General features: G+C 42.9%; 57 protein-coding genes, 2 tRNA genes and 3 pseudogenes (1 of these 62 cut by a window edge). 25 read left to right on the top strand and 37 right to left on the bottom strand.

From position 1 onward, the window contains the following. The 10 genes from VF685_RS11645 to VF685_RS11600 all read right to left on the bottom strand — a co-directional run. Positions 1 to 224, bottom strand: the 5' portion of a protein-coding gene (locus VF685_RS11645) for a F0F1 ATP synthase subunit epsilon (RefSeq protein ID WP_005181432.1). 196 nt of this gene lie to the left of the window's left edge; only the first 224 of its 420 coding nucleotides appear in the window; its start codon is at positions 222 to 224; the stop codon falls past the left edge of the window. 26 nt (positions 225 to 250) lie between these two features. Then, the gene (gene atpD, locus VF685_RS11640; protein WP_104490036.1) at positions 251 to 1,645 is read right to left on the bottom strand and encodes a F0F1 ATP synthase subunit beta; all 1,395 of its coding nucleotides are present in this window, start codon (positions 1,643 to 1,645) and stop codon (positions 251 to 253) included. A gap of 26 nt (positions 1,646 to 1,671) precedes the next feature. Then, on the bottom strand, positions 1,672 to 2,541 hold the full coding sequence (gene atpG / locus VF685_RS11635; protein ID WP_005181426.1) for a F0F1 ATP synthase subunit gamma: 870 nt from the start codon (positions 2,539 to 2,541) through the stop codon (positions 1,672 to 1,674). Between the two features lie 86 nt (positions 2,542 to 2,627). Beyond that, positions 2,628 to 4,172 (bottom strand): F0F1 ATP synthase subunit alpha, encoded by a 1,545-nt coding sequence (gene atpA, locus VF685_RS11630; protein WP_005181412.1) that lies wholly within the window; start codon positions 4,170 to 4,172, stop codon positions 2,628 to 2,630. Positions 4,173 to 4,218: 46 nt separating this feature from the next. Next, on the bottom strand, positions 4,219 to 4,755 hold the full coding sequence (locus VF685_RS11625; protein WP_005181408.1) for a F0F1 ATP synthase subunit delta: 537 nt from the start codon (positions 4,753 to 4,755) through the stop codon (positions 4,219 to 4,221). Between the two features lie 12 nt (positions 4,756 to 4,767). After that, complete coding sequence (locus VF685_RS11620) at positions 4,768 to 5,238, bottom strand: F0F1 ATP synthase subunit B (protein WP_005181403.1); 471 nt, start codon at positions 5,236 to 5,238, stop codon at positions 4,768 to 4,770. A gap of 40 nt (positions 5,239 to 5,278) precedes the next feature. Then, a complete protein-coding gene (atpE, locus tag VF685_RS11615) occupies positions 5,279 to 5,524 on the bottom strand; it encodes a F0F1 ATP synthase subunit C (protein WP_000424060.1) in 246 nt (81 codons plus the stop codon). Positions 5,525 to 5,610: 86 nt separating this feature from the next. Further along, a complete protein-coding gene (gene atpB / locus VF685_RS11610; RefSeq protein WP_004970145.1) occupies positions 5,611 to 6,486 on the bottom strand; it encodes a F0F1 ATP synthase subunit A in 876 nt (291 codons plus the stop codon). 101 nt (positions 6,487 to 6,587) lie between these two features. Beyond that, on the bottom strand, positions 6,588 to 6,986 hold the full coding sequence (locus VF685_RS11605; protein WP_005181400.1) for an ATP synthase subunit I: 399 nt from the start codon (positions 6,984 to 6,986) through the stop codon (positions 6,588 to 6,590). Positions 6,987 to 7,157: 171 nt separating this feature from the next. Next, a complete protein-coding gene (locus VF685_RS11600; RefSeq protein WP_168382048.1) occupies positions 7,158 to 7,997 on the bottom strand; it encodes a metal ABC transporter solute-binding protein, Zn/Mn family in 840 nt (279 codons plus the stop codon). Between the two features lie 136 nt (positions 7,998 to 8,133). Between VF685_RS11600 and VF685_RS11595 the strand changes: the two genes are divergently transcribed. Genes VF685_RS11595 through znuB form a run of 3 tightly spaced genes read left to right on the top strand, consistent with a single transcriptional unit; the run spans position 8,134 to position 10,199 of the window. After that, complete coding sequence (locus VF685_RS11595) at positions 8,134 to 8,631, top strand: transcriptional repressor (protein WP_005181393.1); 498 nt, start codon at positions 8,134 to 8,136, stop codon at positions 8,629 to 8,631. Beyond that, the gene (znuC, locus tag VF685_RS11590) at positions 8,604 to 9,395 is read left to right on the top strand and encodes a zinc ABC transporter ATP-binding protein ZnuC (protein ID WP_242911887.1); all 792 of its coding nucleotides are present in this window, start codon (positions 8,604 to 8,606) and stop codon (positions 9,393 to 9,395) included. Before VF685_RS11595 ends, znuC begins: the two co-directional genes overlap by 28 nt. A 3-nt stretch (positions 9,396 to 9,398) precedes the next feature. Beyond that, entirely contained in the window at positions 9,399 to 10,199 is an 801-nt protein-coding gene (znuB, locus tag VF685_RS11585; RefSeq protein WP_016658980.1) for a zinc ABC transporter permease subunit ZnuB, read from the top strand. 67 nt (positions 10,200 to 10,266) lie between these two features. On the opposite strand, the gene VF685_RS11580 is transcribed toward znuB, so the two are convergent. Beyond that, the gene (locus VF685_RS11580; RefSeq protein ID WP_005181385.1) at positions 10,267 to 10,887 is read right to left on the bottom strand and encodes a LysE family transporter; all 621 of its coding nucleotides are present in this window, start codon (positions 10,885 to 10,887) and stop codon (positions 10,267 to 10,269) included. A gap of 158 nt (positions 10,888 to 11,045) precedes the next feature. On the opposite strand from VF685_RS11580, the gene VF685_RS11575 reads away from it, so the two are divergent. Beyond that, a complete protein-coding gene (locus VF685_RS11575) occupies positions 11,046 to 11,966 on the top strand; it encodes a Dyp-type peroxidase (RefSeq protein ID WP_005181383.1) in 921 nt (306 codons plus the stop codon). A 97-nt stretch (positions 11,967 to 12,063) separates the two neighbouring features. Here the strand turns inward: VF685_RS11575 and VF685_RS11570 are convergent, their stop codons facing one another. The 4 genes from VF685_RS11570 to VF685_RS11555 form a co-directional block, all read right to left on the bottom strand. After that, complete coding sequence (locus VF685_RS11570; protein WP_034598110.1) at positions 12,064 to 12,462, bottom strand: hypothetical protein; 399 nt, start codon at positions 12,460 to 12,462, stop codon at positions 12,064 to 12,066. Further along, positions 12,455 to 14,188, bottom strand: a complete 1,734-nt coding sequence (locus tag VF685_RS11565) for a glycoside hydrolase family 19 protein (RefSeq protein ID WP_005181377.1) — start codon at positions 14,186 to 14,188, stop codon at positions 12,455 to 12,457. Before VF685_RS11565 ends, VF685_RS11570 begins: the two co-directional genes overlap by 8 nt. After that, entirely contained in the window at positions 14,185 to 17,079 is a 2,895-nt protein-coding gene (locus VF685_RS11560; protein WP_286436493.1) for a type VI secretion system Vgr family protein, read from the bottom strand. Before VF685_RS11560 ends, VF685_RS11565 begins: the two co-directional genes overlap by 4 nt. Before the next feature lie 170 nt (positions 17,080 to 17,249). Next, on the bottom strand, positions 17,250 to 18,950 hold the full coding sequence (locus tag VF685_RS11555; RefSeq protein ID WP_016658973.1) for an NAD-dependent malic enzyme: 1,701 nt from the start codon (positions 18,948 to 18,950) through the stop codon (positions 17,250 to 17,252). Positions 18,951 to 19,316: 366 nt separating this feature from the next. Between VF685_RS11555 and VF685_RS11550 the strand changes: the two genes are divergently transcribed. Beyond that, positions 19,317 to 19,922 (top strand): hypothetical protein, encoded by a 606-nt coding sequence (locus VF685_RS11550; RefSeq protein WP_286385436.1) that lies wholly within the window; start codon positions 19,317 to 19,319, stop codon positions 19,920 to 19,922. Between the two features lie 3 nt (positions 19,923 to 19,925). Here VF685_RS11550 and VF685_RS11545 read toward each other — a convergent pair whose 3' ends face one another. Continuing rightward, the gene (locus tag VF685_RS11545) at positions 19,926 to 20,204 is read right to left on the bottom strand and encodes a DUF2798 domain-containing protein (protein WP_005181365.1); all 279 of its coding nucleotides are present in this window, start codon (positions 20,202 to 20,204) and stop codon (positions 19,926 to 19,928) included. 184 nt (positions 20,205 to 20,388) lie between these two features. On the opposite strand from VF685_RS11545, the gene argS reads away from it, so the two are divergent. Further along, entirely contained in the window at positions 20,389 to 22,179 is a 1,791-nt protein-coding gene (gene argS / locus VF685_RS11540; protein ID WP_127799285.1) for an arginine--tRNA ligase, read from the top strand. Between the two features lie 85 nt (positions 22,180 to 22,264). Continuing rightward, positions 22,265 to 22,885 (top strand): SPOR domain-containing protein, encoded by a 621-nt coding sequence (locus tag VF685_RS11535; protein WP_005181359.1) that lies wholly within the window; start codon positions 22,265 to 22,267, stop codon positions 22,883 to 22,885. A 45-nt stretch (positions 22,886 to 22,930) separates the two neighbouring features. Here VF685_RS11535 and VF685_RS11530 read toward each other — a convergent pair whose 3' ends face one another. Together VF685_RS11530 and VF685_RS11525 are read right to left on the bottom strand one after the other, a co-directional pair. After that, positions 22,931 to 23,590, bottom strand: a complete 660-nt coding sequence (locus VF685_RS11530) for a glutathione S-transferase family protein (RefSeq protein ID WP_016658968.1) — start codon at positions 23,588 to 23,590, stop codon at positions 22,931 to 22,933. A gap of 131 nt (positions 23,591 to 23,721) precedes the next feature. Further along, positions 23,722 to 24,669 (bottom strand): pirin family protein, encoded by a 948-nt coding sequence (locus VF685_RS11525; protein ID WP_286385439.1) that lies wholly within the window; start codon positions 24,667 to 24,669, stop codon positions 23,722 to 23,724. Positions 24,670 to 24,987: 318 nt separating this feature from the next. On the opposite strand from VF685_RS11525, the gene VF685_RS11520 reads away from it, so the two are divergent. Next, on the top strand, positions 24,988 to 26,256 hold the full coding sequence (locus VF685_RS11520; protein WP_016658966.1) for a GGDEF domain-containing protein: 1,269 nt from the start codon (positions 24,988 to 24,990) through the stop codon (positions 26,254 to 26,256). A gap of 36 nt (positions 26,257 to 26,292) precedes the next feature. Here the strand turns inward: VF685_RS11520 and VF685_RS11515 are convergent, their stop codons facing one another. The 3 genes from VF685_RS11515 to VF685_RS11505 all read right to left on the bottom strand — a co-directional run bounded on the left by VF685_RS11515 (position 26,293) and on the right by VF685_RS11505 (position 29,731). After that, positions 26,293 to 27,225, bottom strand: coding sequence for a restriction endonuclease (locus VF685_RS11515; RefSeq protein ID WP_104472473.1), 933 nt, complete (start codon positions 27,223 to 27,225; stop codon positions 26,293 to 26,295). Between the two features lie 299 nt (positions 27,226 to 27,524). Further along, on the bottom strand, positions 27,525 to 29,093 hold the full coding sequence (gene guaA, locus VF685_RS11510; RefSeq protein WP_163169910.1) for a glutamine-hydrolyzing GMP synthase: 1,569 nt from the start codon (positions 29,091 to 29,093) through the stop codon (positions 27,525 to 27,527). A 221-nt stretch (positions 29,094 to 29,314) separates the two neighbouring features. Further along, positions 29,315 to 29,731, bottom strand: a complete 417-nt coding sequence (locus VF685_RS11505; RefSeq protein WP_286385442.1) for a DoxX family protein — start codon at positions 29,729 to 29,731, stop codon at positions 29,315 to 29,317. 194 nt (positions 29,732 to 29,925) lie between these two features. Between VF685_RS11505 and VF685_RS11500 the strand changes: the two genes are divergently transcribed. Then, complete coding sequence (locus tag VF685_RS11500) at positions 29,926 to 30,564, top strand: DedA family protein (RefSeq protein WP_005181345.1); 639 nt, start codon at positions 29,926 to 29,928, stop codon at positions 30,562 to 30,564. Here the strand turns inward: VF685_RS11500 and VF685_RS11495 are convergent. The 5 genes from VF685_RS11495 to VF685_RS11475 form a co-directional block, all read right to left on the bottom strand. Next, a complete protein-coding gene (locus tag VF685_RS11495) occupies positions 30,561 to 31,154 on the bottom strand; it encodes a LysE family translocator (RefSeq protein WP_016658963.1) in 594 nt (197 codons plus the stop codon). The two genes, VF685_RS11500 and VF685_RS11495, sit on opposite strands and share 4 nt — an antisense overlap. Positions 31,155 to 31,373: 219 nt before the next feature. Further along, on the bottom strand, positions 31,374 to 31,766 hold the full coding sequence (locus VF685_RS11490) for a hypothetical protein (RefSeq protein ID WP_005181343.1): 393 nt from the start codon (positions 31,764 to 31,766) through the stop codon (positions 31,374 to 31,376). Between the two features lie 7 nt (positions 31,767 to 31,773). Continuing rightward, entirely contained in the window at positions 31,774 to 32,616 is an 843-nt protein-coding gene (locus VF685_RS11485; RefSeq protein ID WP_005181342.1) for a ParA family protein, read from the bottom strand. A gap of 80 nt (positions 32,617 to 32,696) precedes the next feature. Then, positions 32,697 to 33,089 carry a SirB2 family protein gene (locus VF685_RS11480; RefSeq protein ID WP_005181341.1) on the bottom strand — a complete coding sequence of 131 codons (393 nt, stop codon included), beginning with the start codon at positions 33,087 to 33,089 and terminating at the stop codon, positions 32,697 to 32,699. Between the two features lie 32 nt (positions 33,090 to 33,121). Then, complete coding sequence (locus tag VF685_RS11475) at positions 33,122 to 33,430, bottom strand: BolA family protein (RefSeq protein WP_016658959.1); 309 nt, start codon at positions 33,428 to 33,430, stop codon at positions 33,122 to 33,124. A gap of 232 nt (positions 33,431 to 33,662) precedes the next feature. On the opposite strand from VF685_RS11475, the gene VF685_RS11470 reads away from it, so the two are divergent. Both VF685_RS11470 and VF685_RS11465 read left to right on the top strand, forming a co-directional pair. Continuing rightward, positions 33,663 to 33,738, top strand: a tRNA-Gly gene (locus VF685_RS11470). A gap of 45 nt (positions 33,739 to 33,783) precedes the next feature. Next, positions 33,784 to 33,859, top strand: a tRNA-Gly gene (locus VF685_RS11465). A gap of 325 nt (positions 33,860 to 34,184) precedes the next feature. Here VF685_RS11465 and VF685_RS11460 read toward each other — a convergent pair. Further along, the gene (locus tag VF685_RS11460; RefSeq protein ID WP_004895349.1) at positions 34,185 to 34,412 is read right to left on the bottom strand and encodes a helix-turn-helix domain-containing protein; all 228 of its coding nucleotides are present in this window, start codon (positions 34,410 to 34,412) and stop codon (positions 34,185 to 34,187) included. Positions 34,413 to 34,527: 115 nt separating this feature from the next. Here VF685_RS11460 and VF685_RS11455 point away from each other — a divergent pair, with 115 nt between their 5' ends. The 6 genes and pseudogenes from VF685_RS11455 to VF685_RS11430 all read left to right on the top strand — a co-directional run. Further along, positions 34,528 to 34,737: a hypothetical protein gene (locus VF685_RS11455; RefSeq protein WP_000122748.1), complete on the top strand. Its 210-nt coding sequence runs from the start codon at positions 34,528 to 34,530 to the stop codon at positions 34,735 to 34,737. Positions 34,738 to 34,756: 19 nt separating this feature from the next. After that, the gene (locus tag VF685_RS11450; RefSeq protein WP_163169909.1) at positions 34,757 to 35,938 is read left to right on the top strand and encodes a site-specific integrase; all 1,182 of its coding nucleotides are present in this window, start codon (positions 34,757 to 34,759) and stop codon (positions 35,936 to 35,938) included. Beyond that, on the top strand, positions 35,931 to 36,179 hold the full coding sequence (locus VF685_RS11445; protein WP_156188726.1) for a hypothetical protein: 249 nt from the start codon (positions 35,931 to 35,933) through the stop codon (positions 36,177 to 36,179). Before VF685_RS11450 ends, VF685_RS11445 begins: the two co-directional genes overlap by 8 nt. Before the next feature lie 68 nt (positions 36,180 to 36,247). After that, a complete protein-coding gene (locus tag VF685_RS11440) occupies positions 36,248 to 36,784 on the top strand; it encodes a DUF1376 domain-containing protein (protein ID WP_180046649.1) in 537 nt (178 codons plus the stop codon). Between the two features lie 10 nt (positions 36,785 to 36,794). Beyond that, positions 36,795 to 37,538 (top strand): ATP-binding protein, encoded by a 744-nt coding sequence (locus VF685_RS11435; protein WP_168382060.1) that lies wholly within the window; start codon positions 36,795 to 36,797, stop codon positions 37,536 to 37,538. Positions 37,539 to 37,657: 119 nt separating this feature from the next. After that, a pseudogene (locus VF685_RS11430) lies at positions 37,658 to 37,774 on the top strand (IS5/IS1182 family transposase); the annotation flags it as partial. Between the two features lie 41 nt (positions 37,775 to 37,815). Here VF685_RS11430 and VF685_RS11425 read toward each other — a convergent pair. The 7 genes and pseudogenes from VF685_RS11425 to VF685_RS11395 all read right to left on the bottom strand — a co-directional run bounded on the left by VF685_RS11425 (position 37,816) and on the right by VF685_RS11395 (position 46,286). After that, positions 37,816 to 40,692, bottom strand: coding sequence for a type I restriction endonuclease subunit R (locus VF685_RS11425; protein WP_163169906.1), 2,877 nt, complete (start codon positions 40,690 to 40,692; stop codon positions 37,816 to 37,818). Positions 40,693 to 40,732: 40 nt separating this feature from the next. Beyond that, positions 40,733 to 41,659 (bottom strand): GIY-YIG nuclease family protein, encoded by a 927-nt coding sequence (locus tag VF685_RS11420; protein ID WP_023897594.1) that lies wholly within the window; start codon positions 41,657 to 41,659, stop codon positions 40,733 to 40,735. 10 nt (positions 41,660 to 41,669) lie between these two features. Next, positions 41,670 to 42,404: pseudogene (locus tag VF685_RS11415) on the bottom strand (restriction endonuclease subunit S); the annotation flags it as partial. Continuing rightward, positions 42,390 to 42,860, bottom strand: a pseudogene (locus VF685_RS11410) (restriction endonuclease subunit S); the annotation flags it as partial. The pseudogenes VF685_RS11415 and VF685_RS11410, both read right to left, overlap by 15 nt. Continuing rightward, positions 42,860 to 44,428: a type I restriction-modification system subunit M gene (locus tag VF685_RS11405; RefSeq protein ID WP_103270956.1), complete on the bottom strand. Its 1,569-nt coding sequence runs from the start codon at positions 44,426 to 44,428 to the stop codon at positions 42,860 to 42,862. The pseudogene VF685_RS11410 and the gene VF685_RS11405, both read right to left, overlap by 1 nt. Before the next feature lie 203 nt (positions 44,429 to 44,631). After that, the gene (locus tag VF685_RS11400; RefSeq protein WP_180046655.1) at positions 44,632 to 45,693 is read right to left on the bottom strand and encodes an HNH endonuclease; all 1,062 of its coding nucleotides are present in this window, start codon (positions 45,691 to 45,693) and stop codon (positions 44,632 to 44,634) included. Positions 45,694 to 45,695: 2 nt separating this feature from the next. Next, positions 45,696 to 46,286 (bottom strand): class I SAM-dependent methyltransferase, encoded by a 591-nt coding sequence (locus VF685_RS11395; protein WP_016658949.1) that lies wholly within the window; start codon positions 46,284 to 46,286, stop codon positions 45,696 to 45,698. Positions 46,287 to 46,437: 151 nt separating this feature from the next. Here VF685_RS11395 and VF685_RS11390 point away from each other — a divergent pair, with 151 nt between their 5' ends. Next, positions 46,438 to 46,767, top strand: a complete 330-nt coding sequence (locus VF685_RS11390) for a DUF4236 domain-containing protein (protein WP_104489241.1) — start codon at positions 46,438 to 46,440, stop codon at positions 46,765 to 46,767. A gap of 100 nt (positions 46,768 to 46,867) precedes the next feature. Continuing rightward, the gene (locus tag VF685_RS11385) at positions 46,868 to 47,182 is read left to right on the top strand and encodes a hypothetical protein (protein ID WP_168419270.1); all 315 of its coding nucleotides are present in this window, start codon (positions 46,868 to 46,870) and stop codon (positions 47,180 to 47,182) included. A gap of 69 nt (positions 47,183 to 47,251) precedes the next feature. On the opposite strand, the gene VF685_RS11380 is transcribed toward VF685_RS11385, so the two are convergent. Next, positions 47,252 to 47,515, bottom strand: coding sequence for a hypothetical protein (locus VF685_RS11380; protein ID WP_168406779.1), 264 nt, complete (start codon positions 47,513 to 47,515; stop codon positions 47,252 to 47,254). Between the two features lie 121 nt (positions 47,516 to 47,636). Between VF685_RS11380 and VF685_RS11375 the strand changes: the two genes are divergently transcribed. The 5 genes from VF685_RS11375 (at position 47,637) to VF685_RS11355 (ending at position 54,255) form a co-directional block, all read left to right on the top strand. Further along, entirely contained in the window at positions 47,637 to 47,918 is a 282-nt protein-coding gene (locus VF685_RS11375) for a type II toxin-antitoxin system RelB/DinJ family antitoxin (RefSeq protein ID WP_071850378.1), read from the top strand. Further along, positions 47,918 to 48,238 (top strand): type II toxin-antitoxin system PemK/MazF family toxin, encoded by a 321-nt coding sequence (locus VF685_RS11370; protein WP_071850377.1) that lies wholly within the window; start codon positions 47,918 to 47,920, stop codon positions 48,236 to 48,238. Before VF685_RS11375 ends, VF685_RS11370 begins: the two co-directional genes overlap by 1 nt. Before the next feature lie 388 nt (positions 48,239 to 48,626). After that, a complete protein-coding gene (locus VF685_RS11365; RefSeq protein WP_163170502.1) occupies positions 48,627 to 49,124 on the top strand; it encodes a hypothetical protein in 498 nt (165 codons plus the stop codon). Beyond that, a complete protein-coding gene (locus VF685_RS11360; RefSeq protein ID WP_163169901.1) occupies positions 49,121 to 51,301 on the top strand; it encodes a hypothetical protein in 2,181 nt (726 codons plus the stop codon). The genes VF685_RS11365 and VF685_RS11360 overlap by 4 nt, the downstream gene beginning before the upstream one ends. Continuing rightward, on the top strand, positions 51,298 to 54,255 hold the full coding sequence (locus VF685_RS11355) for a site-specific integrase (protein WP_180046659.1): 2,958 nt from the start codon (positions 51,298 to 51,300) through the stop codon (positions 54,253 to 54,255). The genes VF685_RS11360 and VF685_RS11355 overlap by 4 nt, the downstream gene beginning before the upstream one ends. Positions 54,256 to 54,724: 469 nt before the next feature. On the opposite strand, the gene VF685_RS11350 is transcribed toward VF685_RS11355, so the two are convergent. Both VF685_RS11350 and VF685_RS11345 read right to left on the bottom strand, forming a co-directional pair. Continuing rightward, positions 54,725 to 55,267 (bottom strand): cysteine hydrolase family protein, encoded by a 543-nt coding sequence (locus VF685_RS11350; RefSeq protein WP_004981626.1) that lies wholly within the window; start codon positions 55,265 to 55,267, stop codon positions 54,725 to 54,727. An 83-nt stretch (positions 55,268 to 55,350) separates the two neighbouring features. Then, positions 55,351 to 56,235, bottom strand: a complete 885-nt coding sequence (locus VF685_RS11345) for an MBL fold metallo-hydrolase (RefSeq protein ID WP_440203652.1) — start codon at positions 56,233 to 56,235, stop codon at positions 55,351 to 55,353. Between the two features lie 132 nt (positions 56,236 to 56,367). Here VF685_RS11345 and VF685_RS11340 point away from each other — a divergent pair, with 132 nt between their 5' ends. Further along, the gene (locus VF685_RS11340; RefSeq protein ID WP_180046663.1) at positions 56,368 to 57,345 is read left to right on the top strand and encodes a GlxA family transcriptional regulator; all 978 of its coding nucleotides are present in this window, start codon (positions 56,368 to 56,370) and stop codon (positions 57,343 to 57,345) included. Positions 57,346 to 57,391 lie beyond the last annotated feature (46 nt).

The following is a 57,391-nucleotide window of genomic DNA, read 5'->3' as shown; positions in this document are numbered from 1 at the left end:
ACGTGCGGTTGAACTTCTAGAACACCACCAGATACATAGATTAATTCTTCTGTACCATTTTCCAAAATAACGCGGATCGCGCCAGGTTGGAGCAAAGTTACCAGCGGAGCGTGGCCAGGCATAATACCCAACTCACCGCCAGCACCTTTTGCAATTAGCATAGTTACAGTGCCAGAGTACAAAGACTCCTGAACACTTACAACGTCACATTGCATAGTCGCCATGAGAACCTCCTAAATTAGGTAGCTAATTAAAGTTTCTCGGCTTTAGCAATCACTTCGTCAATACCACCAACCATATAGAACGCTTGTTCTGGGATGTGATCGTATTCACCAGCTAGAAGACCTTTAAAGCCACGAATCGTTTCTTTAAGCGGTACAAGTTTACCAGGCGCGCCAGTAAATACTTCAGCTACGTGGAACGGTTGAGAGAAGAAACGTTGGATCTTACGTGCACGGTATACAGTAAGTTTGTCTTCTTCTGACAATTCGTCCATACCAAGAATTGCGATAATGTCTTTCAATTCTTTATAACGTTGAAGAACGTTTTGAACTGAACGAGCGATTTCGTAATGCTCAGTACCTACTACCAGTGGATCTAGCTGACGTGAAGTAGAGTCAAGTGGATCGATCGCAGGGTAAATACCTTGAGAAGCGATGTCACGGCTCAATACAACAGTTGCGTCCAAGTGAGCGAACGTTGTAGCAGGCGATGGATCTGTTAAGTCATCGGCAGGTACGTATACCGCTTGGATAGACGTAATCGAACCAGACTTAGTTGATGTAATACGTTCTTGCAGAACACCCATCTCTTCTGCAAGTGTAGGCTGATAACCTACTGCAGATGGCATACGGCCTAGAAGTGCTGATACTTCAGTACCTGCTAGTGTATAACGGTAGATGTTGTCAACGAACAATAATACGTCACGGCCTTTACCGTTTTCGTCTTTTTGATCACGGAAGTACTCAGCCATAGTCAGACCAGTCAACGCTACGCGTAAACGGTTACCAGGTGGCTCGTTCATCTGACCGTAGACCATTGCTACTTTGTCTAGAACGTTAGAGTCTTTCATCTCGTGATAGAAGTCGTTACCTTCACGAGTACGCTCACCAACACCAGCGAATACAGATAAACCTGAGTGCGCTTTAGCGATGTTGTTGATCAACTCCATCATGTTTACAGTTTTACCAACACCGGCACCACCGAACAGACCAACTTTACCACCTTTCGCGAACGGGCAAAGTAAGTCAATGACTTTAATACCAGTTTCTAGAAGGTCAGTAGAAGCCGCTTGTTCTGCATAAGAAGGCGCTTGACGGTGAATTGGTAAACGCTCTTCAGTTGCAACTGGACCAGCTTCGTCGATAGGGCGACCAAGAACGTCCATGATACGACCAAGTGTCGCTGTACCTACTGGTACAGAGATCGGCGCGTTAGTGTTAGTTACGTTCAAACCACGTTTAAGACCTTCAGTAGATCCCATCGCAATTGTACGTACAACGCCGTCACCAAGTTGTTGCTGAACTTCTAAAGTAGTTTCAGTGCCATCAACGTGAAGAGCGTCATAGATCTTAGGAACGCTGTTGCGTTCAAACTCGACGTCGATAACCGCGCCGATGATCTGAATGATACGACCGCTACTCATTGCTGTCTCCTCAATTCAAAATAATGTTAAACGGCAGCGGCACCACCAACGATCTCAGAAATTTCCTGAGTAATCGCGGCTTGACGCAGCTTGTTATAAATAAGTTGTAGGTTCTTGATAAGCTCACCTGCGTTATCTGTCGCAGCTTTCATTGCGACCATACGTGCAGATTGCTCACAAGCGATGTTTTCAATCACACCTTGATACACCACAGACTCAATATAACGAACCAATAAACCATTCAGCAGTTCTTCTGCTTCTGGTTCATAGATATAGTCCCAACCGTATTGACGGTTCAGGGTCTTGTCTTCTTCAGCAGCTGCTAAAGGAACAAGTTGTTCGATTTTTTGATTTTGAGTCATGGCATTGACAAAGCCGTTGGACACCAGATAAATACGATCTAACTCGCCTTTATCATAAGCGTCTAACATCACCTGTACAGAACCAGATAACTGTTCAAGACTTGGTGTATCACCTACGTTTGTAGTTGCACCTAGTACTTTACCGCCGTAGTTTTTAAAAAACGAAACCGCTTTTTGACCAATTAAAGCAAATTGAACTTCAATTGACTGCTCTTGTTGCTGTTGTACGTGTTTGACCACTTTTTTGAACAGGTTAATGTTCAAACCGCCTGCCAAACCACGATCTGAAGAAACAATGATATAGCCAACGCGCTTCACAGGACGCTCAACCATATAACGGTGTTTATATTCAGGATTCGCTTGTACCAAATGAGCAATTACACGGTGCATATTTTCGGCATACGGACGGCCTTGAGCCATGCGCTCTTGCGCACGACGCATCTTAGAAGCAGCTACCATTTGCATCGCTCGAGTAATCTTCTGCGTGCTCTTGATACTAGCTACTTTGGCGCGAATTTCTTTTAAGTTTGCCATACGCTTAACCTAGTATTCGAAGGCCCTTTCGAGCCCTCGAAGGTTGATCCGTGAACCAAACCAACACTAATTAGCAAAGTGCTAAATTAGTAAGTTTGAGTCGCTTTAAAGCTTTCAATACCTGCTTTGATTGCAGCTTCGATGTCTTTGTTGTAATCACCAGTTTCATCGATTTGTTGCATTAACGCAGCGTGCTCTGAACGGAAGTAAGAAATTAACGCAGCATCAAAGTCTACGATTTTCTTCACTTCAACGTCAGCCATGTAGCCTTCGTTAGATGCATAAACTGAAACAGCCTGGTCAGCAATTGAGTAAGGCGCATATTGTTTCTGCTTCATTAACTCAGTTACGCGTTGACCATGTTCAAGTTGCTTACGAGTTGCTTCGTCAAGGTCAGAAGCGAACTGAGCAAACGCTGCCAATTCACGGTATTGCGCCAAAGCGGTACGGATACCACCAGACAATTTTTTGATGATCTTCGTTTGAGCCGAACCACCAACACGCGATACAGAAATACCGGCGTTCACCGCAGGACGAATACCCGCGTTGAATAATGATGTTTCAAGGAAGATCTGACCATCAGTAATCGAAATTACGTTAGTCGGTACGAATGCAGATACGTCACCTGCTTGAGTTTCAATAATCGGCAATGCAGTTAATGAACCAGTTTGGCCTTTAACCTCACCGTTAGTGAATTTCTCAACATAATCAGCAGATACGCGAGAAGCACGTTCAAGTAGACGTGAATGTAGATAGAATACGTCACCTGGGTAAGCTTCACGACCTGGTGGACGACGAAGAAGCAATGAAATTTGACGGTAAGCAACAGCTTGCTTAGACAAATCATCATAAATAATTAACGCGTCTTCACCACGATCACGGAAGTATTCGCCCATTGTACAGCCAGCATAAGGCGCCAGATACAGCATTGCTGCTGGATCAGCTGCAGCTGCTGCTACAACAGTGGTATACGCCATAGCGCCAGTTTCTTCCAGCTTGCGTACTACGTTCGCGATAGTCGATTGTTTTTGACCAATTGCTACGTATACACACTTAATGCCAGAGTTTTTCTGAGCGATGATCGCATCGATCGCCATAGCTGTTTTACCAGTCTGACGGTCACCAATGATCAACTCACGCTGACCACGGCCAACTGGGATCATTGTATCTACTGATTTATAACCAGTTTGTACAGGTTGATCCACTGATTGACGCCAAATTACGCCTGGTGCTACTTTTTCTACAGCATCAGTTAATTTCGCATCAATTGGGCCTTTACCATCAATTGGGTTACCCAAAGCATCTACGACACGGCCTAAAAGTTCTGGACCAACCGGAACTTCTAATACACGACCTGTACAACGAGCTTTTTGACCTTCTTGAAGGCCTAAGTAGTTACCTAAAACAACGACGCCCACTGAATCCTGTTCTAGGTTCAGTGCCATACCGTATAAGCCGCCGTCGAATTCGATCATTTCACCGTACATTGCATCAGCAAGACCGTGAATGCGCACAATACCGTCGGATACCATAACAATGGTACCTTCGTTTTTAGCGGTCGCGCTGGTGTCCAGATCGCCGATACGCTGTTTAATGAGCGCACTGATCTCGGATGGATTCAGTTGTTGCATTGCGCTATACCTCAATCTTTTTAAAGTTCAGTCTTCTTATATGCAATTACGCAAGAAGACGAGTCCGCATTTTTTCAAGCTTGTTAAGCGCAGAATCATCTATCACTTGGTCGCCTGCACGAATAACAACACCCGCGATTAACGCCGGATTGACTTCTACTACAATAGAAACCGTGCTGTTGAAACGCTTTTCCAGCGCCGCTTTCAACACTTGTTCCTGGTCAGCAGACAATGGGAAAGCCGATTCAATTACGACGTCCACATTGTTGTTATTCTGTGATTTGAGCTGTTCATATTCTGCTTGAATTTCAGGCATTAAAGACAAACGATCATTTTCAGCAAGCAAAGTCAAAAAGTTTGACAATGCTGCAGTCTGGTCTTCACCTAAAACTTTTGCAAAAACACTCACCTGCTCTGCAGGAGTAAGCTCAGGGCGATTTAAGTAAGCTGAAAATGCTTCGTCTTGTACCGCAGCACTGAGCAATGCTAGTGCTTGTGACCAACTGTCAGTTGCACTTTGCTCAGAGGCATAAGCATATGCTGCTTTCGCATATGGGCGTGCCAACGTCAAGAGTTCAGCCATATTTCGCCTCGCTTAAAGTTTAGCAGCCAGCTGGTTCAGCATGGCATTGTGAGCTTCTGCGTCAACTTGCTGGCTAAGAATTTTCTCAGCACCGGCAACTGCCAAAGCAGCGACTTGTTGACGTAATTCTTCGCGAGCAGCATTGATTTCAGTATCAACAGCTTCTTTCGCCTGTTGACGGATACGCTCACCTTCAGCAGATGCTTGGGTACGCGCTTCTTCGACCAATTGTGCTGCACGACGGTTCGCTTGTTCGATCAATTGAGCCGCTTGTGCTTTCGCTGCGTCTAGCTCTGCCTTAACTTGTGCTTGCGCATCAGCAAGGTCAGCTTTTGCTTTTTCAGCAGCATTTAAGCCATCAGCGATGCGACGCTGACGCTCACTAATCGCATTGATTAGTGGTGGCCATACAAACTTCATGCAGAATGCGACGAAAATCGCAAATGCAATCGCTTGGCCAATCAATGTGAGGTTGATATTCATTGCTATTCCTCAAATAGTGGATTTTTGGGAATTAAGCTGATTAACCTACAAATGGATTAGCGAAGATGAAGAACAAGCCAATACCAACACCGATCATAGGCACAGCATCAAGAAGACCCGCGATTAAGAACATACGAGTTTGAAGTTGTGGAGCCAATTCTGGCTGACGTGCAACAGCTTCAAGGAAGCGACCGCCCAAAAGACCAAAACCAATCGCAGTACCTAAAGCACCGAAAGCGATCAAGATAGCAGATGCAATTGCAACTAGACCTAAAGTGAGTTCCATGAAAAATTCCTCAGAGGTTAGGTTTTATACCAAATTAAGTTAAAAAATTGTGTGCCCAACCGCCCGATGACAGTTAGGCCATACCATTAATGCTTTTCGCTTGCCATGCTCATGTACACGATTGTCAACATCATGAAAATGAATGCTTGTAGCGTAATAATCAAAATGTGGAAAATCGCCCAAGGCACAGACAATGCCCACTGGATCCAGAACGGTAATAACGCGATAAGAATGAAGATTAACTCACCCGCATACATGTTACCGAACAGTCGTAGAGCCAATGAAACTGGTCGCGCCAAGAAAGTAGTCAATTCCAACAATAAGTTGAATGGAATTAAAAGCACTTTAGCAACTGGATTACTTGGGTTAAATGGGTTAAGTGCCAACTCACCAACGAAGCCGCCAACACCTTTCTCACGAATACTATAGAAAATAATTAAGAAGAATACAGAAATAGACATACCTAAGGTAATGTTTGGATCTGTAGTCGGAACAATTTTAAAGTAAACCTGATGAGGGTCCACACCCAGCATAGATGCAATCGCCTGTTGAGCTACATAAGGAATAAAGTCAACAGGGATTAAATCCATCAAGTTCATGAGGAAAATCCACACGAAAATGGTTAATGCTAAGGGTGCAATTAATCGAGACTTCCCATGGAAGGTATCACGTACACTTGAATCTACAAACTCGATAATCACTTCAATTACTGACTGGAATTTACCAGGCACGCCTGAATTTGCAGCTTTCGCGACAATCCAGAACAATAAACAGAAGATCAGACCAAGTCCGATAGACCAACCCATTGAATCCAAGTGAATAGCAGTGAACCCCATCTGTTGAGCTTCTTCAGCAGACTCAGCCAACTTCCATGAACCGTCTGGCATTTTGCCGTACGTCATGTTGGTCAAGTGATGCTTGATATACTCGGTCGAAGTAAGGGCATGTTCTTCAGCAGCCATAAATCACACCTGGTCAATGTCAAAAACAAAAGAGGGAACGAATATCGCGTGCTGCTTGATATCTCGCTCATCTCCTAAAAACTTTTCAATTTTTGCTGCGCCTATACTCGTTTTTGTAGACGTGACACCCAAAACGGAGCGACCCACGACATGGCCTGAACGAGAATAAAACCACAAAACAATGCAACCGGAGACAACGGCTCGACATTGCTTAAAATTAAAATGAATCCTACGATCACAATCGCAAACTTACCGAGCATGCCCCTATACATGTTCGACAGAACTTGTTTAGATGCTCTCGCGCCTGCTGCGCGGAACGACTGCCAGGAAAAATAACAACTTGCAACCCAACATACCAATGCACCAAGTGCGGCACTCAAGGCGGCTGTAGCATCTTTGAATATCCAGGCAATCAATGCAGCAACAGGTATCATGAATGCTTGCAAGAAGACCAAAGCTTTCGCTAATCGTCGGTCAATCAAGCGACTAGTTCGGCTCATTTACTTTCCACTCACAGCATAAATGCTTGACAAGTTTAACTGATGATCGTTTTTTATCGCAGGCATTATAGAGTTACACCCCTGAACATGCAATCTTTTCCCGATCTTAGTCGTATTTTTTTGCACAACTGTAACCGTATTGTCATAATTCAAATTTGCCGCCAAAACGCGCTATTTTTGCGCATTTATTACACATTTTTGCGTTTGGATAGCCAATTTCTGCCAGGCCTGCACAAAGTCCCCTGCCCCACTCATACTTTCGTCGACCATTTGAAACACAATCGGATTCAGGCGCTGATACTGGCTCTTGCTGGCATGACCTTCGGCCAGTAAACACATTTTCGTGTTTGGACGATGATCATTCATATATTTAATTTGCGCCACCGTCGGAGCGACATGCGGATCATGGGTCAGTGCGCCGGCAAACTTCAGGTTCAGCGGACGTTCCAGATATTGATAGGCATCATGATAAGACCAGTAGGCTTTGGCCGAGGCTTTGCTTTTAAACTTGTCTGCGGTCAGGAGCAGCTCTTGGGCAAAGGCACGGGCATTGGCCCAGTACTGTTCACGCTGCTCAGGCACCTGCTGGGAACGCAAGGCCGCAATAAAAAAGCCAATACGAATGGCATTGTTCGGATCAAGCCAGACATGCGAGTCGACCGTATCTTTTAATGCTGCACCACGAGGGCTACGCTGTGGTAGCGTTTGCAAAATGCCAGAATCTAGCAATGAAATAGCTTTGCTCTGATTGCTGAACAGTTTTTCTAGAGGCGCTTCATGCGCTTTGCCCAGCCAGATCACCAGACCTGCATCCTGAATGGTCTTGCGATGTGCAGGAGTCAAACTGACATCATGTCCGGTCTGGTCGGCCAATAATAAGGTCGGGGTTTCTATGCCTTGTGTAATTTCCTTGGCAATCAGATAAATCGGCTGTGTCGAAATAACAAGACTTTGAGACCAACTCAAGGTACTGAACAAAGCCAGAGCACAGAAGGCGAAAAAACGGGACATGAGCGCAAAATCATAAAACAGGATAGATGTTATATTATAACAAAATAACAAAAATACCTATGTATAATCGAATCTGACTATACTTCATGTTAAAATTTAATGTCCGATTTTCCTCCTACATTTCCTTGGGGTAGCTATGAGCTTATGTTCTCATGAACATCATGATGCATTACATGGCGTGCACGACCATCAAAATATTGAGCAGCGTCTTGCTGAAGCCGAAAGTCTCTGTGCCGCCACAGGTGCTCGCCTGACCCCACTTCGTCGTGAAGTGCTGGAACTGATTTTAAATGCCTCGGGCCCGATGGGGGCATACGACCTGCTGGCCAAAATTAAAAGTGAGTCAGATCGTCCGGCGGCACCACCAACCGTGTACCGCACCCTCGACTTTTTATTAGAAAAAGGGCTGATTCACCGTTTAACTTCTATTAATGCCTATATTCCCTGCTGCCATCCGCGCGAAGGCCATCAGGCGGCGTTTTTAATTTGCACCGAATGCAAAGTGGTCAAAGAAGCTTCTGCGCAGGGTTTACTGCAGCAACTGGCAGAGCTGTCGGCTTCGGACCACTTCACCGCCCATCATAGTATTATCGAGATTTCTGGTTTATGTCAGCACTGCGCCAGCAAGCGCTAAGTCCTGCGCCGCTGATTCGCCTTGAACAGATTCAAGTCCGGATTGATGAGCGTGATATTTTAAAACAGGTCGATTTCTCTTTGCATGAGAAAGAAATTGTCACGCTCATTGGTCCGAATGGTGCCGGCAAATCGACGCTGATTAAAGTCATGCTCGGTATTGTCAAACCCACGGCTGGCAAAGTACTGGCCGATAAAAAACTAAAATTCTCCTATGTGCCGCAGAAATTCAATCCTTCACACAGCTTGCCGTTAAGGGTCAAGGATCTGCTGGCTTTAGAAAAATGTAGCAGCACGTTAAAAGCAGAAATTATCCGCGATACCGGTATTGCCAAGCTGGAAAATTCCAAAGTGCAGCAATTGTCAGGTGGTGAACGGCAGCGGGTATTACTGGCCCGCGCCTTATTGCGCCAACCCGATGTGCTGGTGCTGGATGAACCAATGCAGGGGCTGGATATCCAGTCGGAAGCCGAGCTGTATGACTATGTGCGTAGCCTACCAGAAAAATATGGCTGTGCCGTGCTGATGGTCTCACATGATCTGCAATGGGTCATGCAAGGCACGCATCGGGTGGTATGTTTAAATAAACACATTTGCTGTAGCGGCTTGCCCGAAAGCGTGCAGCAGCATCCGGAATATCAGGCCATTTTTGGCACCAACCGGGTGTTCTATCAGCATCATCATGATCATTGTGCGCATGGCGACCATGCCGAGCCGTGTCAGCATGATTCCCGTCCCCATATTCACCCTGAACCGGAAGTCTAAACCATGATGGATTGGTTATCGTTATTACTTCCGGCCTGGATCATGGGCACTTTACTGGTGTTTCTGACCGCGCCACTCGGCTGTCTGATGCTGTGGCGCCGGATGTCTTTTTTTGCCGATACCATGGCACATGGCACCTTATTAGGCGTGGCCATTGCCGGCGCCTTGAGCTTACCGCTGTGGATGGGCGTTACATTTTTAGCCTTATTACTGGTTGGTATTCTTTGGATTCTGCATGATCCGCGCTTACCGAATGATGCCCTGCTGGCCTTATGCTCTGCGACCCTGCTCTGCTCCGGTCTACTGTTTATCCAGCACATTCCAAGCCTGCGCCCGGAACTGCTCAGCTACCTGTTTGGTGATCTGCTCACGATCTCCTGGGCTGATTTACCCATCTTTGCGCTGGTGATTGTCGGTGCACTGCTGGTTCTATATAAGTATTGGCAAGCCCAGATTCAGATTGCCATTGATCCGGATATTGCTGCCAGTGAAGGTATTCATGCCCAGTGGCAACGTCTGATTTTTATGTTGCTGCTGGCCCTGTTTACGGTTCTGGCATTACGCGCGGTCGGCTCGCTATTGATGGGTGCGCTGCTGGTGATTCCGGCGCTCACGGCACGACTGCTGGCGCATTCTCCGAAACAGATGGTGATTTGGGCTTTTGTGATTGCACAAATTGGGGTAACGGTTGGTTTATGGTCCAGCGCCGGCTTAAATACCTCGACCGGTCTGACTATTGTGCTGACCATGGCGGTGATTTTTGCCCTGATCTTTACCATGCAGAAATTTAAAAAACTGGCCTAAACAATCAACCGAAAGGTTCCATCTAGCCCTCTCCTCTTTATCATTGAGAGGGGAAAATCAACATCTATTACTGATGCACCAGACTTAATAAAAATGCAGCACCAGCAAACAGACCGGCAAACGTCCGGTTCATGACTTTCTGCTGACGCGGTGACTTTAACAATCTTAAAACCTTAGCTGCCAGGCCGGTATAGCCCGCCATCACAATCAGATCAATCGTAATCATGGTTGCTGCCATAATCAGATATTGAATCCACTGCGGTTTGGATAAATCCAGAAATTGTGGCAAGACAGCCAGCAAAAATACAATCGCTTTCGGATTGCTCATATTCACCAGAAAACCGTTCAGCAGCAGTCGTCCAGCTGATTTCTGTGGTAAATCCTGCCGGATTTCAATCGAGTGTACCGGCGCTTTCCATTGCAGATAGGCCAGATACAGCAGATACGCTACCCCGAACCATTTCACTGCCAGAAAAGCCCAAGGCGTGGTCGCAAATAGCACGCCCGCGCCGGCCGCCACAATCGCAATCTGTACCAGCAGCGCCAGTTGCAGCCCGATGGCATTCCAGTAACCATGACGAAAACCGTAATTCAGCCCACTCGACATCGAGGCAATCGCACCTGCGCCCGGCGACACACTAATCACCCAACAGGCCAGCATATAGGCCAGCCAAATCTGATAAGACATGGTAATTCACCACAAAAATGACAGATTATTATATGACGATTCATCTTTTAAGTGCGCAGTAAAGAGGCAATAAAAATCTGATCCAGAGACTGTTAAGCTGCTACCGGTTCAGGCACAATAGTTTTAGTGATTGATTATTAAAAACTTAGGAGCCATGAATGACAGCTCAATCTGTAATCTTGCCATTACCTTCAGATCATGCCCGTTTTATTGTTTTACGTTTAAAAGATTTAACTCTTGAGCAATTAAAAGAAAAATTAGCTGATCTTTTTAATACCCGTGATCGCCTGATTACCCAGCATCCTCATGCACAAATTAAAACTGCCGTGGCCTTTGGACCTGAACTTTGGGCACAACTGTACTCCCAAACTCCAGCTGGCTTTAAGCAGTTACAACCGATTGAAGGCGCATTCCAGATGCCTGTCGTACCGGCAGATGTACTCATTCATATTGCCAGTGCCCGTGCGGATATCTGTTTTGCCCTGAGCCAGTCTTTCTTTGAGGGTATTCAGGATCAGGTTGATGTTCTGGATGAGCGGGTCTGCTTCCGCTATTTTGATGGCCGCGACATGACCGGCTTTATTGATGGCACAGAAAACCCGCAATTCCCGGATGACCGTGCTGAAGTCGCTTTACTGGGCGAAGATGCCGGCATTTTTGAAGATGGTTCCTTTGTCTTTGCCCAGCGTTATGCACATGATTTAGATAAATGGAAACGTCTAAAAGTCGATGCACAAGAACAAGTGATGGGTCGAACCAAACTTGAGTCGATTGAGCTGGATGATGAGGTGAAACCTGACAATGCCCACGTCGCCCGTACCGTGGTTGAAGATGATGAAGGTGAAGAAATGGAAATTCTGCGTCATTCCCTACCGTATGGGGATGGGCAAGGTGACCAAGGCTTATTCTTTATTGCCTATACCAAGGATTTAACCATTCTGGATGCGATGCTTGAGCGTATGTTTGGCACCTCGGGAGATGGTATTCATGACCGTTTACTACATTTTGTGACCGCTTTAGATGGGGCTTACTACTTCGCTCCAAGTGAAGAGTTGCTGGAAACGGTGTTGGAAGGATAATTTATAAAGCCGACGAGAGTCGGCTTTTTTAGTAATAATTTAAAGTTATCAGCAAGCGTTTAATTTCTCAGAGTGATATTTAAATTAAATATTAATTTCAAAAACAGGTTGCGTTAATTTTATTTAAATTAAATCTAGTTTCATCGAGATCTTTAACTTCTTTATTAATTGGCGTATATGTTGCCCCCCAAAATTCATTACCTTTTGAGATAAACGTAAAACTGGCTACCTCTCTATTATCCTCTAATTCTTTATAGGTTGTTTCCAATGCTTTTGACTCATCATCATAAATAACAGTTTTTACTTCCTTTAACTTATGAAAGGAAGTAAAAGGTCTATGGATTATTCTAGAGTTGTATCTATCAAAAGCAATTTCTATCTTCGATGTATCATCCTTTAGACAATAGTATACTTCAGATATAAGTGTTTCACTTGTTTTTGCACAAGATATCATTGAAAATAAATAAATTATTATAAATATAAGCTTTTTAACCACTTAATTTTCTCCTAGCTAATACTTCTGCTCTTTCCTGTGTGTAGCCATATCTCTTAGGTGGTTTAAATTTTTGATTCTTGGAAAGTTCAATAAATCTTGCATAACCTTTTCTTGCTTCACTTAATGATTTTGTACATCCAATTTTCTTGTATTCAGGGTCATGCCACAACCCCCAACCAAATACCTCACCAACCATATCATTAACTATACTATTCTCTAATTTAAAATCATCTAACGAACTTAATAAAGATTGATCAATTATTTTACAATTCCCAACTTTTAAAATTTTAAAGGCTCTCAATAAATATGCTTTTCTATTTTCTCTACCCCCATGATTATCATTATCAAAATGATTAAAACCACCATTAATTATTGCAGAAACACCTATCAAATCATTTTTTAAAGCAAGTTCATTTAGGTCTCTAGCTTTACCCTTCCTCCAAAACCATGCTGCAGAATCAACAGCATACTTAGGACTAGAAATTTTAACTCTATTTACTCCTGTAAAGTCTTCACCTTTAAACTTACCATAAGCAATATAATTATCTTTCCAAGTTAATTGAATAAGCCCTCTTCCTTTATATCCACCATAGTTATTTTTTTCATATTCAGCCGAAACTCGCTCTTCTAAATACTTGTACTCACTAGTTTCTAAAAATGTTTGTGAAATAAAATAGGCCTTTTGTATACATTTATCTATTTTATAAATTTTAAATGAATCATTAATTGGTGCTATAAATTTAGATAAGTGCTTTGTACTTCCTACTGCCAAAGCCTTTAAATCATCCAAAGTGATATCTCTTCCACATGCACAATCATGTAGCTTTATATTCTGCTCAATTATTGGCTCATTTTTTTCAGTCAAACCTTTAACAATATCAACATCTAGATGTAATTTAATAGCTTCCTCTTTAACTCTTTTGGCCACATAACTTACTGGATCTAAAGGTTTTCCATCTGGTTTGAGTACAGTAAATTGTAATCTCTGCCCAACCATACTTATTAACGGCAGTTTTCCATTGGAAATCGAATAAACCTTTTTCTTCCCGGTAGCTACAATTAACATCTCAATATTTGTTTTTTCAATAACGTAATTACTACCTTCACGATCTACAAGCGTTAGTGTAGAAGTACTTTTAAACTTTTCATAGGGTTCATCTAATTGAATCAGAATAGGTTTTTCTGTGCCATTACCTGAATTAAGCGATCTTTTTAAAACAAACTCATCATTCGATGTTAAGGCTAAAAATTCAATATCACGATTAGCCGAAGAGAGGACTTCAACTCTTCCTTGATCATCTGTAATACGTTCAAAACTTTTCTTTCCCTTTGGTCGTGTTTGTATCGGAAAATTAGCCATAATCTTTCCATGAACATCCACCACTTGAAAAGGTGTTACCACCAAACCATTCTGAGAAATCGTACTATTCATTTGTCGATATTCTTCAATGGTGTTAGGTAACTGAATTTTTATAGGATGCTCTGAGGAGGAGAGTGTCGAAGAATTAATGACCTTCACCACAGTATAATCAGATGCCTTCGGTGGTTTTGCTAAAATTTCTACCATCCGATTAGGAGAAGCTTGAAAGACAAATAAGCCATCTGTATCTGTTTTCTTCAGATTCTCTCTCGATGAATTTTGATAACGTGATTTCACCTTCAGATTTCTGACATATCGTCCAGATTTATCATAAAACTTAGAGGTAATGGTCACCAGTTTACTCATGATTCAATATCCTCGTGTGTAGACACCTCATCCTCCTGATCTTCTTCTATTTCTTCGAGCAAATAATCAATCTGTTCATCACTCACTGCTCCACTCAAATGTGTACACAAAGAGTTAAAGCTCAGCGCAATAAAGTCAGTTGACTGGGGCGTATAGAACCTAAAAGTACTTAATTGATGTTGTTCATTTAATATGGATTTATTGGTTTTCAGAAGCTTTCCATCAGTTTGATCAATCACAAAAATTTCTTTTTCTCCTGCAGACGAGCTATTCCATTGATAATTAATCTGATTACTAAATAATGTTGCCATCTGAGGTAAGCTCATCTTCGGTTCAACCACATTCTGTGGCTGTAAAAACAGATGCTGCCCTGCTTTCACCTCGAACTTGCCACCCGTGGTCGGTAACACGCCTGAACCACTAATCTCAATCTGACTTCCTCCAGCGACCAATATAATTTTTTTACTCGCCTTAACTTCAATCCTGTCTTCTGTGGAGATGACCTGCACCCCTTTCCTGGCAATAAGATCTGCCCCATCACCCTGTGCCTGAATCTCGACTTTGCCTTTACCGGCATACAGTCGTGCACCCTGTTGGGCTGCAAACAGGCTCAGTTTCTGGCTGGCATGCGCAATCAAAGATTGCTGCGTACTCAGGTTAATACTCTCTCCGGCACTGTGGCTAATCTGACCATCCGCAGAAAGGTGTACATCTTGCTGGCTACTCAGCGCAATAGAGTTTGGTGCACTAAGAATCATCAGTGCCTGTTTAAAAGCAGCAGCTTTATTTTCATCCTGCTGTTCGATCTGCTCTAAGAAGTTCTTTAAGTTATCAAGAACTTCTAAAGGATCCGTCTGCTGGTTTTTGGCCACTTCACTTAAGGCTTGGGCATTGCTCAGTGAGCTTTCAATCTGGCTATTGGCCTCACTGGCATCGAGATGATTGCCTTCGGCTTGTGCCTGTGGATGGGTGGAAATCAGTAAGCCTTCTCCAGCACGTACTGCACCCCACTGATCGGTTCTCAGTTCAAAACCTTCACCACGACCGTCACTTTCAGCGCTGGCTTTCGGATGGCTCAAGTTCCCCAGGTTCAGTTGGGTCGCACCATGGCTGCTTTGCAGCTGGGCAGAAATCTGCTTCGGAGTATCATCAAAACGCAGCTGGTTAAAGCCACTGCCTTCAATTTCCTGTGAGCGGATCCCGCTGAGTTTTTTGGTGTCGGGTAGTTGGCCTTGTTGGTCGAATTGGGTTGGCGAGCGTTCTGCTTCATGTAAACGACCAACCACGAAAGGCCGGTCGATGTTACCGTCAAAGAAGTCGATCACCACAATTTCATTAATCCGTGGCAGGAAGCGGGCCCCATAGCCTTCTCCGGCCCAAGGCGTCAGTACATCCACCCAGGCGGAATCGGTGTCCTTGTCATTACTGCCGGCCCCGCCATCATGCTGATGGTCATCACTGCGGGTAAACAGGAAACGGACTTTGATTCGGCCCCATTCATCGACATGGATGCTTTCTCCAGCAGGTCCCACCACCCGGGCACGCTGCGGATGGGCTGCCGGGCGGTGCTGTAGTGGATGGTATTCCGGTACCGTATGGATGTTGCGACGTTGTAAGGTTAAGGTATTGCCTTGACGTTCATCCGGGTGTTGTTTTTGTTGAAAACTAAAATGGCTATGCCAGTGGCTCTGGCTGAGTAACTGGTTGATCTGCTGTTTGAGGTCTTTAGGTAAGTTGTTCTGGTTATAGAACTGTTTGCCGGTAATTAGAAATTCTTTGTCGGCTGCGCTGTGCTGGTCAATTTCCGGGTGTTCATTCAGTTCAAACCAGTAGCCGACCTGGGCATCACGGACGGTGGAGTGGGCACTAAAGTATTTGGATTGCAGGTCGTGGTAGTGACTGAGGTTCTGGTTCAGCTTGTCCAGCTGGTTATTAGAGGATGCGGTGGCCTGGTCTTCGCCATTTAAATCCTGCATCCAGGCCGGGCTGATCTGCCAGGCTTGTTCCAGGCTGAGGCTGGCATTGTCCTGATTATGGCTGTGCTGGTGTTTGCTTTGCACTGAACCGGCGCCTTCTTCCTGGCTGAGGCTGTCTGACTGCCAGCGTTGCAGATGTACGGCAGTCGGTTGCAGGCTGCGCTGGGCAATCAACTGGGTGATGCTATCTAATTGTTCGGTGGCACTGGAGCGATGAAAGCGGATACTGCGACGATTTAAGGCGCTGTACTGGTTGTTATCATCAATCAGGCGTAATTTCTGGGCCTGAAGCGGGCTGCTGGAATGTACGACCTGTAACTGGGCTTCATCAATCAGCCAGTTAATCCCTTCACTGCGCCAGAGCCGGGTCAAAAAGTCATAGTCGGTTTCATTGGACTGCATGATAAAGGGACGCACATCCAGTTCCTGGGTCAGTCCGGTTAAATCTAACGTTAGGCTGGCGGCAAAGAGCGGGCTTTTGTTCTGCCATTCTTTAAATAAAATTTCACTGACCTCACGCACGCTTTTATTCATAAACACACGGCTGTTACGGCGTTTATGCCAGAGTGCAGTCGGATCTTCTAGTGTGAGTTTATAGAGCGTGAGTGAGCCATCACTTTGGCCTTGCGCGGCTGCGGTGATAATACCGCTGCTGCGAAACAGCTGGCCCTGGTCAGTGACCTGATCGACGGCAACCTGCGCGCCGATAAACTGTTTTAACGGAATCTGGGCATTGGTCGAAAGACAGATCAGTTCGGCATGTAAACCGTCATTGAGCTGGTGTTCACCGTCGATGCGCTGTAAAAAAACATCGGCATTTAAGGCAGGCTGAGAAAATTGAATATGGAGGGCACGTTTTTGTGGGCTGAGGCCGGCCTGCTCCAAGGCAGTATGGATATGAACACGGGTTATCATTGTTATAAAAGCTATTGTTTTAATTTGCCCCGATTCTAAACAATGCTTATTTTTTAATCCAGTCTCCCGCTTTCATTTCGGGGCTACAAACCGCCTGTTTCCGACCAGTTGCGATCAACAGCTGCCCTAAAAAAAAGGAGCCGAAGCTCCTTGTTGTGTTTGTCTATATTTTAGAAGGTAATCCGGCGATAACTACGGTATTCCGGTTTCCAGAAATTCGCCTCAATGGCCTCTGCCAGTAACTCGTCACTGATTACCGGCGCTACACCGGCCAGCATCGCCGCTTTAGCCACTTTAAAGGCAATAATTTTCGAAACCTTCTGGATTTCATTTAAATCCGGCAGCAGATCGGCCGCTGGATCGAGCAGCATCGGCGAACAGTCTGCCAGTGCATTACTCGACGCCATCAGCATACTGTCTGTGACTCGGGTCGCGCCCGAGGCGACTACACCCAAACCAATACCCGGGAAAATATAGGAGTTATTACACTGTGAGATATGATAAATCTTGCCATGATAATTCACCGGTGCAAATGGACTACCAGTTGCAATCAGCGCCTTACCTTCAGACCATTGCAGGATATCAGCCGGCACCGCCTCAACCCGTGAGGTTGGATTCGACAGTGGCATTACAATTGGTCGCTCACAATTTTCCGTTAGTGTGCGAATAATTTCTTCGGTAAACAGCCCCGGCTGACCCGATACACCAATCAATACCGTTGGTTTGGCATGTTTGACTACATCGAGTAGTGAAATCATGTCATCGGCATTGCCCCAGGCTGCAACCCGTTCAGGCGGCTGTGCCAGTTTGCGCTGGAAGTCCAGCAGATTCGGCTGGTTTTCGGTGATCAGGCCAAAACGGTCAACCATAAATACCCGCGCACGCGCTTCGGCATCGCTTAAACCTTCATACATCATCTGCGCAATAATCTGCTCGGCTATGCCGCTACCAGCAGAACCGGCACCGAGGAAAGCCACCACCTGATCTTTCAGCTGTTTACCAGCGGCACGTGAGGCAGCAATTAAACTGCCCACCGAAACGGCTGCGGTGCCCTGAATATCATCATTAAAACAGCAAATCTGGTCACGATATTTGTTTAACAATGGCATGGCATTGTTCTGAGCGAAATCCTCAAACTGGATCAGCGCTTTTGGCCAGCGGCGCTGGATCGCGGCAATCACTTCATCAACAAAGGCATAGTATTCATCGCCGGTAATCCGCGGCTGATTCCAGCCCATATAAATTGGATCATCCAGCAGTTGCGGGTTGTTGGTACCTACATCTAAAGTAATTGGCAAGGTATAAGCCGGGCTGATCCCACCACATGCGGTATATAAGGATAATTTGCCAATCGGAATGCCCATCCCGCCAATGCCCTGATCACCAAGACCTAAGATGCGCTCGCCATCAGTGATTACAATCACCTTCACGTTTTTCTTGTTCACATTTTGCAGAATGTCATCAATATGGCCGCGGTCCGGATAGGCCAGGAAGATGCCACGATGACGGCGGTAAATATCAGAAAAACGCTGGCAGGCCTCACCGACCGTTGGGGTATAAATAATCGGCATCATTTCACTTAAGTGATGCTCAATTAAGTGATAGAACAGGGTTTCGTTGGTGTCCTGAATATTTCGTAAATAAATATGCTTGTTGATGGCATCGTTAAACGACACATACTGCTGATAGGAGCGCTGACTCTGTTCTTCAATGCTCTCGATGGCATGTGGAAGTAAACCGTGGAGATTAAAATGGCGGCGTTCCTCTTCTGTAAATGCACCGCCTTTATTAAGCAAAGGCAGCTCCAGAAGCGTGTTTCCGGCATAAGGGATGTAAAGCGGTTTTTTGGTGGCTGAATTCGCTGATGTCATTTCCGATCTCATTATTCGATGATCCAGAAGGAGGCTCAAAGCAAAAGTTCCTCTGGGAGATAAGCTAGCTTAGCCCGTTTTGAGGACAATGGGGTATTTAGAAAATTGATAATGATTTGTGGATAATTTAGGTACTGAATAAATTTGTCCAATCGGGCATCCAGTCACGAAATAACGCTTTCCCGAAGCTCAAAATGCGGTTTTTTATGCCCAAATCAATCCCCTGCCTGTTTAGCTTACAAATCCTCGACCCATCAGGATGTAGTTTTTCGCTGTTTTTCTGTTACATGCAGCCAGTGCAGATTTTTCAATTGGCCTCAATTTGGGTATGCTCTGGGGCAAAACACAACGACATATTTAAAAATCATGTATATCAAGCCATGGATTGCACTGGGCGGTTTGGCCGCTGTGCTGGGTGTAGGCGGCTGCCAGACCCTTTCCAATACCACTGAAAAAGTCAGCGATCGGGTGACCGGTTTATTCTCCGCTAAAGACAAAGCACCGAAAATCGACAAAGATGGCGTGGTGGATATCAGTAAAAAAACTCTGGAACAACTGGAAAAATTTACTGCCAGCATGCCGACTCAACAATGGGTTTATATTGAAAATGAACAGCTGGGACGCTATCAGCTGAAAAACAAAGCACAAGATGGAGTGATTCTGACTCTGGCCCTACAATGCAAGATCAGCAGCCAGCGACCGACCTTCTCGCTCAGCAACGCCGAGGGCAAGACATTGTTAAAGGCCTATGATCCGAATGCCGGACAGATCCAGTTCCTGCTCGACAATCAGAATTATGGCAATCCTTTTAATGTACATACCGATGAGCCATTGAAACGCTTCCAGGCAGCCATTGCGCAGGCCAAGGTGATCAAGATTTTTAATGCCTCCCGGCTCTATACCTTCCAGAATGGCAATGCCGATCTGCTGAGTAAACCGGTGTCCTGTCAGGAGTCTGGTGCATCGGGCTAAATGCTATTTGGGTGCGCCCGGCATATCCACCAGCATCGCGGTAAACCGGCGCACCAGCGGTAACACCACCAGCACCACTGGAAAGGCAATGGCCCAGGAAATCATCCAGTTCTGGAACCACAGTGTGATCAGCCCTTCGACCCAGCCCAGCGCACGCAGCATATTGACCATTGAAATAATACCGCTCATCAGGCCAGACAGCAGCAGCGGCATAATAATGCCCGCCCATTTTGCTGGCAGTTTAGGAATGTTGGCGATAATTACAGGACGTTTGGCGTGCATGCGTGCTCCTACAGCGGGACAAATCCGTCATTGATCAGGTCATTTCATGGCCATGGTAGCATTTTCAGGCTACAGATGGCGCAGAATGTCGGACAATCTTCATTCACTACAAATGGGTTCACCTAAAGACAGTGAAATTTGCTATATTTGCTGTTTTTCTGCGACATTTATTTTTCGACTGATTATGAATACGGCAATCCAAGCAGCTCTTGAACATGCAGTGCAATCCCTTCAAGCAGAAGGTGTCCTCCCAGCAGACTGGAACAACACCAGTAATTTGACGCGAACCAAAGACCGAAGCCACGGTGACTTTGCCTCAAATATCGCCATGATTGCCTCTAAAGCTGCTGGCATGAAGCCACGTGATCTGGCCGAAAAAATTCTGGCTGCATTGCCAGAAGTGGCAGACATCAGCAAAGCAGAAATTGCCGGTCCGGGGTTTATCAACTTCTTCTTAAATGCCGACCAGCGTTTTGCCATTCTTGATCAAATTCAGGCGCAGCAAGACCAGTTTGGTCGCACCAAGGTCAACGCGGGCAAACGTATTCAGGTTGAATTCGTTTCGGCCAACCCGACGTCCAGCCTGCACGTGGGTCATGGTCGCGGTGCTGCTTATGGCATGACCGTTGCCAACCTGCTCGAAGCCACTGGCGCGACCGTAGATCGTGAATACTATGTGAACGATGCCGGCCGTCAAATGGACATTCTGGCAACATCAACTTACCTGCGTTATCTGGAACTGACCGGTCAGGAACTGGTATTCCCGAAAAATGCCTATCAGGGTGATTACGTCAAAGAAATCGCGCAAAGCATTATCGACCAGGATGGGGATGCTTATGTACGTCCAGTGGCCGATGTCTATAAAGATGTGCCGGAAGATGTGCAGTATGCAGCCGAGCCGGATGCAGAAGGCAACAAGGTGGTCCTGTCTGGCGATAAAGAAAAACATATTGATGGTCTGATTTTCAATTCACAGACTTTAATTGGCGAAGGCTATCGCGTGTTCCATCAGGCGGCTTTAAAAGCCATTCTGGATGACATTAAAGATGACCTCGGTGAGTTTGGCGTAACCTTTAACCAGTGGTTTAGCGAAGCCTCTTTAACTGAAAAAATTGATGAAGCGCTGCAAACGCTGGATCAGCGCGGTTATCTGTATGAGCAAGAGGGCAACATCTGGTTTAAATCGACTGAGTTTGGCGATGAAAAAGACCGCGTGGTCAAACGTCGTAATGGTCAAACCACTTATTTCGCTTCAGACATTGCGTATCACCTGAACAAATTACAACGTGGCTATACCGACCTGATTGATATCTGGGGCTCTGACCACCACGGTTATATCTCTCGTGTAAAAGCCGCGATTGATGCGATGGGGTATGATTCGAAAAAACTGACTGTTTTACTGGTACAGTTTGTGAGCTTATGGCGCGGCGGCGAGATGGTACAGATGTCTTCCCGTTCTGGCCAGTTCGTGACCTTGCGTGACCTGCGTAAAGAAGTCGGCAACGATGCAGCGCGTTTCTACTATGTCATGCGTAAATCTGAGCAGCACATCGACTTTGACCTGGATTTAGCAGTCTCACAAAGCAAAGACAATGCGGTGTATTACATCCAGTATGCGCATGCCCGTATCTGCCGTATGCTGGAAAAAGCAGCCAGCACAGGCGTGAATTTTAATGCGCTTGACGCGCGTCAGTTTGCGGCCAAGCTGGAACTGGAGGCTGAAACTGAAATTCTGGCCAAGCTGGCGGCCTATCCTGAAATTGTGACCCGTGCTGCCAATGCCTGCGAACCCCATCAGGTTGGTAACTACTTGAAAGAATTAGCAGCTTTATTCCATGGCTGGTATAATGAACACAAAGTGCTCAATGATGATGCTGCGCTTACTCAAGCCCGCTTATTGCTTTCAGTAAACGTACAACAAACCTTGCGCAATGGTTTAGAATTATTAGGTGTTTCTGCACCTGAAAGCATGTAAACCAAGACATTCTTCTGCTGGGCAGGCGTACCATCACGCACCTGTCCAGCCAATCAGCCAATAATCAGAATAAAGAGGTTCCCTCGTGTTTGGAAAAACGCAACGCGGTGTATCAGAACGACCAAATAAGCCCAAAAAACCACTCATTCCGACCTGGTTAGGCACACTGGTGGTGATTCTGGTCGTGTTATGTTTCGCAGTGGCCTTAATGCTGTGGAAGCCGTGGGAACCTGTGCCACCAAAAGGCCAGATCACTTCTGAACATTATCAGGAAGACACCAACAAGGATTACCGCTTCTATGACCTGCTGCCCCAGCAACAGGTAACACCAATTCCGGAGCAGGCCGTACCTGAAACCCAGGAACAGACGGCAGTGGTGATTGTCGAAGCGCCAATTGTTGAGCCGGCAGCGCCCGCAGCCGCCAGTGAAGCGACGGCGGGCATCACGCCCACTGAACCGCCCGTGGCCGCGCCTGCCAGCTATATTCTGCAGGTCCGCAGCTATACCGATCCGGATGCCGCCGATGCACGTCGAGCTGAAATTATTCTGAATGGTCTGTCCGCCGATGTGGTCAAAACCGTAGAAAGTGGTGAAACCTGGTATCGGGTAATTTCGGGCCCGTATACCTCTGCAGAGGCGGCGCTAATTGCCCAGCAAACCCTGCAACATAGCGGGATTGATTCGATTGTGGTGAAACGCCAATAATAAAAAAGATGCGCAAGCATCTTTTTTTATAGCTTCAAATTTTGTTTAGGCCAACTGTGCCTCTAGCTTCTGTTCACGAGCGAACGCCCGCTGATAGCCCTCGCGCTGTGCCAGTCGCTGCAGATAACGCTCAATCTGCGGATATTTGCCATCAGTACGGCTTTGCAAGGCCTGTAGCGGAAAGGCCATCTGAATATCGGCAAAGGAAAATGTGCCGGCAAAATAGTCATGTGTGGCCAGATAATCTTCCAGAAACTGGATATGATCTTTGAGTCGCGGCTGAATAAAACCCTGCCGGATACCTTCACTGACTTTTGCTGCCACCGGACGAATCAGCCAGGGTGCGCGCTGCGGCACTTTGCTGGCCACCAGCTGCATCACCAGCAATGGCATCAGTGAACCTTCGGCATAGTGCATCCAGTAACGGTACTGCTGCTGATCGGCCGGACGTGTTGGCTTGAACTGCTGCGCCGCATCATACTGTTCCTGTAAATACTCTAAAATCACCGCAGATTCGGCAATCGGCTGCTCACCATCTGTCAAAATTGGTGCTTTACCCAGCGGATGCACCCGTTTTAACTCGGGTGGTGCGGCAAAACTCGGTAAACGGCGATAAAATTCAATCTGATAAGGCTGGCCCAGTTCTTCTAAGGCCCACAAAATACGAAAGGAACGCGACTGTTCCAGATGATGCACAGTAATCATAATGACACTCTGATTGTTTTTCTTGAAATAAAGAACCACCGGCCACCTTGACCGGTTGCGGCAACTCAGCATCATCAGGCCCACCCATCGATCGCGACGCTTGGGCCTGAAGTTCAATTCATCATGCCTGCTTAACGTGAAGCACGCATTTTATCTGGCAGGGCCGGTGCTTCCAGCCGTGGCCCATTATAATCTGGAATGCTGCCAAAACGCGGGTCCTGATTGACCCACTGTTCACGTGCCTCGCTCAGCTCGTCCTGGGTACGTCCGACAAAGTTCCACCATAGTAAAATCGCGGATTCAAATGGCTCACCGCCCAGTAACAGTACGCGTGCACCCTGGTGCAGTTCAATCTCAATGTCCTGCAGACCCGGCTCCAGCACCACCATATTGTCTTCGTTCAGTTCATGCTGGTTAATATGCGCCGTGCCTTCTAGCGCCATAAAGCCATATTCAAAGGCCGGATTCAGCTGAAGCCGGGTGCGCACCGTTTCTGCCGCAGTTAAGTCCACTGCCAGTAACGGGCTATGCACCTCAACCGGCGAGCGGGTTTCCAGAAACTCCCCGACCAGCACGGTAAATTCAATCCCATCTCGTGACACCACCGGTAATTCAGGATAATGGTCAAAACGCGGCGGCATATTGCGCTTGGCATCCGGCAAGGCAATCCACAGCTGGGCCGCATGCATGTGGGTTTCCTGCTCTGGCGCGACTTCGGTATGCGAAATCCCCTGCCCGGCTGTCATCAGGTTGACCTGTTTCGGCCGGATCAATTGTTTGGAGCCGATACTATCGGTATGCATGAGGGTGCCTTCAATCATCCAGGTAAAGGTTTGCAGGCCAATATGCGGATGTGGTCCGACATCCAGCCCGTCACCCTGCGGAAAGCTGACCGGACCGGCATGGTCTAAAAAGCACCAGGCGCCAATCATGCGTTTATAACGGCTGGGCAAGGCGCGTTTAATGACGGTGCCCTGCCCGATTTCTGCACGGCGCAGCGGCACTTCCTGAATAAACTGCTGGATATATTTTTCACAATCGTCTGAATGGGACAGTTCGGTATAGTTGGCATTGGTCATAGTTGTATCCTAACTCTGGCGATGTTCCATGTCGCTCATCTTGTTGTTTATCTTATACGCGGATGCTGCATGAGTTTGCTATAGTTCAGTTAATATGCAGCATTCTCCTGGCAGAACAATCAAAAAATCGCTTTTTGTTGTAAGGATTCATGTGAGCACCAGCGCACAATTTCCCCTCTTTTCCTGCTGTTTTCAGGCTTTTTTTCAGCAAATTACCCATATTTAGGGAGGTCTTTTTTTAATCGCGAAAGCTATACTATTACTTTGATTTTATTAAAGACTTGGGGCAATTCTATGAAGATAGGAAATCGGATTAGAATGTCGACGAATTCAACAGATCTTGCACCCGATGATTCGGATCGACATATTTTACAAGCGTCAGAGTGCGACCTGGAAAGTCGTCAGGCCCTGGAACAGGCCCTGCAAGATCCGGCTGCCCGTATTCCGCCCCAGTTTGAAGACTATTTTTATAAATTCCAGACCATTCACCAGAAGCTGTATTTACAACAGGTCAATCACATTGGCCAGCTGGCATTTTTACTGTACTTTTTCGCCGATTATTTTGTACTGCCCGATGTCAGTCTGCTCTCCGGTATCGCCAGAGTCATCGTGATTGTACTGGCCATCAGCATTAATTATTTCCTGTTCAAATATGTGAAAGATATCCGGATCCATGACCAGATTTTACCGGTCGGCACGCTGGTTTGTGCCGGCCTGTGGTTTTATCTGATGTCCTTGTCGAACAGCCCCTATATCGATATCTATATCTATGCCTCGGTCATTTTTGTGGTGCTGGCCAATTTGTGTATTCAGGTGCGCTTTAAGCCGGCGCTATATACCTCGTTTTTAATCAGTACCGTGGTGTTTTTAGGCGTATCTAACTTAACCAGTGCCATTGAAACCATCATTTTTGCGCTGGTCTATCTGCCAATCTGGCTGTTCAGTTTATATATCAGCTGGACCAATACCCTGAATGCACGGCGTAATTTTCTCAGAACCATGCTGAATGACTGGAATTTCCATATTCTGCAAGAGCTGGCACATACCGACGAGCTGACCCAGCTCAGCAACCGCCGCCAGTTTGTGCATATTGCCGAGCATAAGGTACATGAATGGCCGCAGCATGCTTCGACCTGCCTGCTGATGTTTGATGTCGATTATTTCAAGCAGATTAATGACACCCATGGTCATGATGTCGGTGATCAGGTGCTGCAGACCATTGCTGATATTGCCCGTAAGGAAATGCGGCGCAAGGATATTCTGGCGCGTTTTGGTGGCGAGGAATTTACTGCTTTACTCACCGAAACCAGTCTGCAGGATGCACTGCTGATTGCCGAACGTTTAAGAACCAAAATTGCTCAGCACCGGATTTATATTGGCCAGAATATCAGCCTGAATTTTACTGTTTCGATTGGCGTGTCTGAGCTTAAAGCCGAGCAGCCTGATTTAACCACATTAATTAAAGAAGCTGATATTGCCTTATATGCGGCCAAACAACATGGGCGTAATTGTGTGCTGCACTATGATATTGGCATGAGTGAACCGAAAAAACCGGCCTGCCCGTCCAATATTTCCTGGGTGGTTTAAATGCAAAAAGAGCGCCGAGGCGCTCTGCAAAATGAATTAGAAATTATCTTCATCAAAACGGTCTTGGTCGATTTTATAGATATGGAAACTCCGTTCTATCTGTACCCCTAAACCAAATTCAATCATCAAGGAGGTCAGCTTATTGCCATCAATTAAAACAATACCTGATTTCTTCGCAGACTCAATTGCCTCTTTACTAAAACTTGAAGTTGTAATGAAAACACCCTTCTTGGCGACCTGATCTGCCAAAGCGCCTTTAAACTGCTGAATATCAGGACGCCCCACGGTATTTTCCCAGCGTTTTGCTTGAATATAAATTTTATCCAGACCTAAGCGATCTTCGCTGATTACACCATCAATTCCACCATCATTCGTTTTTCCAATTGCTTGCGCTGCATCTTGATGTGAACCGCCATACCCCATAGCGACAAGAAGATCGACAACAAGTCGTTCAAAAAATAAAGGAGATTTATCTTTTATGATCTGAAGTAAATCATTTTTCAAATTAGACTTTAATAATTCTGTCGTAGTCTGAATCGTTTCTTCAGGTGTTTGTGTTTCCGGATAAACATTTAAACTTTCTGCATCTGTTAAAGTTTTAACTTCCGATTCATCTTCATTTTTCTTTCCAAATTTAAAACTTTTAAACCCGTCAAATTGGGCTAAAAATTCATTGGTTATAGCATTTAAATTTTTTAAATCAATTGTTCTTCCTAAATCACTGATCTCACAATAGGCCCTTTTAGGCTGCTGAATTAAGCCTGCTTTGACTAAATATGTCTTTGCCCATGAAACTCTATCTTTAAATATATTTTTTCCACTTGGCAGTGTTTGATTTAAATCTTCTTCAGACAGATTTGAACGTTCAGCTAAAACATCAGCAGCATCTGAAATTTTAATGGGCTGATCTAATTCCGACAATAATCTCATTAAAGGAAGCATTAACTGATCGTATGTAGGTAAAGACATATTTTTAAACTTAAGATTTTATTTTTATTCAGTATAAATAAAAAAAGAGCGCTTAAGCGCTCTTTTTTAAATAATTTTGGGCTTTAAACGGCTGGGCACCTTGCGCCCATTTTAAAAGCAGTGCTTTAAAATGGGCTCATGGCGTAATTCAGGCACAAAGCAATGCTGCTTGAAAGCTCACTGGCGCGGGTACCCTTGGCGTAATTCAAGCACGAAATAATGCTTCGTAAAACCCACTGCCGCGGGCACAGCCCTTGGCGTAATTCAGGCGGACAGCAGTGCTGTCCGAAAGCCCTGAATTACTCCCATTCAATTGTTGCAGGTGGTTTAGACGATACGTCATATACCACACGTGAAACGTCTTTAATCTCGTTCATGATACGAGTTGAAATACGATCTACCAGATCATATGGCAGGTGCGCGAAACGTGCTGTCATAAAGTCAACTGTTTCAACGGCACGCAGGGCAACAACCCAGGCATAACGACGGCCATCACCCACCACACCCACTGATTTCACTGGTTGGAATACAGCAAAGGCTTGTGCCGTTTTATCATACCAGCCGCTGGCACGCAGTTCCTGCATAAAGATGTCATCAGCCAGACGTAAAATGTCGGCATATTCTTTTTTCACTTCACCCAGAATACGCACGCCCAAACCTGGACCTGGGAATGGATGACGGTAGATCATGCTGTGTGGCAAGCCTAGAGTCGTACCCAATTTACGTACTTCATCTTTAAACAGGTCACGCAATGGTTCAACTAGGTCAAATGCCAAATCTTCAGGCAAGCCACCTACGTTATGGTGCGACTTGATGACATGCGCCTTGCCTTGTTTGCTGGCAGCAGATTCAATCACGTCTGGATAAATCGTACCTTGTGCAAGGAAGGTTACGCCATCGAGCTTACGCGCTTCTTCAGCGAAGACTTCGATGAATTCGCGACCGATGATTTTACGTTTTTTCTCTGGATCAACTTCGCCAGCCAATGCAGAAAGGAAACGGTCTTCCGCATCGGCGCGGATCACGCGGATCCCCATGTTGTCTGCAAACATCTGCATCACTTGATCGCCTTCGTTTAAACGCAGCAAACCGTTGTCTACAAATACACAAGTCAACTGATCGCCAATTGCTTTGTGCAGAAGTGCTGCTACAACTGATGAATCCACACCACCTGACAGACCTAACAATACTTTTTCATTGCCAATCTGTGCACGAAGCTGTTCTACACGCAAGTCAATAATATGTTCTGGTGTCCACAGACCACGACAACCACAAATCTGGTGTACGAAGTTAGACAGTAATTCTGCACCTTTCGAAGTATGTGTCACTTCAGGGTGGAACTGGATCCCATAGAAACGGCGAGTTTCATCAGACACCATGGCAATCGGACAGCTTGGTGTGCTTGCAGTCACCTGGAAGCCTTCTGGAATACGTGCAACCTTGTCACCATGACTCATCCAGACATGCAGCTGGTTTTCACGGTCTTGCAGCTGACCAATCAGCTGGTCACGTACCACTATATCCACTTCTGCATAACCGAACTCATGTACAGTACCTGGCTCAACTTTACCGCCAAGTTGTTCACACATGGTTTGCAAGCCATAACAGATACCCAGTACAGGTACACCTAACTCAAATACCACTTGCGGCGCACGCGGGCTGCCTTCCAGGTGAACACTTTCAGGTCCACCAGACAAGATGATACCGTTTGGATTAAATGCGCGAATGTCTTCTTCAGACATGTCATAGGCATACATTTCAGAATATACACCAGCTTCACGGACACGACGTGCGATGAGCTGACTATATTGAGAACCGAAATCCAGAATCAGGATACGATCTTCAGTAATTTGAGTATTGGTAGTCATGACAAACAACTATGAAAGGCAAACGAAAGATAAGCGCCGTATTCTAGCATTTTTTCTGCGCATTAAACACAAGATTCAGATCAGTCTGTGCGGATCCCCGAATCAGGCCGCTACCGGCAGATGTTCTCGACCCTCTTCTTTATTATCTATTTAGGCAAAAAATAAGGCAGCCGGAGCTGCCTGTACTGAATGACGGGAAAATTATTTCCCTGCATTGCGTCTTATTTTTCAATCAGATGATCCAGGCTCAGTTTACCTGCACCTTGTAACACCAGCAGCAGGAAACCGCCTGAAATCGCCAGGTTCTTCATCAGGTTAACCGCATCTTCCGGTGCACCATGGAACATAAATGCAGTCAGCAAACTGAATACTGCCAGTGCCAATGCCACCAGACGGGTTTGCAGACCCAGTAAAATTGCCAGACCACCACCCAGCTCCAGCAGAATCACCAGCGGTAACAGGCCACCCGGCACCCCCATCGCTTCCATATAGCCCATCGTTGCGCTATAGCCGGCAATTTTGCCCCAGCCCGACACAATAAAAATATAAGCCAGCAAGACACGCGCCAGTAGCAGCGACAGGTTGTTTAAGGCAGGGGTTTGAAAGATTTTGGCAACCACAGTATTTGGATTAAACATGAGAGAACCTAGAGCAGATCAGTAAAAAGATGCTGCTATCTTAGGGACTGGCCGAAGATCAAAAAAATCACCATTTCAAAGATGTATCGTTGCAAATTTAGAATGATGACAGCGGAAATTTATTTACGTTTTTCTACTGACTTTCACCAACCGGACTGATAGGATTTGACTACATTTCTGCTTGTTTTTCCCTCATGGAACTGATTGATTTTATCCTGCATGTTGATGCGCATTTACTTGAGTTCATTACCAATTATGGGGTCTGGATTTATGCCATCCTGTTTCTGATTATTTTTGTTGAAACCGGTCTGGTGGTGATGCCCTTTTTACCGGGAGACAGCCTGTTATTTGCAGCCGGTGCGCTGGCGGCCTCGACCGGTGCCATGGATCCGTGGTTATTGGGCGGCTTACTGTTTATTGCCGCTGTCTTGGGCGATACCCTGAACTATCATATTGGTAAATATATTGGGCCACGGGTATTTGAAATTGAATCACGCTTTATTAATAAAAAACACCTAATTGCCACCCAGCAATTCTTTGCCAAGCATGGCGGTAAAACCATTATTTTTGCCCGTTTTGTGCCTTTTGCCCGCACCTTTGCCCCTTTTGTTGCCGGTGCCGGGAGCATGAACTATAAATACTTTCTAACCTATAACGTAGTGGGCGCTTTCTGCTGGATTGGCTCATTTATTACCCTGGGTTATCTGTTTGGTAACATGCCAATTGTGAAAGAGAATTTTACCTATCTGATTTTTGGCATCATTATTTTAAGTGTCTTGCCGGGGGTGATTGGTTTTGCCCGCCAGAAGCTGAAAAAGCAGGTCCGCGCTTAAGCGAAAAAGCGCAGAATAACCGGAAAAGCACACAGCACCAGCAACATGGCCGATCCTTTATACAAGAGATCGGCTTTTATTTGCTTGGATTCTCCCGATAAAATCGCGCGACCAAAAGACATCCAGAACAGCGCAGTCGGCAACAGCACCAGACAGAACACTGCATAAACCATCAAGAAATTGGTCGGATTATCCCAGGTTTCAGTCGGTAAAATCCCGGCAGCAAAAAGTAGTGCCTTGGGATTTTTTAAGGTGGCAAAAAACAGCTGATGCGGGCGGATAGACGGGTTGAGCTGGTTATGCTTGACCAGATGCGCATGCTTCCACAAATGAAAAGCCGTCCACAGCACATATAGTGCGCTCAGGCCATGCAGAATATGGCTTAAATACGGCCAGATTGGGACGGTCAGATGAATCAGCAGCGCCCACAAACTGATGGCATATAAATAGCCGAGCAGCTCGGCAGGCACAAATAAACTGGTTCTGGCAATCCCATGTTGATGTGCTGAACTTGCAAGCAAAGCATTGGTTGGTCCCGGAATAAGCAGAACCGCAATCATTGCCAGCACAAACAGCCAACTTTCAATCATAGACACCTGAGATTACCTGAAATTAGGCGCACACCTTATATTAATTTGATAAAAACTGACAAGTTTTTCTCACGACTGGGAGGATATTTGGACAGACAAAAAAGCCTTTATTTTTATTTAAATTCAAGATTTTTAATAATTTTTTCTGAAACATTTTGCTAAGATTTTTCACGCTGTGACTCGCATAAACTGCCAGCCTAGCGTGAAAAATGCGAAGCCTTAACTGGCCTGCTTGGTGCGTACAACAATTGGACAGCCTTTAAAACGCGCCGCCTGCACAATGGCTTCCTGCTCGCCCAGCACCCGTGCCAGTTCAGTATTTTTGGTATTCGATGATTGTCCCATATTGACCGAAACACTTGGGCCAATGCCCCAGCCGCCACGACTGCCCCAGCCTCCGCCAAGACCCACCCCCACACCAACGCCGGTCCGTTTAGGCGCCTGTACGCCCTGATCAATATAGGACTGAATCCGGTTATATTCGCTTTGCAGCTGCTGACAGTTCAGCGCCTGATAATGTGTAGGCGAGACATAGGTCGGTTTAACCGTCGTGGCACAGGCACCCAGCAGCAAGGTTCCGGCAGCCAGCAGGCTGATATACAGTGTTTTCATGCCCATCTCAGGATTGTTTCTGTTCAATCTCATTGAACAACGATTGATAGGCCTGCGTCAATTTATGATCTGTAGCAAAATGAATAAGCGGCAGATTTTTATGATGCGACTCTTTCATGATGACTGAGGGTGGCAGCATGCTGTTAAATACCGGTAACTGCTCCTCTTTCAGCTGCTCGACCACTTCTCGTGGCAGCTTGGCCTGGGCCTGGAACTGGTTCACCACAATGCCTTCAATCTCCAGCTCGGCATTATGATCTTCCTGGGTTTCCAGCACATTTTCAATCAGGCTGTGCAGGGCACGTTTGGAAAACACATCGCAGTCAAACGGAATTAATACCCGGTCAGCCGCAATCAGCGCCGATAAGGTAAAGAAGTTAAACGCCGGCGGTGTATCAATAAAGACCCGCTCATAACGCCCAGCCAGTGAGGCCAAGGCATCCCGCAATTTATAGATTTTATGTTTGCTTTCTAAGGCATGGGCCAGACTGCCCAGGTCCGGACTGGCTGGAATTACATCCAGATTTGGAAAGGGCGATTGATGCACATAGGCTTCCAGACCTTTGGCGCGGCTTTTTAAGATCGAGCCCAAGGCATTGCCAATTAAGCCTTTGCTTTGGGTATTGCCCAGCACTTCTTCAAAATAGTTCTGGATATTTGGCTCTAGTGCCGGCTTATGGGTGGAATAGGTGGCATCATCCCCCAGTAAATACTGGCTGGAGTTGGCTTGCGGGTCCAAATCAATGACCAGGGTTTTAAAGCCCTGATGGGCACTGATAGCGGCCAGATTGACCGTAATACTGGATTTTCCAACGCCGCCTTTCTGGTTAAAGACCACACGTGTTCGCATGTCTATCCCTCTGATTTTATATTCTAATTGGCTCAAGTGTAGCGAAGTATAGCCGAGAGATAGACATTATTGTCGAACAATTAACCAAAACTTGGCTTGATCATTACCAAGGCGATAATCGCCAGTAATGCAACCAGGGCTATGCCCCAGCCGGCGCGGCGTTGCACCAGTAAAATACTGTCCGTTTTACGGTAGGCTTTCATTAACGAAGACAGCATCACCAGGAATAAAATGATTTTGGCATAAAACCAGGTTTCGACCTGAAAATCCTTTAATGCCAGCAGCACAATTCCGGTTACTACTATCAGCGTAACCGATAAATGTTGTAGCGCCACCCATAGTGTGCGTCCGGCCGGATTGGGCTGGTTGCCCTGCACGCCTTTAAATAAGGTCAGGCCACGGGCCAGCAGAATGACCAGCAATACGCTGACGCTGGTCATATGAATAATTTTAAGTAAAAGTTGGGTTTCCATGAACTGTTCTGATCTCTATTTCTTGTTCCGGGTTATTGTTTCGGGGCGTGGGCACATTCCGGGCTTGAGGTATCCTGTCCTTGCCATTCATCCTGAACAAAGGCATGAATCGCCAGCGCATGAATCTTGCTTGGACTTAACAGATCACCGACCGCGGCATAGACCTGTTGATGGCGCTGTACCAGACGCAAACCGGCAAACTGTTCACTAACGATTACCACTTTAAAATGAGATTCCTTCCCCGGATAATAGCCGCCGTGGCCAGAAGATTCATTCACCACGTCTAAATGTGTCGGGTTCAGGGTGTGTAAGCGTTCAATCAGTTGTTGTTCTATACTCATGATCATGCATCCAAAAAGGCCTGAGATTGATCTTAGTATACTCTGTTCTTTTTGCGATATTGTGGCGACCGGCTGAAAACCACCTTTTTCCCGCCTGAACCGCCGCTATTGGCTGATTTCACAGCAGAAATCATCTAAACCTTGGTCAAAATGGCTTTTATTTATGCAATCAGCACAAGTTTTTTCACAAAGTTATTGACCCTGTTTTTGCATAATGTATTATACACCGCATGCGGGAATAGCTCAGTTGGTAGAGCACAACCTTGCCAAGGTTGGGGTCGCGAGTTCGAGTCTCGTTTCCCGCTCCAAATTCTTTTTTGTTCATTTTTTAAAGTAAAAAATTGATCGACCCTGCGGGAATAGCTCAGTTGGTAGAGCACAACCTTGCCAAGGTTGGGGTCGCGAGTTCGAGTCTCGTTTCCCGCTCCAAATTCAAAAAGCCCTAATCGAAAGATTGGGGCTTTTTTCTTGTTGATTTTATTATATTTTTTAAAAACTCTTCTTCCTTTGTTCTTCGATTCAATAAAAAATATTCTTAATGTAATTTGTATTTTGTGACCAAGATGTGACCATGGCGTGCCCACGACAATAAAAATGGTCTCAATTGACCTTAAATGTCCTCAATCGATCACCAATTTTAGAGCTTTTTTGAAGGCAAAAATCACCCAGTTCTCTTCCAAACAAGGTGTTTTTTTACCAAACGATCAAGGATTTGTGACCATTTCACTTTTTGATGTGACCATTTGTGACCAAACTATTCACTAACAGATTGTTCTTTATTGTCTTTTTCAAAAACAAACAAATCTCCTACCTGCACATCTAAATAATCGCAAATACGATCGATAGTCTCTAAATCAATTCGAGTCAATTCGCCATTATAAAGCTTATGCAAAGTTGTCTTATTAATACCTGTGCCACGAATTAAGTCAGCTACACGCATTTTTCTTTCGGCCAACAATATTGGTAGTTTACAAATAACCATTAATTTTTCCTCTAATACAATGAAAATTTAATTGCATTTAATTAAATTTGAGGTTATTTTAGGTCTAAGGATGAAAAATTCCTTACATCCGATGAATTACGTTAGGAATACAATTATGTCATATACCTATCTCACAGCCCAGCAACTGGCTGAAAAAATCCAGTACGACGCTCGTACCATTCGTAACCAACTGAAGGACAGTGTCTTTATTGAAGGTGTTCACTACATCCGTCCTTTCGGTGGTCGCAAAATTCTTTTTGTTTGGGAACGCATTGAAACTGAAATGCTTAAATTCACTGGTTTAAGCATGGATGCCTTGCAATAAGGCTTAGGAGGTTTAACTGATGGCTACCATCCGTGAACGAAGTGGAAAACTGATTGCAGACTTTCGCTACATGGGCATCCGTTGCAGAGAAACAACCAATCTTGAAGACAATGCTTATAACCGACGCATTTTGAAAAAACGTCTCGAGCAGCTTGAAGCTGAAATTACTTTGGGAACTTTTGAATACGAAAAGTACTTTCCCAAAAGTAACCGTGTTGAGGAGTTTAAGGAAAAAAGAAGTCAGCAAATTGCTGTACAGACCAAAGTTCCTCTTTTTAAAGAGTTTACTGAATTGTGGTTTAAGCAGAAACAAGTTGAATGGAGAACCTCATATCAGCAAAAGGTTTCAATTATTATCAAAAATTACTTGATTCCTGCTTTTGGTAATCAGGTTCTCTCGAAAATCAAGAAGTCAGACTTGCTGAACTTCCGTGCCTCTCTCGCCAAAGTGACACACGGAAAAGATCAGACAAGTCTGAAAGCATCGAGAATCAATCAAATCATGACGCCTTTACGTATGATACTCAATGATGCGGCTGAACGATACGAGTTTGAGTCGCCTTATAAAAATATTAACAATCTGAAAGAAAGTAAGATTGAAGTCACTCCCTTTTCTCTGGAAGAGGTACATAAAATTCTTACCACTGTTCGTGATGATTTTAAGCCTTATTACACTGTTCGCTTTTTTACAGGTATGCGCACCAGTGAAATCGATGGTCTGCAATGGAAAAATATCGACTTACAGCGTCGTGAAATCCATATCAGAGAGGCGTTAGTGAATGGTGTGCTTGGTGGAACCAAAACTTATGGTTCTGACCGCACGATCCAGATGAGTGATCGGGTTTATCAGGCCTTTCTGCAACAAAAAAGCTTAAATTCTGGAAAATCAGAATTTGTATTTTGTAATCGCGATGGTGGGCCGCTTGATTATCGCCTGGTCAATAAGCGTGTCTGGCATCCCCTGCTACGCTATTTAGGGCTAAAACCTCGTCGTGCTTATCAAACACGTCATACTGCAGCTACGCTCTGGTTGGCGGCAGGTGAAAATCCAGAATGGGTCGCTCGCCAATTGGGGCATTCAACCACTGAAATGTTGTTCCGGGTCTATAGCCGCTACATTCCGAATGTTACCCGTCGCGATGGCAGTGCATTTGAAGCCATGCTGGAAAAACTAAATACAGAGGAGCTTGCACATGAATAGTAAAGCTTTCTTTGGTGGTGTGGTCGTCAGCGCTGAAGCAGATATGGTCGCGCGTGAACTCATTCACGAGTTACACATTCCCAAACTGCACAATCTGGCCTTTTTGCTGGAAATCAATAAATGCTTCGATGATCACCAGGCGTTGAGACTCTGGTTACAGCGAATGCTGGATGAAGGGCAAGCTCATTACGATGACTTGGCTCAACAGGCCCGTCTCCGGTTAATGAGCCTAGCTCACTAATAAAACAAACATAAAAGGTCATCAAATCGATGACCTTAGCCCCTCTATATCTATAAAAAGGTGAACACATGCATAAAGATATTTCAATTTGGATGCCACTCTATATTGGCGACCTACAGGCAAAATTTGCACGAATGACGGCAGAACAAATTGGTGCGGCACTGCTGTTAATGATGGATTTCTGGAAAAATGGTGCCATCCCTCATGACCTAGCTACTGTATGTAGCATCACGAAATTACCTCAGCACACCAAGGCTAAAACTTTGTTGAATACGCTGATGGCTCTGGAATTGTTTGAAGTCGAGTCTGAGCAGATTCATTCAAGTTTTTTAACCAGTTTAAAAAGCCAGGCATTGCAAAATCAGCAAATGAAATCTGATAAAGCTAAAAATGCAGCTCAAGCACGCTGGAATAAATCCGCAAGTAATGCTCAAGCATCAACCAAGCAACGAAAAGTAAATGCTCAAGCAGCTCCTGAGAAGAGCTCGAGTATTACTCAAGCCATGCTTGAATCATGCCCTTCATCTTCATCTTCATCTTCATCTTCATCTTCAAACTTTGAAGAAAAAAATGAGGATTTTTTAGAAAGTTCCAAATGGATTTAGGAGAATAATCATGAATACCATGCTTAAAACACTCCAGTTTCGCGCAGAAACAACGGAAACACTTTGCCCTGTCCATCATATACCCCTGATGGAAATTGCAGGTCACAGGCTCTGTAAATTGTGTGCCAAAGAAACCGTCCATCACTCACATGCAGCCTATGAAGATGAATTGCAACAGCGATTGCTACAACAGAAAATCAAAAACTCAGGGCTCAATAAACGCTACCTGGATCGTGGCTTCAAGAATTATGTAGTTGCATGCCCTGCACAAGACAATACCATCAAACTATGTCAGGCCTTTGCACAGCAGATTATTTCTGACCACAACCCGAACATGTTGATGATTGGTACACCAGGTACAGGTAAAACCCATCTGAGTGCATCAATTATTCGCAACATTCTGCATAACAGTACAAAATCTGCACGCTACTATACCAGTGCAGAAATTGCTCAAAAAATGATGGACACTTGGTCAGATGCTTCACGCTCTGAAAAGGAAGTCATCGACCATTTCTCCAGCTTTGATTTATTAGTGATTGATGAATATGGCCTGCATGACCGGCATGAAAAACGCCTGGAGATGGTGCATAAGGTCTTATATAGTCGTTATGACAATATGAAATCTACCCTGCTGATTTCCAATTTCACAGTCCAAAATATGCAGCGGGATTTAGGTGTCCGATTATGGTCAAGGTTGCATGAAAATAGCCTGATCATTGTTCCATGCTACTGGGCAGATCAAAGGATTACTTAATACTGCTTGCAAAAAAGAGCCTTGTTAGACGGCTCTTTTTAACTTATCTCTTTTTTAAATTAAGTGGCTTTGTTGCACAAACCTATCTGTAAAGGGTTTTTCAGCGATATAATTTTCAAATGAAGAAGCCTACACACAAAATCTACCGCACAACCAATTGGCCCGCATATAACCGAGCACTCATGAGTCGCGGAAATATTGCCATTTGGTTTGATCCTGCTACGCAATGGTATGCGCCCCTTCTAAGCTAGGTTTGTGCAACAAAGCCTTACCTCAATTAAAATCCCACATAAAACTTTTCAATCAACTGGCGTGTCTTGACCAGCAAATTGCTAAACACGTTCTCCCGCTCAAACAGCTTAACCTTATAGTTTGGTAAGTCCTTCAACTCTTCTTTACGTGGTAGGCGTTTGGTGAACTCATAATGCTCCAGAACCTGCTTCATGGCTTCTGGTTTCAGGTTTTCTTCTTTACAAAGATGCTGATAGGCCTGTTCTTTTTCAGCATCCCAGAATTCAGAAAAAGCCGTTTGGACGCTCTGCCCATTGATCATCTTCGGCATGTTTTCTTCAATGAACTTCTGAATCAGTTCCTGCTTGTCATGCAAGGTAACTTCATTACCAATTAGATCATGTATCTGTGCTTCGTATTTCTTGCGTTTGGCCTCATCCCCGCTATCCAGAGCCATTTGCAGCAAATTGATAATATAGCCCACATTGATCCGGTCACTATGTAGCAGATCCAATTGGAAATCGACATCATCCAGTACAGAGACTTTTTCTTTTTTCGTAGTCTTGCGTACATCACGACATAAGTCAGCATACTTGGAAGCAAAATTGGCAAAGTGCTGTTTATCTAAAGCGGTCTGGTTCTGATCGTATTCGATAAAGGTTTGCAGCTGAGCGTTATAACGCATCACTTCACGGAAGGCCTTAATAAACTCCAACTGCTGATCTTCTGTCATGAGATCATCCACGCTTTGATAATCAGGCGTGATCTTGAGCAACTTCTGAACAGCAGCATCATAATCCTGCTTAATTTCCTCAAAGCTTGGAACCAGTACCACCTTTTGCGCATCTTTATTGGAAAATAGCGCCAGTGCTTCATCTGTGGCGCGTTTCAGATTGCGGAAACAGATGATATTGCCAAATGGTTTTTTATCGTTATAGACACGGTTGGTACGAGAGAATGCTTGAATCAAGCCATGATATTTTAGGTTTTTATCGACATACAAGGTATTTAGCGGCTTAGAGTCAAAGCCCGTGAGGAACATATTGACCACGATTAGAATATCAATCTGTCTGTTTTTTACGCGCTGTGCGATATCGCGGTAGTACGCATAAAATTGATCACCTGAATTGTAGTTGGTTTTGAACTGTCGATTGTAATTCGCAATGTATCGATCTAGCTTATCCCGACTGGATGAATTGACCTGACTTGGAATATCTGCGGCTTCTTCGTGAATCAAGCCAGTTAAGTCATCAGTCGGTACAGCCTCATTTGCCGCATAGGAAAAGATGGTGGCAATGGTTAACGGTTTAAATATCCGACCTTGTGCTTCATCTTCAATTTGCTTTTCAGCCTGCACTTTTTCAAAAAGGTCGTAATATTGGGTCAGTGTTTCGACCGAACTGACACAAAACATTGCGGTAAATTCACGATTACGGGTTTTAGTATCGTGGATATTGACAATGTAGCGAGCAATCATTTCTAGGCGTTGCGGATTGTCATACAGTTCTTTGGTATCGATGCCTTCTACATCTTCCTCATAACTTTCATTGGTCGCCATGCCTTTGGCGGTGTATTTGCCACGATAATCAATCTGGAACTGCAATACGTTACGGTCACGGATGGCATCGACAATCACGTATTTATGCAAACACTCATTAAACAGGTAGTCTGTGGTGAGTTTTAAACCTGCTTTGCTTTGGCTGTTCTTTTCAAAAATAGGCGTACCGGTAAAACCAAACATTTGTGCATTGCTGAAAAATTTTTTGATGTTCTGATGGGTCTCACCAAATTGACTGCGATGACATTCATCAAAAATAAAGACCACTTTTTTATTTTTAAGATAATCAATCGATTCTAAATATCGGTCTGTGCTAATCGCACGATTTAACTTTTGGATGGTGGTCACAATCAGTTTGTCATGACGTTGATCGAGCTGTTTTACCAAGGTCGATGTGTTATCGGTGCTGTCGACGCTGTCGGCTTTAAAAGCATTAAATTCGCGTGAGGTTTGCGTATCGAGGTCGTTACGATCGACCACAAACAGAACTTTTTCTACATCAGGCATTTGCATGATGATCTGACTGGCTTTAAATGAGGTCAGGGTTTTGCCTGAACCTGTAGTGTGCCAAATATAGCCGTTCTGATCGGAGTTTTGCACATGCTCCACAATTTTCTGTACTGCATAAATCTGATAGGGACGCAGCACCATCAGGCTTTTGGTGGTTTCCAGCAGTACCATGTACTGGGTCAGCATTTGGGTTAGATGCTGCTGATTTAAAAAAGCTTCGGCAAAGTCGACAATTTCATTGATATGTTTGTTATGGACATCTGCCCAGGGAAAGGCAAACTCGATGCCTGTGGTGCCGTTGGAGTAATAACGGGTATTGGCACCATTACTAATCACAAAAAGCTGAATAAAACCAAACAGCCCTTGCCCAGCCCAATAGGCTTCACGAATATAGCGTTGCGTTTGATTAAAAGCTTCGGCTATTTCCATGCCGCGCTTTTTCAGCTCGATCTGAACCAGTGGCAGACCATTGACCAATAAGGTCACATCAAAACGGCTGGTTCTGCCATTATAATCACGGTGATCAATGGTGATCTGGTTGGTGACCTGATAGATATTTTTGCTTGGGTCATCGGACAGAAAAAAGATGTGTTTGCTTGTACCATCATCAAATTTGACTGGGAACAGATCACGCAGATTTTTGGCGCGCTCAAATAATGTGCCCGTATTTAAAAAACTGATGACCTGTTTCCATTCCGTTTCTGACAGAGGCGCTAGTCCATTGGCGCGTTCGACTTGGGTTTTGAGGTTAGACAGTAGCTGGCTTTCGTCCTTGATGGTCACCGCAGCATATCCCAATTGCTTGAGCTGGCTAATCAGTTCGTTTTCAAGTTGGTATTCGCTTTGTACGGTCATTTTTACTCCCCCCAAAAAATATTTCTTTAGCTGATTGATTCTATAGTTCTTCTTTCAGCTCAATGCTATCAACCTGATTTTCTAACCATTGACCATAAGTAATATTTGTTCCGACCTGCCTCCAGTCTTTGCGACCATTACTTGCTCGACCCAAAATTACCCCTCCAGCCGCCGAAGGGCTCGAAAATAAATAGTCTTGATTAAAGGTATATGTATCTGAATCGATAATGTTATTTTCAAATAACTGAGGACGTAGATTTTTAGTATAGGTATGCTTGGTATCCGTAACCTCTCTTCTTACTTGAGATCCAGCCAACACGTAAAATTCCCCATCAATGACTTTTGCATTCGCATTTGTATCTTTAGTTGCAAGATAAAACTCAGTTTCTTCTGCAATTTCACTAGAAATAGTTGTAGCCAGCGTTTGTGATTTTTGGCTTGGTTTCTTCATTTCTTTGAGGAAATCAAAACCCAGTACTGGTAATACGACCTGTATTTGTTCCAGAAAATACTCCATATCGGCAGTATCAGATTCAGGTAATCTATTGTATTGATGCGAAGTTCCATTGATCAATTGACATTGACCGCCTCGTTTTGCAATTTCAATTAAACGACTCTCTAAGTATTTGATATGAGTCTTGGTAATATTTTGATCTTTACCAGTGACAAGACACACTTTTTCCCAGAAGTCTTTGCCTCCAGATTCCTCTGTTCGATTATGCTGTTTAAGACGATTGGCTACATCATCCGACTCGCCGATATATACGCTTGGCAATGAATTTTCCGGATCATGACCAACGAGGAAATATACGCCGGTTCTTGCACACTCTTCTCTTTGAATAAGTTCAGACAGTTTAGTACGAGGCGCTGAGAGCACATGACCTGTCCAATTAATGATTTCAGCTGTCAAAATTCCATTAGGAGAACCATCTGTTAAAAACAGCTTAATACTTTTGCCGTGAGCCATAATTCCCCCCCTACACAAACATCTGCTGCAACAAGCCTTTTTTCCACTGTTTGGCTTGTTCAATTTGTTGTGCCACGACTTCAATTTTTTGATCAATAGTCGAAAGGAAGTTGGCGATTTTGGTTTGTTCTTCTAGGCAAGGATATAAAATAGGCATGTCGAAAAAATCTTTATTAGTAATATTCATTCGATCATGTCTAGCACCTGAATTTGCCACACCTTTGACGTAATCATGCCAGAAATTACTATCAAAAAAGTATTCCAAATACGCCAAGTTTCCTTCGACCACTGTGAAGACTGTATAAAGTGGCGACATAACACCTAAACACTTTTTATTTCGTTTGATTGGTCCAACAGGCGCATGAACAGATATTCGAGGGTTATATACAAAGTCATCTAAATTTACGATGTAATAACCGTTTAAATTTGATTCAGTAACTATTTCTCTTTCAAAGTAATTACCTTGTTTAATAATTCCCTGAGTAGCAGAGTTTGTTAAAACCTCAGAAATACTTCCATCTTTATTTTTGCCCGATCTTTTTGAAGCAATTTCATTTAGAGGTTTATCCTCCCACTCCCCAAACTCACTCCCATCATCCGCTTTAAAACGAATCTGCTGACTAAACAACTTCTGCATCATGCCTTGTTTATATTGGCTCAGCAGTTCATGTTTTTGCGTGAGTTGGCTGATCTTTTCATCGACTGCGGAAAGAAAAGAGGCGATTTTGGTTTGTTCTGCTTTACTTGGCAAATGAATTTCATATGGTTCGATATGTTTATTATTTATCTGAGGAATTGTAGAAGTATCAGCAATTCTATAAAGTTCAACTTTATTAATTAAATAATATAAATATTCAGCATCCAAAGTATTTTGTGGAATAAGAGCCATAAGATTGCTATCTAATAAAGAATCGACTTTAAGGATACGAACTTTATTATTTAGAATAGCTGCCCCTCTTTTTGGAAAAATTACACTTTTTTTAGGAATTACATCAGCACAAGTTTCAGTATAAAATCTTGAATATTCTTGATATTTATTACTGTTGTTTAACTCTTCGACTTTTAAAAATGGTATTTCACCATTTTCGTGTAACTCGTATTTGCTAGGAGAATAACCGCTTTTAATCTGGACAATATTACCCAGAACTTCAACATTCCAATTTTCATCAAACTCTTTAAAGCGTAACTTAGGTACAGACATTACTTCACCTCCGAAAACGGTGAAACAATGCCTAGCTCTTTGCAGAAATCTGCAATGATGGCATCGGTTTTTTGGCTGTCGTGTTCCAAAGCTTGAAGCTGTTTTGCAATCGCATCTAAATCAATCTCGGCTTCCGCTTCAAAGGTATCCACATAACGCGGAATATTCAGGTTGTAATCGTTATCTTTCACTTCTTGTAAAGTTGCGACATGCGCATACTTTTCAATATTTTCACGCTTTTCAAATGCCGCAACAATCTTATCCAAATGCTCAGGCAATAACTTGTTTTGGTTCTTCTGCTTTTCAAAATCATTGCTGGCATCAATAAACAGAATATTGCCGCTCTGCTCACGATTTTTCTTCAACACCAAAATACAGGTCGGAATAGACGTGCCATAGAAAATATTGGCGGGTAGACCAATAATCGCATCCACCACGTTCATCTGCTCAATCAAATACTGACGAATCACGCCCTCACTCGAACCACGGAACAATACGCCATGCGGTAACACCACCGCCATCGTGCCATTGTCATCCAGTTGATACAGCATGTGCTGTACAAAAGCCATATCGGCTTTAGAACTTGGCGCCAGTTTTCCATACGCAGCAAAGCGTTCATCTTGTAAAAATAACGGATCGGCAGACCATTTTGCGGAAAATGGCGGATTCGCCACCACTGCATCAAACTTTTTATCTAAATGCTGCGGGCGGGTTAAAGTATTTTCCTGCTTGATGTCGAACTTGGCAAAATGCACATCATGCAGAATCATGTTCATCCGCGCCAAGTTGTAGGTGGTACGGTTCATCTCCTGACCGTAAATCATATCGACATCTTTCACTTCACGTTTTACCCGTAGCAATAACGAACCTGAACCGCAAGTCGGGTCATAGACTGAACGTAAACGGTCTTTGCCTTGGGTGACAATCTTTGCCAGTAGAGTCGATACCGTTTGTGGGGTATAGAATTCTCCTGCTTTTTTGCCCGCACCTGAGGCAAATTCGCCAATCAGGTATTCGTAGGCATCACCCAGCACATCGGCTTCGGTATTACTAATATCAAAATCAATATCATCTAAATGACTCAGGACTTTCGCCACCAGTGCATTACGGTCACTGGCATTATTGCCAAGCTTGGTCGAGTTTAGATCCAAATCTTCAAACAGGTTGGCAAAGTCATCGGCAGAGTCGGTACCTAAAGTGCTTTGTTCAATCGATTTTAAGGTCGCAGTTAAATCATCCAAAATGAATTCGCCCTGACGACCACGCTCGGCTAAGGTATGGAATAGCTGTTTTGGTGTGAGCGCATAACCGACTTCGGCAATGGCATTTTTTTTAATTTCTTCGATGTATGGCACATGCTCAGGATTATTTTCATCTAACTCTAAAAAGCTGAGGTCTTCGCCATCGAGCAATTCATTGGCAAAGTTCACCGACTTTTCTGATAAATATTTAAAGAAAATAAAACCCAGAATGTAATCACGGAATTCATCGGCGCCCATGGTGCCGCGCAAAGTATTGGCAATATTCCAAAGTTGTTTTTGTAATTGTTGCAGTTGTACTTGGGTCATTGTTATGGAAGTCCAAATAAGTAAATCATTAATAAAATGATTTTACCTAAAATTCTAAAACATGCAGCAGTAAAAAGGTGGAAAAGGACATGAATTGTCGTGCTCAAGCGATGTAATCTATCAATTCAAGCGCTAGACAGATACATGATCTAAATTTTATAGCAGCCTACTCCAGTAATCTGCACTACAGAAAAACAAAGACATCAAAATACTCCAGATATGGGAGAAACTAATATCTGTTTATCTTTTCCACCCAGCCAGACTAAATACTCATTCTCTATTGCCTGCTTATACGCCCAGTCGGCAACCCGATGCGAGCGCTGAATATCTGTTAAGAAACCGAATTGAGAAATTTCCCGAACAATAGATTGATCATGTAGATAATTCCGCTCCTGCCACTTTTGCAAAAACTGTTCCGACGCCAAATAATTACTTTTCTGAGAATTACATTTGTCATCTGCCAGAACAAAGTTATGTCCAGTATCGGCAGGATATAGAGACCAGGGGATAAAATGATCTACAGCATATTTTGAGTTTTTTAGGCTTTTTCCACAGTAAAAACACTGGCATTGCTGTAAATCAATTAAGAAGTCCGCGACCTGCCCCAGTTGATTGCGACTCGGGGCAAACATGAATTCATCCAAGTCAGGCAAACCATCCAGTATCACCAGATTCTGCTTATTCAGTCGGACAAAATCAATCCAGCGCTTCTGGCACAACTCTTCAATAATTTCACTAAACTGTCTCAAGCAATACATCACTTTGGGTAAAAGCTTGAGGGACTGTTTGCAATCTTCCAAATGGTAAAGAAACTCCACCGCTTGACCATTCAGGTTCTGTAAATACACCACCGGCATTTGCTTGACGGTTACTGCAACCACTTTCTTAAGCTGATTCCAGTGCAACTGGTCTTTTCTCAACGCAGCCAAAGTCTTGAATTGTTGCTGTGCATTCTGAATTTCACTGATGATCTTTGCCTGCTTACCAGTGCTTTGATGAATAGTAAAAGGCTCATACTGGTTAAACTGAAACGGCAGTGACTGTTTCCAGTACAGGTCAATAAACTTTTCAGCAATATCCTGATATTCCAAATGCAAGGCAGCACCGGTATCTTGACCCTGTTCAATCGCCAGACGCGTGATACTTATCAGCAAAGCAAACTTATATGTCGAAGTAAAAGTCCCTGACTGCAAAATCTGCTGAATATGCTTTAAGAATTTCAACTGTTCTTGAGGGGTTGGTATTTCGGCTATACTGAATAACATATCTAAGCCTGCACTTTTCTAATCAGAATATTCATCCACTCTTCTGTACGCTCTGGACGTTTATCTACAGTAATCCATTGTTGTAACAGTAAAGCCTGATCGATCTGCTTAAGTAAGTCATGAGCTTGCTGTTCATTCAAGTCAGTAAAGCTACGCCCCTCTATCTCACGGTCTGTATTGCCATACTTAAAAGACATGTAACACACACCATTTAGCTTTAATGCTTTGAATATAAGCCCCAGCACTTCAGTTAGGCGATCTCTTTCACAATGTAAAAGAGATGCACAAGCCCAAATACCATCGTATTTATTATTCTCAGCTAGGTCATAAAAACTTTGCTGACGTACTTCAATATTGGTCAGCTCCCTGGCCTTTTTAACCAGCTCGGCAGAATAATCAATTGCCTCAACTTGATAGCCTTTTTTCTTAAATGCCAAAGTGTCCCGCCCCGAGCCACAGCCCAAATCTAGGATCAATGCCTGTTCCGGCAAATATCTTAGAAATGGTGCGTAAAGACTTTCCATTTCAACCTGATAGGTATTTTCAAAAAATGCTTGAGCATGTTGATTGTAATAATTTGATGTTTGATTCATTGTCTAAAAGCCAATATCTTATGTTAAAGAACATACTGATTTTTCACTAGATAAGTCAAATGATCAGTCCTATGAATGAATCAAACTCTTATTTCACTGTATCCGGACAACTGAGATAGAAACCAAACTGGTTCTTGTAAATGGAAAAAATATGGGCTTCAGATTTCGCAAGAGTATTAAACTGCTACCTGGATTAAAAATTAATCTGACACACAAAGGTATAAGCAGTGCAAGCATTGGCAAACCTGGTGCTTCCTTAAATATTGGCAAAAAAGGCACCCGAACCAGCGTTGGTATTCCTGGCACAGGCCTATCCTATTCAAAACACCAGCCCTATAAGAACAGAGCTGGCAACCAAGAGAATCCTGTTCAGGAACAACAACCGTTCTATACATCACATACTGAGCAACCCAAATCGAATGTCTGGATTTGGGTGATTTTTGGATTATTTTGTTTTATTGTCGGGGCAATTCTTTTTTAGAATTCACCGCTCTTTTTACCGATAATATTCCTCCTGCTAGGCAAAATCTGATTCATTCATTACTATGGATGGATGTTAAGTACAATAAAGGTTGCCTCTGATGTCAGACAATCACCATACTCACGATTATGATGAAAATGATTTAATCGACTCTCCCTTATCTCAAGTTTTACAGGAACATAATCAGCAGGTCGAAATTCTCATTTATCGACTGCCTGACAGTGATTGGACACTGGAAGTAGTGAGTCAAAGTGGTACTTCTACGGTATGGGATGAAACATTCCCGTCAGATCAGGAAGCTCTATCTGTCGCTTTAGATGAAATTAAAGCCGCAGGCGGTATTCAAGCATTTTCCGAACTCAGTGACCTCGAAGCAAAGAAAAATATTTTTCCTGAATCCCTTACTCGCCATTAAAAATGAAGCTGCTGGCGTGGATCTGAATCAGTATTTTCTGGATTCTTAGAACCTATCGCGATGATAGGTTCACCTCAACCCAAACCCATCTAGGGTTGAAGGGTCAAAATTTTCATCAAACATAAACTCATCTGCTCGCTCTTTTTTTAATGTCGCAAGTGCATAAAAAAAACATTTCTCACATAACTGCAATTCATATCTTTCCCCGTCATGCTTGGAACCATACCCCCAATGTGCGGATAAAGTTCCAAATTTCAGTTTCGTTGATTGGTTGCATACATCACATACAACATCTGTAACGACTTCTACCTGTTTCAGTTGTTTAATTTCCATATGCGGCTCCTTTTATCAATCAAGTTGCAGAATTAACAGCTACTTGGACACCAATTCTTATTTACTTGTTTTATACCATTTTGTGCCGTAAAATGGCATTAATAAGATTGAGAGGTGTTAAATGTCTACGCTAATTAAAAAAAGAGTTCAATATACTGTGGATGAGGCAATCTCAGAATCAGCAGAGTACGTCATCAAAAAAGTTGGGCTAACCCCTGCATCTGTTTTTAGTATGGTTATGGCTGAAATTGCCAAAACAGGTCGAATTCCTGTGAGCAATCAAGTAAGTGATGATGATTTTAATACGGCACAACTCATAGCACTTAGCCATAATATTCCGAGTGTAAAAGTATCCAATATAAAATCTGCTCAAGAGTTTTTAAATGATGATGGTGGATACTAATGGCTCAGGATTTGTATTGGGCTTACGTTGGTTTTACAGACATAGCAGATGGTAAAACTCGCCCTGTTTTATATATTCGACAAACAAAAAAAGACTACATCGTATTCCGTTTAAGTAGTCAATATGACAATAAATCTGACTTTATTAAAAGTAAATATATTGAAATTACCGATTGGAAATCGGTTGGACTAAGTAAAAAATCATGGATTGATACCGTACAAACATATCAGTTGCCAATTGATAAGACAAAATTAACTTACATTGGTAAACTTTCTAAAAATGACTATGAACGATTAATTAATCATCTTAAAGAGCAATAACTGTTTATTCAACTAGCCGAATAATATATGTCCAAGTTAGATTAAAATAGCTGTTCATCTATTTGTTATATTTAGTATCCATTAAGATAGGAATATGCAATCAAGTTAAATTTGTCTATATACTTATCAAAAATTGATTCCTGTTTGGTTTTAATTACCATTAAAAAAAGATCAAAAATACTATATATAGGGTTTTTATAATTTTACAACACAATATACGGCATATTCAGCCATTGCTCCCCTACTTAAAAAAATATGAATATATTGTTTTAATTTTAGCTGTTTAGCACATATGGGAAAGCATCATTGTATGTCTGGAAAGAAGAAAAACACACCAAATTACCGCGTGTCTGCAAAAAACCTGCAATTAATGTGTTATCCAAACTGTATGCATGCCTATCAAATCTGGATCGCTTTATTTTTCCAACTGAATAAAAAAAAGCAAGACTATCATTTGAATTTAGCTTTTTCACAGAAAATAGACATTCCCCTTATTCCTACGGATAAACCCGATCACTATTTTTTTAGTAGCCATTTCAGCTGGATCTATGCTTATTATTACAATAAGAATAAAACTCAATTTAAGTTTAAAGCTTACGAGAAAAATAATTCATATGAATCCATCATTCAGGCTCTAAATGAAGTAAGAAGCTTACTCAGTTCTGGTTTGCATCACTCAATTCAGGGCTTAGATATCATTGCATACTGGCTGAATGAACAATACCGACCTGACCATCTTCAAGAAGTTTTCGGTCATAAAATTTTAACTATCAACCAACTGCGAGAATTATCAGGACTATCCAAATCCCAAAGCCCGGTAAGTTCTTTTTCAGATTATGCAGGTCCAATTTCATTAGAAAAAATTCTGGTGGGAATTTCATCATGAATGGATATAGTTATTTAGAAGATACTCAAGAATTAAAGCTTGAGCCGTTTCGAAACTTCTACCAAGTATTGGCAGAAGCAAAGCTGGAAAATTATCAGAACTCAATCAAGCTCAACGACCTCATTCAACAATATGAAATTACTAAACTTAATACTTTTATAGCTCAAAGCCTGACTGATAAAAAAGTCAGCGAGTATCCTCTGGTTCATTACCTTATTGCAGTCATCAACACTCCATCAGCATATCAATCAAACGCGCTGAAATGGGCTATTTTCAATACTCAATGTATTGAATCACTTAACAGCAAAGGACATTCAGCTACCATAGTTAATCTTTGTAGGCGTTTTCGTTTAGCTAGCACAAAACAGAAATATTATTGGCTTTACAATTTCTTACCTACTCTTCCAATGGAATTAGAAGAGCTAGTTAAACTTCTAAAAGAAGCTGAAACAGAAAATAAAGAGCTAATTAATCGCTCAATACCAAATTTAGATGAAGAACGAATTAGCCAGCTGGCAAATCTGCGTGTGATCTATCAATATGTCTTTACTCAGTCTGAACGTTTAAAACGAAATCGCCAAAGCAGTTCGGGCTCCAAAGAACCTCCTCAAACTGATGTTCAAAAGACATCAAGAATATCTCTCGATGATGAACAAACGCATCAGACTCATTTTGAACAAGGTACGGCCAAACAACCGCGCGAAGATAAAACTATAGAAAAAGTTGAAGATCATAATTTTGAATTTAATCCACTTGAGCAATACTCTATTACAGCTCAGGTCAATAATCTCAAGAACAAAGTTCTGCATCAAAACAAGAATCAGTTAATGAGCAAGTCAAATCCTCGTGTCTTTGATTTGCCTACCGCACAGCATATTATGCGAATTTTGTTTGAACAGGCAAAGACCTCTCCAATTCATGCCTTGCTTTTATTTTCAGTACTCAGTTTGACGCATTATGAAGAGCTATTAGTATTTCGGAAACATTTCCGTCTGAGTTCAAAAAGAAAAGAAATTACTTTTAGTCCTGAAAATTTCTATTTTCGGCAAAGCTTTGATAGCTCCAAGTTTAAAGATGCTTTATTAAAAGAATATATGATGAATCAGGGAAACTCTTTTACAATCCCATTACCCAAAGTTTATTTTGATCAGATTTTTCAACTAAAAAAGTGGGATAAAGCTGATATTGCTTCCGATGTACAAGAATATTTACGTAGAATCAGTGACGGCCTTACTTTTCATTTAACAGCTCGAAACCTTCCTCGTTTAATCAGCGATATCACGTTGAATGAACTCGGATATGAATTGGAAAGTAAATTACTTAGCGGAGAAAACGTTAATAACTACACCCCAGGCCATTACTATTCAATGAAAATTGTTGATATCCTCGATATTTATAGCCAAACACTTTATCTGGTTTGCCCGCAGCTCGACACTAGTTATATCGAAGAATTTAAGTCCCCTGTTACTTTTGGTAGTCAGCAAACGCCAGACCTGCCTCTGGTTAAATCCTTTTTCAAACAGCTTGACCAGCAAGTTCGGGGTAACCCTAACCCTTTCAAAACACTGAAATATTATTCAATTTGGCTATGGTACGTTTGCATGATTATGACATCTGCCCGACCAAATGAAGCCTTTCCCCCGAATCTCGATTATCTTGATCTCGACAACCGTTTGGTGGCTGTTGCAGATAAAGAGCAACGTTATTCGGGTACCATTGGGCGCTACCTGCCATTTAATAATTTTCTTCGAGATGAAATACAGTCTTATCTAAATTACTTAAAACAATTTCAGCACCTTATGAAGGCTTGTGCTAGCCAAGTTAAAACAGAACTAATTCAAGAAATTTTTGATGGTAAGCGCCCTTTCCTATTAGGTTTTGGGCCTGAGGGATATATCCGAAATTTAGAACTTGCCGATATTGAAAAGAACAGTCCAGAAATAGGTTTGCAACGTAATTGGACTCGCCATTTCGCTCGCTATTTTTTTGCACAGCACTGCGATGAAGATATGCTGAATGGCATCTTTGGTCACGATGGGCCCATGCAGGAACTTTTTGACCGCTATTCGGGTTTTCAGGCAATCGATTACGATCACATTCGAGCAGCGCAAGACAAGCTGGTCGGACTCTTAAAGCTTAAAAGTATGTCTACATTTAACGGATTCCTGATTGAATGAGTAAACACCCACACTCCCTCAAAAGAATAAAAAAGCATAGAAAAAACAAAGCATTTCTTCTGAACTTGTTTAGTGAGAAATGTATAGAACTGACGCCTGAGAACTATTCGGAAATTTGTCGTCAAGTTGATAATCAGCTTTTAGAATACTGTAAGTCAAACATCCGTAGCTATCAGATGGCACGTATAGAATTTGCTAAATATATCAAGCGCTTTAATCTTTCATCGAATCAGTACTATCCAGTGCCTGCCGCTCCCGTAAGGTACGAAAGGTCTCTGCCACTACAAAATATTGAAACCTTAAAACATGGTAAAAAAGTTACTCAATTTGCCCAAAATATGATTGCTTACTGGACAAAACGAAATGACTTCAGTCCGACTCAATCCCTCGGCTTTTGTTTGATCAGTTCAATATTATTTAATGGCATTTATAACCATGCCGAATTGCAATTTTTTTTAAAAATCATTTTAAAAACAAAGAAATTTCAAAGTTTTTTAAACCTAAATCATATGGTAACACTCGAAATCCCGAACCGGAATTTCGGTAATCAGCGTATAAATGACCCTGATTTTTCAGTCAGCTATACAAAAACGTTTGTGCTACACGACATTGTGAAATGCTGGATTTACAGACTTAAACATCAAAAGTTTGATTTATTTTCGGATATTGAAGATGCAGAACATCTGATTAACGCTTGTATTATTGAATGCTTCCCTGAGGAAAAGGTACGTTGTAAAGACCTGTTAAAATACGGTTTTTACTATACACAGTTCCTGAAAAACAGCGGACTGGATCAAATGTCCATTTGTATCCTAAAAAATGAAATTTACAGTTCCAGCCCTCTCGAAAAACAATTAGCAGCCTATTTTATTCAGTCTGAACCCACGCCTACCCATACAGTTCAGAATATTTGTGAAAAACTTCAGAAAAAGCCTACGGTCACTATTACGTTAGATGAAGTCGATATTTTAGTAGAAATACGTCAAGCTATTCGTGCAAAAAACTATAGCGATCAACTCATAGAATTATATGCTAAAAAACAATCTCCAGCCTTGGAACGTTTGCTGCTGTGGAGCATTCTACGCTCAAAATTAACGGAACCTCAACTGGACCTTCTCAATCATATTATTCAGCAGCAGCAACGATTTAAGCGCAAGCTTATACGTGCAGATTTTCAGCCGGTCAAGCAAAGTTCTCTGAAGACCATGTTTTCACAGTTTGCAGTCCATTGGCTGCAGGCAACGCAAAACAAAGACATTTCATCATTTTCAAATGCCGATTTTGAAGATATGTATGGAGAAATGCTTTTATTAAAGAAAGAAACAACTAGAGAGACTTTACAAAAACGTCTACAGGAGTTTCATCACAAACAGACCTTATTTTTTAACGCACCCACTATCGATCTAGATAATTTAATCCAGGTAAAAATCTGCAGAACCGCATTGATCTCGCCCCATATTTTTCACCATATGCTAGAGCAACTCGAAAATACTCAAGGTATTTCAGTTCAGGATAAAAATATGTTTAAACTGATTTTTATTCTGGGTTTCAGAGCCGGACTACGGATCAATGAAACATTGAATATCTTCGTACGTGATCTATTTATTAGTGAAGATGCTGTGATACTCACCATTCGCAACAATCGCAATAAAAATCAAAAAAGCTACTCAGCTTACCGCAAGATTCCTCTGCATCATCTACTTAAAGCAGAAGAATTACATGCATTTAAAACATATAGTCAGAATAGAAAACGCCTGCTAAAAGAACAAGGGAAATCAGTTACACAACCGCTATTTTTAAAACAGTCGCTAGAAGAAACTCATGAAAATGAAGTCAATGCTCTATTGAAACAATTGATCCAGCCAGCTTTTGGAGAGCACAATTTTACTTACCATAGTCTGCGTCATTCTGCATTTAATCATCTTTACCTGATTTTAAAAAACTCAACACTTGCAGATGCATTTACTGACTATAGCCCACATGAGCAATTACGTATCCGTTATGCATTGCTGCGAAACAGAAATACTCAGCAAACCTGGTATGCGCTTTCTCATTTTGCCGGGCACCTGACACCTGAAACTACCTGTTCTAGCTATCTGCATTTAATGCATCTAGCAATTAGCTACCAGCTGAATCAAATGCACAGCCCGCTTCCTAAAGAAGCCTATTTTAATATTCTAAAACATGATGATGCTATTAAATATCCTGTTCAGCAACGGGCGATCAAACAGTTTTTATTTGATCAACTCACTAAAGACCGTTACAGGCAACATGATCATCAATATCAACCAGGGCAACAGAAATCACCTGATTCACTGATGCTAGGAGCTCATGACTCAGAGATGACTTTTGAACTATTGCATCACATTCTTGCAGTAGAAAAAGAACAAGACCTTTTGTTACCTGAAGCTATTCCTTTGCAAATCGCGCAAAAATTACGTGCCAGAGCTCTGCATTTGAAAACCTCCTGTGTAAACCAAAAAAAATCATCGAGGTTATTTACCACAGATTTTTTAAGGAAAACTCCTGATGCATTAGTCACCATGTTGCCGACCAATCAGGAGGAAAAAAAGGTCATTCAACATGTTCAGGAGCGTTATGCAAATGTACAAAGTAAATACAAAAAACAGCTTCATACGATCTACTCAATTTATCTTGAAAAAGTTCAGCCCAATTCAGCCCAGTTAATTTTTGAACTGAATGAAAAACGGCAACTGAAGAAACTTCTTTCTTTTATTCATAGTTTATTTCCGAAAAAATATCTTCATTTAGAACTATCTCAACAGAGCAAGACAGAGCTCAAAAAGACATTACAGGATTTAACATTACGGGCAGAAAACTTCAGCCTGAATGAAAATGAAAGGCGAATTAAATTCTGCTTCAAAAGTAAAGATGCAAAAGCACTTGGGGTATTTAAGTTACTGATGTATCTAATGATAGTTTCTCATCTTTAAGCTGTTTGTAATAAAAATTTGAACTCTGAGTAACGATAATCAAATAGGGCTTTGTTGCATAAATATGTAAGCATCTGATTTAAATAAATTTAATTTTGGATCAAAAAATAATCAAAACTTCTAAAATCATATAGTTATGAAATCTTTGTGCAACAAAGCCATTCTCAAATGTAATTTTTAGGATTCTCTATATATTCAGTTACTTATATCATCCGGTACTAAATGAAGACTTTTTCCTATTCCTCTCCCTCCTTTAAAAAGTAAGCAAGGAGTTAAATATAGATTAAGCAGAGGAGCTAATCAAAATCGTGAAACATGGGAAAAATATTAATCGTGGAACATAAAAATCAACAAAAAAGCCCACCTTGGGGAGGTTGGGCAAAAAAGGAACTACAGCTTTGAATTTTCAAGAGAATTATAACGCATTTCGTATAACGCGTATTATGTTAATTTTAGGAAATCTTAGTCTTTAGCTAACATAATCTTCAGTTGATATTACTTGAGCATATGCAAATTCAAAAGCGGCCATTAATGTTGCATGGACATGACCAGCAGGTACTTTAACGCCATTAAATTCTAGGTCTAGCGTTGCACAAGCATCATGAATAACCCTTACCTTATAACCAAAGTCAGAAGCAGCACGAACAGCAGCATCAACACACATATGGCTCATAGCACCAATCACGACTAGCTCAGTCACGTGATTGCTATCTAAAATTTCTTTGAGATTCGTATTTAAGAACGCGTTGATGTGATTTTTAATGACCACAGTTTCATCTGCTTGTGGCTTAACTGTGTCCTGAAATTCAATACCAATTGAGTCAGGTTGAAATATAGGTGATTCAGCATTCGCAATATGCTGGACATGAATCACTTGAGTACCGTCTTGACGTGCTTTCGTAATTACTTTCACTGCATTAGCAGCAGCTTGTTCAATATTTACCAATGGTAATTTACCTGTAGGTAGATATTCATTTTGTAAGTCGATAACTAATAAAGCTGATTTTGACATACCTATTCCTTTACTTAACTAATATTTGTTTTGTTCTACTTATGTTTTAAAGAAGTGGAATGCTTCCACTTCTTTAAGTCACTTTAGAAAGAAAGCGTTTCACCATCGATAGGAATTAAAACCTTATTTTGGATTCCTTTGTCCTTTACGTAATCTGCAAGCTCAGCACGTGTTACCGACATGTGGTTAATTGCATCCATGTGAACAGCAACCACTTTAGCATTTGGTGCTTTCTGAGTTGCATGATAAGTATCTTCTTTGCCCATAATAATGGATTCTTTAAAGCCATCAACCAAGGCGTTACCTGTATTCAAGACAATCACATCAGGTTTAAATGTTTGAATCGCTTGATCAACTTCAGAACGCCAGATGGTATCTCCTGCCACATAAACAGTTTCATGGCCAGCAGCTTCAAATACCACACCCATTGCTTCACCTAATCCAGCTTTAAGCTTAGGAATACGGTACATGGCATCAGTACCGTGTTGACCACCAGTTTTAGTGAGCTTAATCCCTTCAAAGGTCGCTTGAGTTAATACACGAACATCTTTGAAGCCTTGTGACTGAATGATTTTCTGGTCTTCTTTATTCTGTACAAACAACGGCATGTTTTTCGGAATAGTCGCTTGTGCTGCATCATCCCAATGATCTAGATGGGTATGGGTCACGATTACCGCATCTACACCTTCTAAAATCGTTTCGGGCTTGATAGGCAAATCGACTAATGGGTTCCGTAAATAGCTACGATGAGTATCAGGAAAACCTTCATAGAATCCTTTTTTAGCAAACATTGGGTCAATTAAAAAAGTCGTATCAGCATAGGTTACTTTAATCGTTGCATTGCGAATTTCTTGTATATGCGTAACTTTAGAAGTATCTCGCTGAACCACCTTATCATTCGCATATAAATAGACTGAAGCCATTGCCAGAGAGAGTGCAATAACAGAGCTACTTAAAATTTTATTCATGTTCCAGATCCAATCATTTAGTCATACTCGAATCATGATAGGAAAAATTAAGCAATAAAATTGTCCTTAAGGACAATCATCGAAACTATTGGGACAACATGCTATATTTATTATTTTAGAGAGGTAGATTGAATGGCTATACCAGTGATTGGATTGTTCGTATATCCCAATATAAATCCATTTCACTTCTCTATCCCCCATATCATTTTCAATATCAAGATTGAAGATAAACGCTTATTTGATCTGAGAATTTTTTCTATAGATGGTCAACCCGTAAAAACAGAACAGTCTATGATGATTATCCCTGATGGGGGGATCGAACTTATTAAACAATTGGATCTTATTATTATTCCTGGATGGGATGATTTTAATCACAAACCTGAAAAAGTACTTATCGATGCCCTAAATTGTGCATATCAAGCTGGAATTAGAATTGTAGGGTTATGCTACGGAACTTATGCATTGGCATATGCAGGGCTGCTTGACCATAAAAAAGCAGCTACGCACTGGATGGCTGAACAGGATTTTAGTGAACGATTTCCACAGGTTCAACTTGATAATGACGCCCTGTATGTAGAAGACCAAAGGATCGTAACCTCTGCTGGAACAGGCGCAGCGTTAGACTGCTGCTTGTACTTGGTACGTGAAATCTATAATGCACGAATTGCGAATAAAGTTGCTAGAGTAATGGTGATCCCGCCTCACCGTGAAGGTGGGCAAACTCAGTTTATTGAACAGCCAGTCGCAGAATCGAGCCAAGATGCACAAATTAACCTATTACTTGATTTTTTAAGAAAGAATTTAGCCTTACAACATAATATTGAAAGCCTCGCTGAACGGACACATATGACACGCAGGACGTTCACACGGCACTTTAAGAAAGCGACAGGTATGACCTTAGTCGATTGGCTGAATACTGAAAGAATCAGATTAAGTTGTGAACTTTTAGAAGCGACAAACTTGTCTATCGAAAAGATAACCGAGCTTTCAGGTTTTAATAATACTGTGTCATTTAGAAAGAATTTCCGTGAAAAATATGGCACCAGCCCTCAGGCATGGAGAAAAGCTTTTGGGATCAGTAATGAGAATAATCCGCCCCATTTAACATAATGGCTGTTATGCGAAGTCGACTTGTAATGCAATTTGCATTACACTA

The organism is Acinetobacter sp. Brlt_5 (assembly GCF_051949055.1).
In the GTDB taxonomy this organism is placed as follows: Bacteria; Pseudomonadota; Gammaproteobacteria; order Pseudomonadales; family Moraxellaceae; genus Acinetobacter; species Acinetobacter indicus.
This window is presented reverse-complemented; position numbering and strand designations above follow the sequence as displayed.

Coding starts and splice junctions, on each gene's coding strand:
- atpD (WP_104490036.1), bottom strand. CDS start 1,645: ATGAGTAGCGGTCGTATCATTCAGATCATCGGCGCGGTTATCGACGTC.
- atpG (WP_005181426.1), bottom strand. CDS start 2,541: ATGGCAAACTTAAAAGAAATTCGCGCCAAAGTAGCTAGTATCAAGAGC.
- atpA (WP_005181412.1), bottom strand. CDS start 4,172: ATGCAACAACTGAATCCATCCGAGATCAGTGCGCTCATTAAACAGCGT.
- VF685_RS11625 (WP_005181408.1), bottom strand. CDS start 4,755: ATGGCTGAACTCTTGACGTTGGCACGCCCATATGCGAAAGCAGCATAT.
- VF685_RS11620 (WP_005181403.1), bottom strand. CDS start 5,238: ATGAATATCAACCTCACATTGATTGGCCAAGCGATTGCATTTGCGATT.
- atpE (WP_000424060.1), bottom strand. CDS start 5,524: ATGGAACTCACTTTAGGTCTAGTTGCAATTGCATCTGCTATCTTGATC.
- atpB (WP_004970145.1), bottom strand. CDS start 6,486: ATGGCTGCTGAAGAACATGCCCTTACTTCGACCGAGTATATCAAGCAT.
- VF685_RS11605 (WP_005181400.1), bottom strand. CDS start 6,986: ATGAGCCGAACTAGTCGCTTGATTGACCGACGATTAGCGAAAGCTTTG.
- VF685_RS11600 (WP_168382048.1), bottom strand. CDS start 7,997: ATGTCCCGTTTTTTCGCCTTCTGTGCTCTGGCTTTGTTCAGTACCTTG.
- VF685_RS11595 (WP_005181393.1), top strand. CDS start 8,134: ATGAGCTTATGTTCTCATGAACATCATGATGCATTACATGGCGTGCAC.
- znuC (WP_242911887.1), top strand. CDS start 8,604: ATGTCAGCACTGCGCCAGCAAGCGCTAAGTCCTGCGCCGCTGATTCGC.
- znuB (WP_016658980.1), top strand. CDS start 9,399: ATGATGGATTGGTTATCGTTATTACTTCCGGCCTGGATCATGGGCACT.
- VF685_RS11580 (WP_005181385.1), bottom strand. CDS start 10,887: ATGTCTTATCAGATTTGGCTGGCCTATATGCTGGCCTGTTGGGTGATT.
- VF685_RS11575 (WP_005181383.1), top strand. CDS start 11,046: ATGACAGCTCAATCTGTAATCTTGCCATTACCTTCAGATCATGCCCGT.
- VF685_RS11565 (WP_005181377.1), bottom strand. CDS start 14,188: ATGAGTAAACTGGTGACCATTACCTCTAAGTTTTATGATAAATCTGGA.
- VF685_RS11560 (WP_286436493.1), bottom strand. CDS start 17,079: ATGATAACCCGTGTTCATATCCATACTGCCTTGGAGCAGGCCGGCCTC.
- VF685_RS11555 (WP_016658973.1), bottom strand. CDS start 18,950: ATGACATCAGCGAATTCAGCCACCAAAAAACCGCTTTACATCCCTTAT.
- VF685_RS11550 (WP_286385436.1), top strand. CDS start 19,317: ATGTATATCAAGCCATGGATTGCACTGGGCGGTTTGGCCGCTGTGCTG.
- VF685_RS11545 (WP_005181365.1), bottom strand. CDS start 20,204: ATGCACGCCAAACGTCCTGTAATTATCGCCAACATTCCTAAACTGCCA.
- argS (WP_127799285.1), top strand. CDS start 20,389: ATGAATACGGCAATCCAAGCAGCTCTTGAACATGCAGTGCAATCCCTT.
- VF685_RS11530 (WP_016658968.1), bottom strand. CDS start 23,590: ATGATTACTGTGCATCATCTGGAACAGTCGCGTTCCTTTCGTATTTTG.
- VF685_RS11525 (WP_286385439.1), bottom strand. CDS start 24,669: ATGACCAATGCCAACTATACCGAACTGTCCCATTCAGACGATTGTGAA.
- VF685_RS11520 (WP_016658966.1), top strand. CDS start 24,988: ATGTCGACGAATTCAACAGATCTTGCACCCGATGATTCGGATCGACAT.
- VF685_RS11515 (WP_104472473.1), bottom strand. CDS start 27,225: ATGTCTTTACCTACATACGATCAGTTAATGCTTCCTTTAATGAGATTA.
- guaA (WP_163169910.1), bottom strand. CDS start 29,093: ATGACTACCAATACTCAAATTACTGAAGATCGTATCCTGATTCTGGAT.
- VF685_RS11505 (WP_286385442.1), bottom strand. CDS start 29,731: ATGTTTAATCCAAATACTGTGGTTGCCAAAATCTTTCAAACCCCTGCC.
- VF685_RS11500 (WP_005181345.1), top strand. CDS start 29,926: ATGGAACTGATTGATTTTATCCTGCATGTTGATGCGCATTTACTTGAG.
- VF685_RS11495 (WP_016658963.1), bottom strand. CDS start 31,154: ATGATTGAAAGTTGGCTGTTTGTGCTGGCAATGATTGCGGTTCTGCTT.
- VF685_RS11490 (WP_005181343.1), bottom strand. CDS start 31,766: ATGAAAACACTGTATATCAGCCTGCTGGCTGCCGGAACCTTGCTGCTG.
- VF685_RS11485 (WP_005181342.1), bottom strand. CDS start 32,616: ATGCGAACACGTGTGGTCTTTAACCAGAAAGGCGGCGTTGGAAAATCC.
- VF685_RS11480 (WP_005181341.1), bottom strand. CDS start 33,089: ATGGAAACCCAACTTTTACTTAAAATTATTCATATGACCAGCGTCAGC.
- VF685_RS11475 (WP_016658959.1), bottom strand. CDS start 33,430: ATGAGTATAGAACAACAACTGATTGAACGCTTACACACCCTGAACCCG.
- VF685_RS11460 (WP_004895349.1), bottom strand. CDS start 34,412: ATGGTTATTTGTAAACTACCAATATTGTTGGCCGAAAGAAAAATGCGT.
- VF685_RS11455 (WP_000122748.1), top strand. CDS start 34,528: ATGTCATATACCTATCTCACAGCCCAGCAACTGGCTGAAAAAATCCAG.
- VF685_RS11450 (WP_163169909.1), top strand. CDS start 34,757: ATGGCTACCATCCGTGAACGAAGTGGAAAACTGATTGCAGACTTTCGC.
- VF685_RS11445 (WP_156188726.1), top strand. CDS start 35,931: ATGAATAGTAAAGCTTTCTTTGGTGGTGTGGTCGTCAGCGCTGAAGCA.
- VF685_RS11440 (WP_180046649.1), top strand. CDS start 36,248: ATGCATAAAGATATTTCAATTTGGATGCCACTCTATATTGGCGACCTA.
- VF685_RS11435 (WP_168382060.1), top strand. CDS start 36,795: ATGAATACCATGCTTAAAACACTCCAGTTTCGCGCAGAAACAACGGAA.
- VF685_RS11425 (WP_163169906.1), bottom strand. CDS start 40,692: ATGACCGTACAAAGCGAATACCAACTTGAAAACGAACTGATTAGCCAG.
- VF685_RS11420 (WP_023897594.1), bottom strand. CDS start 41,659: ATGGCTCACGGCAAAAGTATTAAGCTGTTTTTAACAGATGGTTCTCCT.
- VF685_RS11405 (WP_103270956.1), bottom strand. CDS start 44,428: ATGACCCAAGTACAACTGCAACAATTACAAAAACAACTTTGGAATATT.
- VF685_RS11400 (WP_180046655.1), bottom strand. CDS start 45,693: ATGTTATTCAGTATAGCCGAAATACCAACCCCTCAAGAACAGTTGAAA.
- VF685_RS11395 (WP_016658949.1), bottom strand. CDS start 46,286: ATGAATCAAACATCAAATTATTACAATCAACATGCTCAAGCATTTTTT.
- VF685_RS11390 (WP_104489241.1), top strand. CDS start 46,438: ATGGGCTTCAGATTTCGCAAGAGTATTAAACTGCTACCTGGATTAAAA.
- VF685_RS11385 (WP_168419270.1), top strand. CDS start 46,868: ATGTCAGACAATCACCATACTCACGATTATGATGAAAATGATTTAATC.
- VF685_RS11380 (WP_168406779.1), bottom strand. CDS start 47,515: ATGGAAATTAAACAACTGAAACAGGTAGAAGTCGTTACAGATGTTGTA.
- VF685_RS11375 (WP_071850378.1), top strand. CDS start 47,637: ATGTCTACGCTAATTAAAAAAAGAGTTCAATATACTGTGGATGAGGCA.
- VF685_RS11370 (WP_071850377.1), top strand. CDS start 47,918: ATGGCTCAGGATTTGTATTGGGCTTACGTTGGTTTTACAGACATAGCA.
- VF685_RS11365 (WP_163170502.1), top strand. CDS start 48,627: ATGCATGCCTATCAAATCTGGATCGCTTTATTTTTCCAACTGAATAAA.
- VF685_RS11360 (WP_163169901.1), top strand. CDS start 49,121: ATGAATGGATATAGTTATTTAGAAGATACTCAAGAATTAAAGCTTGAG.
- VF685_RS11355 (WP_180046659.1), top strand. CDS start 51,298: ATGAGTAAACACCCACACTCCCTCAAAAGAATAAAAAAGCATAGAAAA.
- VF685_RS11350 (WP_004981626.1), bottom strand. CDS start 55,267: ATGTCAAAATCAGCTTTATTAGTTATCGACTTACAAAATGAATATCTA.
- VF685_RS11345 (WP_440203652.1), bottom strand. CDS start 56,235: ATGAATAAAATTTTAAGTAGCTCTGTTATTGCACTCTCTCTGGCAATG.
- VF685_RS11340 (WP_180046663.1), top strand. CDS start 56,368: ATGGCTATACCAGTGATTGGATTGTTCGTATATCCCAATATAAATCCA.